Origin of the sequence: Streptomyces sp. NPDC005576, from assembly GCF_042871745.1 — a bacterium.
Classification (GTDB): Bacteria; Actinomycetota; Actinomycetes; order Streptomycetales; family Streptomycetaceae; genus Streptomyces.
The window spans coordinates 227,058-283,678 of the sequence record NZ_JBIAJC010000013.1 but is presented as its reverse complement, the minus strand read 5'-3'; the positions used below and the strand labels follow the sequence as shown (position 1 = coordinate 283,678).

Annotated in this window: 46 protein-coding genes and 1 pseudogene; 25 read left to right on the top strand and 22 right to left on the bottom strand. The window is 71.4% G+C overall.

Translation table 11 applies throughout. The annotated features are described in order from the left end of the window. Nucleotides 1–1,153 precede the first annotated feature (1,153 nt). Nucleotides 1,154–3,058 (bottom strand): squalene--hopene cyclase, encoded by a 1,905-nt coding sequence (shc, locus tag ACFYPN_RS24400; RefSeq protein WP_389300942.1) that lies wholly within the window; start codon nt 3,056–3,058, stop codon nt 1,154–1,156. A 76-nt stretch (nt 3,059–3,134) separates the two neighbouring features. Beyond that, the gene (locus ACFYPN_RS24395; protein WP_389300940.1) at nt 3,135–4,373 is read right to left on the bottom strand and encodes a cytochrome P450; all 1,239 of its coding nucleotides are present in this window, start codon (nt 4,371–4,373) and stop codon (nt 3,135–3,137) included. Nucleotides 4,374–4,789: 416 nt separating this feature from the next. Between ACFYPN_RS24395 and ACFYPN_RS24390 the strand changes: the two genes are divergently transcribed. Further along, complete coding sequence (locus ACFYPN_RS24390) at nt 4,790–4,978, top strand: hypothetical protein (protein WP_358763595.1); 189 nt, start codon at nt 4,790–4,792, stop codon at nt 4,976–4,978. A 106-nt stretch (nt 4,979–5,084) separates the two neighbouring features. Continuing rightward, nucleotides 5,085–6,269, top strand: a complete 1,185-nt coding sequence (locus tag ACFYPN_RS24385; RefSeq protein ID WP_358763597.1) for an alcohol dehydrogenase catalytic domain-containing protein — start codon at nt 5,085–5,087, stop codon at nt 6,267–6,269. Between the two features lie 280 nt (nt 6,270–6,549). Here the strand turns inward: ACFYPN_RS24385 and ACFYPN_RS24380 are convergent, their stop codons facing one another. The 7 genes from ACFYPN_RS24380 to ACFYPN_RS24350 all read right to left on the bottom strand — a co-directional run bounded on the left by ACFYPN_RS24380 (nt 6,550) and on the right by ACFYPN_RS24350 (nt 14,021). Next, nucleotides 6,550–7,413, bottom strand: coding sequence for a hypothetical protein (locus tag ACFYPN_RS24380; protein ID WP_389300938.1), 864 nt, complete (start codon nt 7,411–7,413; stop codon nt 6,550–6,552). Nucleotides 7,414–7,660: 247 nt separating this feature from the next. After that, complete coding sequence (locus tag ACFYPN_RS24375; protein WP_358763600.1) at nt 7,661–8,110, bottom strand: MarR family transcriptional regulator; 450 nt, start codon at nt 8,108–8,110, stop codon at nt 7,661–7,663. A 95-nt stretch (nt 8,111–8,205) separates the two neighbouring features. Continuing rightward, nucleotides 8,206–9,072, bottom strand: coding sequence for a fumarylacetoacetate hydrolase family protein (locus ACFYPN_RS24370; protein ID WP_389300935.1), 867 nt, complete (start codon nt 9,070–9,072; stop codon nt 8,206–8,208). An 86-nt stretch (nt 9,073–9,158) separates the two neighbouring features. Then, the gene (locus tag ACFYPN_RS24365) at nt 9,159–10,199 is read right to left on the bottom strand and encodes a cupin domain-containing protein (protein ID WP_389300932.1); all 1,041 of its coding nucleotides are present in this window, start codon (nt 10,197–10,199) and stop codon (nt 9,159–9,161) included. Nucleotides 10,200–10,219: 20 nt separating this feature from the next. Continuing rightward, nucleotides 10,220–11,434, bottom strand: a complete 1,215-nt coding sequence (locus tag ACFYPN_RS24360) for an FAD-dependent monooxygenase (RefSeq protein WP_358763606.1) — start codon at nt 11,432–11,434, stop codon at nt 10,220–10,222. 457 nt (nt 11,435–11,891) lie between these two features. Further along, nucleotides 11,892–12,902, bottom strand: a complete 1,011-nt coding sequence (locus ACFYPN_RS24355) for a LacI family DNA-binding transcriptional regulator (protein WP_358763608.1) — start codon at nt 12,900–12,902, stop codon at nt 11,892–11,894. A 105-nt stretch (nt 12,903–13,007) separates the two neighbouring features. After that, on the bottom strand, nt 13,008–14,021 hold the full coding sequence (locus ACFYPN_RS24350; protein ID WP_358763609.1) for a LacI family DNA-binding transcriptional regulator: 1,014 nt from the start codon (nt 14,019–14,021) through the stop codon (nt 13,008–13,010). Nucleotides 14,022–14,310: 289 nt separating this feature from the next. Between ACFYPN_RS24350 and ACFYPN_RS24345 the strand changes: the two genes are divergently transcribed. The 6 genes from ACFYPN_RS24345 to ACFYPN_RS24320 all read left to right on the top strand — a co-directional run bounded on the left by ACFYPN_RS24345 (nt 14,311) and on the right by ACFYPN_RS24320 (nt 24,740). Beyond that, complete coding sequence (locus ACFYPN_RS24345) at nt 14,311–15,627, top strand: extracellular solute-binding protein (protein WP_358763611.1); 1,317 nt, start codon at nt 14,311–14,313, stop codon at nt 15,625–15,627. 156 nt (nt 15,628–15,783) lie between these two features. Then, the gene (locus ACFYPN_RS24340; RefSeq protein WP_358763613.1) at nt 15,784–16,668 is read left to right on the top strand and encodes a sugar ABC transporter permease; all 885 of its coding nucleotides are present in this window, start codon (nt 15,784–15,786) and stop codon (nt 16,666–16,668) included. Nucleotides 16,669–16,671: 3 nt separating this feature from the next. Further along, nucleotides 16,672–17,580 (top strand): carbohydrate ABC transporter permease, encoded by a 909-nt coding sequence (locus ACFYPN_RS24335; protein ID WP_358763615.1) that lies wholly within the window; start codon nt 16,672–16,674, stop codon nt 17,578–17,580. A 75-nt stretch (nt 17,581–17,655) separates the two neighbouring features. Continuing rightward, nucleotides 17,656–20,232 (top strand): family 78 glycoside hydrolase catalytic domain, encoded by a 2,577-nt coding sequence (locus tag ACFYPN_RS24330; RefSeq protein WP_389300926.1) that lies wholly within the window; start codon nt 17,656–17,658, stop codon nt 20,230–20,232. 512 nt (nt 20,233–20,744) lie between these two features. Further along, the gene (locus ACFYPN_RS24325) at nt 20,745–23,222 is read left to right on the top strand and encodes a glycoside hydrolase family 3 C-terminal domain-containing protein (RefSeq protein WP_389300924.1); all 2,478 of its coding nucleotides are present in this window, start codon (nt 20,745–20,747) and stop codon (nt 23,220–23,222) included. Nucleotides 23,223–23,450: 228 nt separating this feature from the next. Beyond that, entirely contained in the window at nt 23,451–24,740 is a 1,290-nt protein-coding gene (locus ACFYPN_RS24320; protein ID WP_358763620.1) for an extracellular solute-binding protein, read from the top strand. 106 nt (nt 24,741–24,846) lie between these two features. Here ACFYPN_RS24320 and ACFYPN_RS24315 read toward each other — a convergent pair whose 3' ends face one another. After that, entirely contained in the window at nt 24,847–26,289 is a 1,443-nt protein-coding gene (locus ACFYPN_RS24315) for an aldehyde dehydrogenase (RefSeq protein ID WP_358763622.1), read from the bottom strand. Between the two features lie 174 nt (nt 26,290–26,463). Between ACFYPN_RS24315 and ACFYPN_RS24310 the strand changes: the two genes are divergently transcribed. From ACFYPN_RS24310 to ACFYPN_RS24285, 6 genes are all read left to right on the top strand, one after another. Next, nucleotides 26,464–26,955: a TetR/AcrR family transcriptional regulator gene (locus ACFYPN_RS24310; protein WP_358763657.1), complete on the top strand. Its 492-nt coding sequence runs from the start codon at nt 26,464–26,466 to the stop codon at nt 26,953–26,955. Between the two features lie 231 nt (nt 26,956–27,186). Next, complete coding sequence (locus ACFYPN_RS24305) at nt 27,187–28,179, top strand: DUF4129 domain-containing protein (protein WP_389300923.1); 993 nt, start codon at nt 27,187–27,189, stop codon at nt 28,177–28,179. After that, on the top strand, nt 28,176–28,712 hold the full coding sequence (locus ACFYPN_RS24300) for a hypothetical protein (protein WP_358763626.1): 537 nt from the start codon (nt 28,176–28,178) through the stop codon (nt 28,710–28,712). Before ACFYPN_RS24305 ends, ACFYPN_RS24300 begins: the two co-directional genes overlap by 4 nt. 63 nt (nt 28,713–28,775) lie before the next feature. Next, complete coding sequence (locus ACFYPN_RS24295) at nt 28,776–29,783, top strand: MoxR family ATPase (RefSeq protein WP_358763627.1); 1,008 nt, start codon at nt 28,776–28,778, stop codon at nt 29,781–29,783. Then, nucleotides 29,780–31,126: a DUF58 domain-containing protein gene (locus ACFYPN_RS24290; RefSeq protein ID WP_389300921.1), complete on the top strand. Its 1,347-nt coding sequence runs from the start codon at nt 29,780–29,782 to the stop codon at nt 31,124–31,126. Before ACFYPN_RS24295 ends, ACFYPN_RS24290 begins: the two co-directional genes overlap by 4 nt. Next, nucleotides 31,123–31,740 carry a hypothetical protein gene (locus ACFYPN_RS24285; protein ID WP_389300919.1) on the top strand — a complete coding sequence of 206 codons (618 nt, stop codon included), beginning with the start codon at nt 31,123–31,125 and terminating at the stop codon, nt 31,738–31,740. Before ACFYPN_RS24290 ends, ACFYPN_RS24285 begins: the two co-directional genes overlap by 4 nt. A gap of 191 nt (nt 31,741–31,931) precedes the next feature. Here the strand turns inward: ACFYPN_RS24285 and ACFYPN_RS24280 are convergent, their stop codons facing one another. The 5 genes from ACFYPN_RS24280 to ACFYPN_RS24260 all read right to left on the bottom strand — a co-directional run bounded on the left by ACFYPN_RS24280 (nt 31,932) and on the right by ACFYPN_RS24260 (nt 37,317). Beyond that, a complete protein-coding gene (locus ACFYPN_RS24280; RefSeq protein WP_389300916.1) occupies nt 31,932–33,194 on the bottom strand; it encodes a DUF6357 family protein in 1,263 nt (420 codons plus the stop codon). A gap of 91 nt (nt 33,195–33,285) precedes the next feature. After that, nucleotides 33,286–34,110, bottom strand: coding sequence for an MBL fold metallo-hydrolase (locus tag ACFYPN_RS24275; RefSeq protein WP_358763634.1), 825 nt, complete (start codon nt 34,108–34,110; stop codon nt 33,286–33,288). 174 nt (nt 34,111–34,284) lie between these two features. Further along, nucleotides 34,285–34,443: a hypothetical protein gene (locus ACFYPN_RS24270; RefSeq protein WP_358763636.1), complete on the bottom strand. Its 159-nt coding sequence runs from the start codon at nt 34,441–34,443 to the stop codon at nt 34,285–34,287. A 480-nt stretch (nt 34,444–34,923) separates the two neighbouring features. Beyond that, on the bottom strand, nt 34,924–35,802 hold the full coding sequence (locus tag ACFYPN_RS24265) for a Rieske 2Fe-2S domain-containing protein (protein WP_358763638.1): 879 nt from the start codon (nt 35,800–35,802) through the stop codon (nt 34,924–34,926). 225 nt (nt 35,803–36,027) lie between these two features. Next, on the bottom strand, nt 36,028–37,317 hold the full coding sequence (locus ACFYPN_RS24260; protein ID WP_389300913.1) for an MFS transporter: 1,290 nt from the start codon (nt 37,315–37,317) through the stop codon (nt 36,028–36,030). Nucleotides 37,318–38,109: 792 nt separating this feature from the next. Between ACFYPN_RS24260 and ACFYPN_RS24255 the strand changes: the two genes are divergently transcribed. From ACFYPN_RS24255 to ACFYPN_RS24210, 10 genes are read left to right on the top strand one after another with little or no spacing between them, the layout of a single operon-like run. Continuing rightward, on the top strand, nt 38,110–39,114 hold the full coding sequence (locus ACFYPN_RS24255) for an NAD-dependent epimerase/dehydratase family protein (protein ID WP_389300910.1): 1,005 nt from the start codon (nt 38,110–38,112) through the stop codon (nt 39,112–39,114). 11 nt (nt 39,115–39,125) lie between these two features. Next, a complete protein-coding gene (locus ACFYPN_RS24250) occupies nt 39,126–40,760 on the top strand; it encodes a carbamoyltransferase (protein ID WP_389300907.1) in 1,635 nt (544 codons plus the stop codon). Further along, entirely contained in the window at nt 40,757–41,815 is a 1,059-nt protein-coding gene (locus ACFYPN_RS24245) for a glycosyltransferase family 2 protein (RefSeq protein ID WP_389300904.1), read from the top strand. Before ACFYPN_RS24250 ends, ACFYPN_RS24245 begins: the two co-directional genes overlap by 4 nt. Continuing rightward, on the top strand, nt 41,812–42,456 hold the full coding sequence (locus ACFYPN_RS24240; RefSeq protein WP_358763646.1) for an HAD family hydrolase: 645 nt from the start codon (nt 41,812–41,814) through the stop codon (nt 42,454–42,456). The genes ACFYPN_RS24245 and ACFYPN_RS24240 overlap by 4 nt, the downstream gene beginning before the upstream one ends. After that, on the top strand, nt 42,453–43,460 hold the full coding sequence (locus ACFYPN_RS24235) for a glycosyltransferase family 9 protein (RefSeq protein ID WP_389300901.1): 1,008 nt from the start codon (nt 42,453–42,455) through the stop codon (nt 43,458–43,460). The genes ACFYPN_RS24240 and ACFYPN_RS24235 overlap by 4 nt, the downstream gene beginning before the upstream one ends. Next, nucleotides 43,457–44,419: a glycosyltransferase gene (locus ACFYPN_RS24230; protein WP_358763650.1), complete on the top strand. Its 963-nt coding sequence runs from the start codon at nt 43,457–43,459 to the stop codon at nt 44,417–44,419. Before ACFYPN_RS24235 ends, ACFYPN_RS24230 begins: the two co-directional genes overlap by 4 nt. Further along, the gene (locus ACFYPN_RS24225; protein ID WP_389300898.1) at nt 44,416–45,657 is read left to right on the top strand and encodes a glycosyltransferase; all 1,242 of its coding nucleotides are present in this window, start codon (nt 44,416–44,418) and stop codon (nt 45,655–45,657) included. Before ACFYPN_RS24230 ends, ACFYPN_RS24225 begins: the two co-directional genes overlap by 4 nt. After that, entirely contained in the window at nt 45,654–46,286 is a 633-nt protein-coding gene (locus ACFYPN_RS24220; RefSeq protein WP_389300896.1) for an SIS domain-containing protein, read from the top strand. Before ACFYPN_RS24225 ends, ACFYPN_RS24220 begins: the two co-directional genes overlap by 4 nt. Then, nucleotides 46,283–47,716 (top strand): D-glycero-beta-D-manno-heptose 1-phosphate adenylyltransferase, encoded by a 1,434-nt coding sequence (gene rfaE2 / locus ACFYPN_RS24215; RefSeq protein ID WP_358763655.1) that lies wholly within the window; start codon nt 46,283–46,285, stop codon nt 47,714–47,716. The genes ACFYPN_RS24220 and rfaE2 overlap by 4 nt, the downstream gene beginning before the upstream one ends. A gap of 6 nt (nt 47,717–47,722) precedes the next feature. After that, the gene (locus tag ACFYPN_RS24210) at nt 47,723–48,742 is read left to right on the top strand and encodes a glycosyltransferase family 9 protein (RefSeq protein ID WP_389300892.1); all 1,020 of its coding nucleotides are present in this window, start codon (nt 47,723–47,725) and stop codon (nt 48,740–48,742) included. A gap of 112 nt (nt 48,743–48,854) precedes the next feature. On the opposite strand, the pseudogene ACFYPN_RS24205 reads toward ACFYPN_RS24210, so the two are convergent. The 5 genes and pseudogenes from ACFYPN_RS24205 to ACFYPN_RS24185 all read right to left on the bottom strand — a co-directional run. Further along, nucleotides 48,855–49,649: pseudogene (locus tag ACFYPN_RS24205) on the bottom strand (cytochrome c oxidase assembly protein); the annotation flags it as partial. 57 nt (nt 49,650–49,706) lie between these two features. After that, entirely contained in the window at nt 49,707–50,297 is a 591-nt protein-coding gene (locus tag ACFYPN_RS24200) for a DUF2243 domain-containing protein (protein WP_389300890.1), read from the bottom strand. Nucleotides 50,298–50,547: 250 nt separating this feature from the next. Beyond that, nucleotides 50,548–51,519, bottom strand: a complete 972-nt coding sequence (locus ACFYPN_RS24195) for an iron-containing redox enzyme family protein (RefSeq protein ID WP_389300985.1) — start codon at nt 51,517–51,519, stop codon at nt 50,548–50,550. Between the two features lie 113 nt (nt 51,520–51,632). Next, complete coding sequence (locus tag ACFYPN_RS24190; RefSeq protein WP_358764957.1) at nt 51,633–51,884, bottom strand: CDGSH iron-sulfur domain-containing protein; 252 nt, start codon at nt 51,882–51,884, stop codon at nt 51,633–51,635. Nucleotides 51,885–51,954: 70 nt separating this feature from the next. Next, nucleotides 51,955–52,650: a HemK2/MTQ2 family protein methyltransferase gene (locus ACFYPN_RS24185; protein WP_389300887.1), complete on the bottom strand. Its 696-nt coding sequence runs from the start codon at nt 52,648–52,650 to the stop codon at nt 51,955–51,957. Between the two features lie 341 nt (nt 52,651–52,991). Between ACFYPN_RS24185 and ACFYPN_RS24180 the strand changes: the two genes are divergently transcribed. After that, nucleotides 52,992–54,227: a PP2C family protein-serine/threonine phosphatase gene (locus tag ACFYPN_RS24180; RefSeq protein ID WP_389300885.1), complete on the top strand. Its 1,236-nt coding sequence runs from the start codon at nt 52,992–52,994 to the stop codon at nt 54,225–54,227. A 75-nt stretch (nt 54,228–54,302) separates the two neighbouring features. On the opposite strand, the gene ACFYPN_RS24175 is transcribed toward ACFYPN_RS24180, so the two are convergent. Further along, nucleotides 54,303–56,054, bottom strand: coding sequence for a SpoIIE family protein phosphatase (locus ACFYPN_RS24175; RefSeq protein WP_358764944.1), 1,752 nt, complete (start codon nt 56,052–56,054; stop codon nt 54,303–54,305). A 360-nt stretch (nt 56,055–56,414) separates the two neighbouring features. Beyond that, complete coding sequence (locus ACFYPN_RS24170; protein ID WP_389300881.1) at nt 56,415–56,576, bottom strand: hypothetical protein; 162 nt, start codon at nt 56,574–56,576, stop codon at nt 56,415–56,417. Nucleotides 56,577–56,621: the final 45 nt, after the last annotated feature.

The following is a 56,621-nucleotide window of genomic DNA, read 5'->3' as shown; positions in this document are numbered from 1 at the left end:
CAAGGGCTCCCACTTCCTCGCCTTCCTCGGGCTCGCAGCCGCCCTGACCTGCTACAGGAAACTCACCAGGATCGCCACGTGAGACATCCTCTTAGAAAGGTCGAGGTTATGGTGACGTTCCTGACCGTGTCCGAGCTTCATGACTCGCCCCACGAACAGCCCGGAAGCAATGGACAAGATGGTCCATATTCCACACAACATAAGCATTTGATCACTCAATTCCGCACGGTGATTGCGCAATCGATTTTCAGAGCTGGTCCGGTCAGCGGCTTGCGACGCAACAATTCACAGTCACACTGCACTGTCGCGCGGTGTAGCGGCCCATTCCGACGACAGCAGGACGGGGGAGTGGACAGAAGGATGTCGATGACCATTTACCTCTCCCTTCGGTTCTTTCTCCACATGAGCCATGCAAACATGCCGACCACCAGTGCGAAGATGAGCACGACGACGATGTTTCCGGCAGTTCCGCCAGGAATCCATGAACCGCGCCCGTATGCCAGTTCCACGGTCTCTTTCTCCTGTTCGTGGGCGGTGGAGAACGGGCCTGAGCCGCCCGTCCCGTAAGAAAGTGGTGAGCTGCGGGAGTGCTGGTTCGGCAACTCCGCCGACGTGGGCACCCACAACATCGGCCCAAGGCGACATGCCTTTCCTCTGCAGCAGCATGAAGTACGCCTGCTGCGGAAGCCGGCGGCCTTGTCGCTGGAGGGGGCTGTGGGCCGGCGAACAGCGCCGGGTCTTGGTCAGGCTGCCCTTGCCGTCAAAGGTGTAGCCGCCGGAGTCGCTCCGGTTCGCCGCGTCGCGGGGCAGCCACCGGAAGGTGCTGCCGTCACCGGCGGTCTTGCGGCTGCCGCGCGCGTCGTAGGTGTAGGCGTACACGTCTTGCCACCCCCTGACGTCGCGACACCCATGAGCCGGCCGGCGGTGCCGTCGTTGTACGTCGTCGTCTGCCCGGTCAGGTTGTCCGTAGACCAGCGCAGTGGGGGACGGTCATCGGTCTCCGTGGCAGGGCAGGTCCTCGGAGAGTTGACCGAGCGACAGCAGGTGGAGTCGAACGTCCGCACCGGAGCCGTTGCCGCGCGGGCCTCGGCGACGGGAGAGTAGACCCGTGCGACGGCCCGTGCGACGGGCCGACTGGGCTCGAGCGCGCACTTCAGCCCGGAGGCTGAGGCGCTTGTGGGGTAGGTGCCGGAGATGGACGGTTGACGAAGCGGGCCAGTGCGGTCAGCGGGTAGGTGAGCCGGTACATGTCGTAGTGCAGGTACATGTCGCCGGGGAAGCCGGTGCCCGTGAAGGCGTCCTCGTCCCAGTTGCCGTCTCTGCGCTGCTGCTGCGTGAGCCAGGTGATGCCGCGCTCGACGCTTTCGGAGGCGGGGTCCGCGGCAAGGAGGGCGATCAGTGCCCAAGCGGTCTGGGAGGGGGTGGAGGGTCCGCGACCGATCCAGGCCGGGTCCGTGTAGGACCGACAGTCCTCACCCCAGCCACCATCACTGTTCTGGCAGGTTTGCAGCATGGCCACAGCCCGTTCCACGGCTGGATGACGGGGAGCGACGCCCGCGGCGAGGAGGGCCGGTAGGACGCTGGACGTCCCGTACAGGTGATTGACTCCCCACCTGCCGTACCAGGAACCTCGTTCGTCCTGCTGGTCGAGGAGCCAGTCCAGAGCTCGCTGTGCGGCCGGCGTGTTGCGCCGACCGTGGGCACACAGCGCCTCCAGCACGTGTCCGGTGACGTCTGCTGAGGGCGGGTCGGTGAGTGCCCCGAAGTCGCAGAAGGGCAGTTGTGCGCAGAGCGTGCTGGTGTTGTCGGCGTCGAAGGCGCCGAACGCCCCGTTGCGGCTCGCCATCCCGGTCATCCAGGCCAGGCCCGTCCGGATCGCGTCGGCCGCACCGGGATGGCGGACCCGTGACAGGGCCAGGACCGCTTCGGCGGTGTCGTCCGTGTCCGGGTAGATGTCGTTGTCGAACTCGAACGCCCAGCCGCCCGGAAGCAGCGCGGGCCGTTTGACGCGCCAGTCTCCGTACGTGTGGATCTGCTCGTCGATGATCCATCGGGCGGCTCTGACCAGCGCTGCATCGTCGGGTTGCGTCCCGCTGTCGGCGAGGGCGATCACCGCCAGGACGGTGTCCCACACTGGCGACGTGCATGACTGGAAGCGGCGCCCTCGGCTGTCCGTGACCGTATACCGGTCCAAGCCTGCGAAGGCCCGTGCGAGGACTGGATGCTCGTGGGGATAGCCCAGCAGGGTCAGGGCGATCATCGAATACACCCAGGGGGGCTGGATGCCTCCCCAGCAGCCGTCCTTCTCTTGCCGCGCGAGGATCCACTCCTCCGCCCGGCGCAGGGCCGCCCGCCGGAGCCTGCCGATCGGCCGGTCGTGGTAGCGGTGCAGGACCCGATCGAGGCAGGTGAAGATCCGCCCGATACCCCGGAGCGGCGCTTTCGGCACGGGCTGCGGGCTCCGCAACTCGTCCAAGCGGAAGGGAAGTTCGCGAACCGGCCGCAGGGTCATGACAATGCTGAGCGGCACGATCGTCTGGCGGGCCCAGTACGCCCACCGGTAGAGGCTGAGCGGCACCCACGACGGCAGAAAGACGACCTCGGGCGGCATGATGGGAATCCGCCGCCAGTCCCACACGCCGAAGAGCGCCAGCCATACCTTGGTGAAGACTCGGACGTGCTCCAGTCCGCCCGACTGCCGGATGTACTCTGCGGCGCGTTCCATGGGGGGATCGCTCTGCGGGTAACCCGCCAGGCGCAGCGCCACATACGCTTCGACCGTGGTCGACAGGTTGGGGGGACCGCCGTGGAAGTTGGTCCACGTGCCGTCCTCGCGCTGGCGGCTGCGGATCCAGCGGGCCGTGTCCTGGGTCGCGCGCAGAGTGCGAATGCCGAGGAACTCGCGCATCAGCAGATCCTGCGCCTCCATGGTCACGTTGGTCTCGACCTCGCCCGCCCACCAGCCTTCCGGTGACTGCAGGGAAAGCAGAGCCTCCCGAGCGCGATGCATGGCGGCTGCGGCACGTTCACGGGTGGACGGCGTTTCGGTGACGGTCATGTGTGCCCCTCACGATGTGTGCGGACGTGCCCCTCGGCGAGCGAGCCCCGTGCCACGGCCTGCCGAGGAACTCCGCCTATGCCCGGACGGTGACCGGCAAACTGCTGTGGCCGCGCAGAGCCAGACCGGGGCGTCGCCGTGGCGCCCCGGCCGGTTCGACGGCCGAGAACCGCCGGACCATCTCCGAGAAGACCGTTACCGCCTCCAAACGGGCCAGATGAGTACCCAGGCAGTAGTGGATGCCGGAGGCGAACGACAGATGACCCGGCCCCTCACGGCCGACGTCGAACCGGTCCGGGTCCTTGAAGCGCCCCGGATCCCGGTTGGCGGCCGCCAGCAGCGTGACGACCGTCTGACCGGGCACCAGATCGACACCCGCGAACGTCACCGGCTCGAGGACGGAACGGCCGTCCACCGGCACCGGTGCGTCGCAGCGCAGCATCTCCTCCACCGCCCGGACCGTGTCCACCCCGCCGGATCGCCACCGTTCCCACAGCCCCTCCTGCTCGAACACCAGGCGCAGGCCGTTGCCCAGCAGGTTGGCCGTGGTCTCGAAGCCCGCTCCGAACAGGAGAATCGCGGAGGAGACCATCTCTTCCAGCGTCAGACGCTGCTCGTCGTGCGAGTGGACCAGGCGCATCAGCACCCCGTCGCGCAGATGCTCACGCCGGTCCGTGAGCCACGCGGTCAGATACTCGACGAACGCCGTCTCGGCGAGCGCCGCGCGCTCCAGCGCGTCGGCAGACGCCTCCGCGGACAGCACGGCGGAGAAATCGGCCGCCCAGGGCTGAAAGAGCTCGACGTCATCCTCGGGGAGCCCCAGTAGGTCGGCGATCACCTGGAGCGGCAGCCTGCGCGCCACCTCCGGCACGAAATCCGATGCCACCCCTGGTCGCAGACCCGCCAGCAGACCGGCTACGCGCTGTCTCACCGCCGGCCCGAGGGCCTCGACCTGAGCGGTGGTGAACGCCGCCGCCACCGCGCGGCGCAGCCGCGTGTGGTCGGGGGGATTGGAGAACACCATGCTGGCGCGGACGCGGCCGAGCAGTCGCTCGAGATTGTCCGAGGACGCCGAGGTGAACTCGAACGCCATGAGGTCGGCGCCCTTACCCAGTGCTGGATGGCGCAGAGCCGCCTCGCACGGACTGAAGGCGCTCAGCACCAGCACGCCTTCCGCGGTGAGGAGCACGGGGGCCGCTTCCCGGAGTTGCCGGTAGAGCGGAGCCGGGTCCTGGTCTCCCGCCGGGGCCAGCGCGGCGTAGAACAAGGCGTCCAGGTCGTTGTCACGCACCGTACGAATCCGTTGGTCAGCCACAGAGCCACCTTTCCAGGCCGGTGACATCGCACCAGGTCTGTGTCATTCGTCCCTACCGCAGGAGCGGTACAAACAGAGAACATAATTTCTGGTCGTTCGTGTTCGAATGCGCTGCACCGCTGCCCTGCTGTCGGTCAGCAGGTCGCCGACGACGCGGCGGCCCCTCCACCGTTCGGAGTTTCCGGGTTCGCCCACTGGTGAGGGACAGCCTTGAGGGGCCGCCCGGTACATGGAAAAAGAGTGGTTCGGGTGAGTAGTACCCGATCACCGGGTAGGCGGAGATCACCGAAGGAAACGATGCCTTTGCGCGGCTTACCCGCTCCGAGAGGACAAACAAGCGGGCAGCGGGGTTCGGGGCCGGGACGCGAGCGCCGGTACGCCCTTTGCGGGGTCCCGTCCGAGGAAAGAGGAGAGACATGAACGACATCGACCGTGAGCGCGGGAAGAAGCCCTCCGACAGCGCCGCCGACGAGCTTCTCCATGAGATCGAGGACGCCGAGACGGACGACGTGACCGGCGGCGAGCGGTCCACGGAGGACGGTGAAGCCGCGGACGCGCTGACACCGAACGAAGAAGCGCAGGAAGACGCGCGAAAGAACTCCTGAATCATCCGGTGCGACAGGCCGCAGGCCGTGCGCACGACCTGGGATGGCGGCAGGGGCATTCGGAGCGCATGGAATCACCTGGCCGCGATGCGAAAGGCAGAACGACATGCGGGCACTGACCTATCAGGGAAAGCGGGACGTCAGGGTCGAGACGGTCCCCGATCCGACCATCGAGCAGCCCGACGACATCATCGTGCGGGTCACGTCGACCGGGATCTGTGGCTCCGACCTCCACCTCTATGAAGTGCTCGGCCCCTACCTGGACCCCGGCGACATCCTCGGCCACGAGCCCATGGGTGTCGTGGAGGAGGTGGGACCGGAGGTGACCGCACTCTCCCCCGGCGATCGCGTGGTGATCCCCTTCAACGTCTCGTGCGGCCACTGCTACATGTGCGACCGGGGCCTGCACTCCCAGTGCGAGACGACCCAGGTGCGTGAACGCGGCACCGGAGCCTCGCTCTTCGGATACACCAAGCTCTACGGCCAGGTTCCGGGCGGGCAGGCGGAACTTCTGCGCGTCCCGTTCGGCAACAGCCTGCCGATCCAGGTACCGCAGGGCCCGCCGGACGACCGGTTCGTCTACCTGTCCGACGTGCTCCCCACCGCCTGGCAGGCCGTCGAGTACGCCGCGATCCCGCCCGGCGGCACGGTGACCGTCCTGGGCCTCGGCCCGATCGGGGCGATGGCCGCACGGATCGCCCAGTACCGCGGAGCCGGCCTGGTCATCGGCGTGGACCTCGTCCCCGACCGGCTGGAGCGCGCGAGCGCGTACGGTGCCAAGTGCCTGGATCTGCGCCGTTACGGCAAGGACCTCGGCGACGCGATCCGCGAGCTCACCGACGGACGCGGTACGGATGCCGTCATCGACGCCGTCGGGATGGAGGCGCACGGCGCCCCGGTCGCCAAGGCGGCCCAGTGGGCGGTCGGACTGATGCCGGACGCGGTCGGCGAGCGCTTGATGGACAAGGCGGGGGTGGACCGCCTGTCCGCGCTGTACGCGGCGATCGACGCGGTGCGCCGCGGCGGCACGATCTCGCTCTCCGGCGTCTACGGCGGCTCCGCCGATCCGCTGCCCCTGATGACGATGTTCGACAAGCAGATCCAGCTCCGCATGGGGCAGGCGAACGTGAAGCGCTGGGTCGACGACCTCCTGCCGCTCCTCACCGACGACGACCCGCTGGGCGTCGACGCCTTCGCCACCCACCACCTGCCGCTGGAACAGGGACCGGAGGCGTACCGGACGTTCCAGGAGAAGGCCGACGGCATGATCAAGACCTTGCTGAGGCCGTGAGGGTCTGAGGCTCTCCGGCCCGGAGGGCCCCAGGGCGCTCCCCGGACGACTCCTCGCTCCGCGGAGCGGGCGGCGCCCCGAGGGGCGCCCTCGCTCCGCGGGTGATCGTCCGATGGTGCCTGATCACCCGACAGGTGCCTGTCGGCTGTGTTCCTCGACCGACTTCTCGACGGTCTGCGCACACACGGTGAACATCTCGGGGCCTGCTCCGGTGGAGCTTCCGGTGACTGCGATCCGCGCGTGCCCTGTGCTGCCGGTCGGTCGGGGCGCTCGCCGGGTGTCAGTCCCGAGGAGCCTCCTCGCTCACGGTCTCCCCGAAACGCCAGGAGCCCCGGCCGTCGCCCGCCTCCGCGCGCAGTCCCGTCTCCCAGGCGATGCGGGCAGCCCGCGCCCGGGGCACGAGGGGGAAGTCCTCGGGGCTGACCTCGAGGTAGTCATGACGGCCGACGGGGTACGCGCGCAGGATCGCACGCAGTCGGCCCTCCTGCTCCTCCCGCGCAAGGCGGTCGTCGGCGACAGCCCGGGCGGTCTCGCGCCCGGCGAGACGCGATCCCCGCCGGGCCACCACGACGACGGCGAGGACCGCGGCCAGCGAGAACGCACCCGCACCGACCGCCTCACCCGTCGTGTCGGCCTGACCCGGCGTCTGAGGCCGGAGTTCACCCCGGGGGTCCTCGATCACCCTCAGCAGTTGACCGACGTCGTACCGGTCGTTCGGACGCCTCATGGCCGGCCCACGGACCCGGGTGCCGTCCCGCCGCTCCAGTTCGTAGAAATAACTGGCCGTGCGGCCCCCGGACTCGCGCCACTGGCTCACGACCGTGGCCGTGACCGCCACGCCTCTTCGCTCCAGCACGAGATCGTCGCGGGCCAGGCCGGCGGTGTACACGGACATGGCGGAGGTACCCACGATGAACAGCGTCGCGTAGGCGCTGGACTCCTTGGCGCCCAGTTTCGCGATCAGCAGGACGAGCAGAACCGCGTGGATCCCCCACAGGGGAATCAGCAGAACGAGCCCGAAGTCGTCGGCGAGGGCGTAGAACGCCACCGTCGCACCGAGGGCGTAGCAAGCGATGCCGACCGCCAGGAGGACGGGGTGGCGCGCACGCCGTCTCCGTGCCGCGCTCTCCGTGACGTCACTCATGACGGCTCCTCCCGGGCGTTCCCCGCTGACCCGACGAGCAGCCACCGGACCCGCGACCACCCCTCGGCGGAGCCGCGGTGTGCAGGCACCGCACCGGCGGCGTTGCCGAGGACGACGACCCCGTGGACACCGCTCGTCGGCGAGCATGGCGGTCAGCGACGGCGAATCCCTCCACAGGATGCATGTCATCAGCCGTCGGCGGTAGACCGGCGACACACGCGCCGACACGGCCCTCCCACTCGGTCCGCTATACCGCGCCGTCGAGCGGCTCTTCGTCCATGGAGGCGATCTTGCGGAGGACGTTCGCGGCCAGGGACCGTTCGTTCTCCGTCAGTGAGCGAAGGAGCTGCTCGTTGATGCGTTTCGCCGGAGGGATGAGTGAGTCGAGCAGCGCGGACCCTTCGGCGGTGAGCCTCAGCAGGGTGCGTCTGCGGTCCTTCTCGTCCCGCACTTGGCTCAGATGTCCCTGGTCGACCAGGCGGCGGACCATCTGGTTGACCGTGGAGCGGTCCAGGGACGTGTGGTGCGCGAGGGTGCGCTGGTCGATGCCGGGCTCCTGGCGCAGGGCATTGAGGACGGCGAACTGCTGTGAGGTGATGTCGCGGGACACGTGCCGGAACCAGAGCGAGGTGTGCACCTGCTCCGCGCGCCGGATCAGATGCCCGACGTAGTTGTGCAGCTCCAGTGCGCGCGCCACGATGCTCCGTTCGTTCTGCTCTCGAGGTGGTGCCGGACACCACCAGCCCCCGGGAGTCTACGAGTGGCCGGCCCCACCTCGTGGCCGTGGCGCCGTCAGGGGGCCTGCCGCCCCGGGCGCTGCTCGTAGGGGACGGCCCGGGACCCGTCGACGCCCACGTCCAGCCGGCCGACCCGCTCGATGTCCAGGACGATCCTGTCGCCGTGGCCGAGCGGTCCCACGCCGGCCGGTGTGCCGGTCGCGATCACGTCACCGGGGTGCAGGGTCATGACGGACGACGTGTAAGCGATCAGTTCACGGACGCCGAAGATGAGATCCGCGGTGTTCGTCCGTTGCCGGGTCTCCCCGCCGACGTCGCAGCGCAGGTCGAGGGAGTCGGGGTCCGGTATCTCGTCGGCGGTGACGATCCAGGGCCCCATCGGTGTGAAGGTGTCGAAGGACTTGCGGGTGGAGCGGTCCTCGCCGGAGCGGACGGTGATGTCCAGGACGCAGGTGTAGCCGAAGATGTGGTCCAGCGCGTCCGCCGCGTCGACATGGCTGGCGGTGCGGCCGATGACGACGCCCAGTTCGCCCTCCTGGTCGGTGCGCTTGTCCGTATACGGCAGAAGGACGTCCTGGCCCGGCCCGATGACCGACGAGTTGGCCTTGAGGAAGACGCCGAGGTCGGCGATGGAGGTGGTGTACTCCATCTCGGCCTTGTGGTCCAGGTAGTTGACCGGCGCGCCGATGATCTTGCCGGGTCGGGGCAGCGGCGCCTCCAGGACCACCTGGGCCAAGGGGATGCGCGGGAGTCCGGAGAGGGCCGGCCGGACGGCACCCTCACGGGCCGTGGTCTCGATGTGATGGTGCAGCGCTCCGGCAGGGCCGGGTGTGCCGGGGCCGGCGAGTTGCTCGGTCACGTCGACGAGGTCGTCGCCGTCGACGACTCCGAGCCGTCCCTCGTTGAACAGGGCCAGACGCATCTGGGCCTCCTTGCGGGATAGCGGGATAGCGGGATTCGGGAAGGGAGCTGCGGGGTACGGGAACGCGAGGCCGGCTCGGCCGAGGTTCAGGCGCCGGGGTCGGCGTCTTCCGCGCGGTACAGGCCGAGGGAGCGCATGACGGGTTCGTTGCTGTAGGAGAACAGGACCACGTCGTTCGAGGCGGAGCGGTTGAGGTGCCGGTAGGACGCCCAGCCGGGCACGGTGAAGGTGTCGTTCTCCGACCACTCCAACCGCACGCCGTCCACGATCGTGGTGCCCTCACCGCGGACCACGGTGAAGATGGTGGAGGCGGTGTGCCGGTGGCCGGCTCCCTGGAAGCCCGGGCGCAGCCGCTGGACCCGGCAGCCGATGGTCGGCATGACGGGTCCGCCCGTCCACGGGTTGGTGTATTCCAGGACGATGCCGTCGACGTCACTGCCCTCGGCGGTGTCGGAGATGCCCTCCAGGGCACGTCGGGTCTCCTCCCAGGTGTAGCGCGACACGGGGGAGTGGGGCCCGTCCTGGGTGAGCCAGACCGGGTTCAGCCGACCGTGCAGGAACTGCCTGCTGCCCGCGTCGTCAGGGCGGGTGACGGGTTGGAGGCGCTGGGGGTACTTCTCGTAGAAGCCGGCCTCCAGGGCGTTGACGAGGGGGTAGTCGAGGGCGTCGAGCCAGATCATCGGCGCCTCGCCCTCATGGGTGTGGTCGTGCCAGTGCCAGCCGGGGGTGAGCAGCAGGTCGCCCGGCTCCATGAAGACGCGCTCGCCGTTGACCGTCGTCCACGCACCGCTGCCCTCCAGGATGAAGCGGAAGGCGTTGGACGTGTGCCGGTGGGCCTGGGCGGTCTCGCCGGGCAGGATGATCTGCAGCCCCGCGTACAGGGTGTTGACGGTGGCGGGTGGATCGGTCAGGCCGGGATTCACCAGCATGAGCACCCTGCGTTCTGCCTCGTCCAGCGAGAGCGTTTCGGAGAAGTGCAGCAGATGCGGCCGCAGTTCCTGCCAGCTCCAGCGGTACGGCACGGCACGGCTCTTCGGCTGCGCGGGGAACAGATCGCCGTAGAAGCGCCACAGCGGTGCGGCGCCTGCCGTCTCCAGGGCCTTGTAGGCGGGGTCGTCGGTGGTCATGCGTCCTCCTTCGGTCGTGCTCACACGGCGGGAACTGCTGGTGCGGCCGGTGTCCACACCCATGAGATGTCGTCGAAGTCGTCGGGCTCGCGGCCCTTGAGGAGCAGGTTGCGGAAGGTGGCACCCATACCCTCCACGTGGCAGATCTCGCCGAAGCGGCGGGCGTTGGTCTGGATGCGGGCCGCTCGTTCCGTGCGCTGCGCGGCGTATGCGGTGAAAGCGTCGGTGGGGTCGCCGAACCGTCCGAACGCCTCGCCCAGTGCCACCGCGTCCTCCAGTGCCTGGCAGGCGCCTTGGGCCAGGTACTGGAGCATCGGGTGGGCGGCGTCGCCGAGGAGGACGATCCGGCCGTGCACCCACGTGTCGAGGGGGAGCCGGTCGTAGAGGGGCCACCGCCGGTCGCGCGAGACGAGCGGCAGGGCATCGCGGACGGTCTGGCAGGTGCCGGCGAAGCGTTCTTCGAGTTCGGCCTCGGTGCCCCAGTCGTCGGAGTCCGGCAGGTAGTGGTCGCTCTCGAAGACGGCGACCTGGTTGTACAGCTCGCCGCGGCGTACGGGGTACTGCACCAGGTGCATCCGGGGCCCGGCCCACACCATCACGGCCTCCGACGCGGCGTGCTGGGACATGCGACCGGTCATCTTCTGCGTCGGCAGAGCTCCGCGGAAGGCCACGTAGCGGGAACAGACCGGCTCTCCGTCGCCCACCAGGGCCTGGCGCAGGCGGGAGCGGAGGCCGTCCGCAGCCACGACCGCGTCCGCCGCCAGGACCGGGTGGGACTTTGCGAAGTGGAGCCGGGCCCCCGACTCGTCCTGTTCGACATGGGTGACGGTGTGCCCGGTGCGCAGGGTGACGGACGGGTGCTCCTGGCAGGCGGCCAGCAGTGCGGCGTGCAAGTCGGTGCGGTGGGTGACGAGGTAGGGATGGGTGAAGCGCTCGGTGTAGGCGGCACTGCGCAGGTCCAGTGACGTGACCTCGTCACCGGTCAGGGCATCCATCATGACGAGCCGGGGCGGGGCGACCGCCGTGTGCCGAACGGCCGACAGGACACCGAGTCGATCCAGGGCGAGGGAGGCGTTGGGCGCGAGCTGCAGACCGGCGCCGATCTCGCCGAACCGGGCGGCTCGTTCGACGAGGGTGACGTGGTGCCCGGCGCGGGCGACCGACAACGCCGCGGCCAGCCCACCGATGCCGCCCCCGACCACGGCGATGCGGAGAGGATCTCGGGTCACGGGCATACGGCCTCCTGGTGTGGAAGGGAACGGAGGGCACCGGCAGAAGGGCCGGCGCAAATGATCCGCACACCAATCGTTGGTGTGCGGATCATGTTGCGACGGTGTTTCCCCGATGTCAATGGGTTGTCGACGGAAGGACCGCTCGGGTTCCTGGCCGCCCGACGGGCGGTTCAGGCGTGCGGGCTCCGAGGCATCCACGGGGTGGATCCGGAGCATCCGGAATACGGATCACGGCAGGGCTGGGCAGGCCGCCCCTCAGGACCGCATAGTCGTGGCACATCCCCTGGGCCGGGTCCGCCCGTGCGACGACGTCCTCGCCCGCGGTTCTGTCGCCACGGATCTTCACCCTCTCCCGTCCCACGTTCCGGAGTGCCGCCATGCCCCCTTCCGCCGCACACCCGGCCGCCGGACGCCGACCCCTCCGCCGCACCGTGCTCCCGAGAGGAGCCGAGCCCCGCGGTTACCGCGTCGGCGCCGACAGGGTGGACCGGCGCACGACCAGTTCGGGCCGGAGCACGACGTGGCCGTGCTCGTGACCGGCGCCGTACGTCGTGTCCTCGATGAGCAGATGGCCGGCCTTCCGCCCCATGGCGACGGCCGGCCGTCGTACCGAGGTGAGCGGCACGGCGGCGGACGCCGCGTACTCGATGTCGTCGTAGCCGACCAGCGCGATGTCCTCGGGGATTCTCAGTCCCGCCGGGTACAGAGCCTGCACCACCCCCAGAGCCAGCAGGTCGTCGGCGCAGAAGACGGCGGTCGGCCGGACCGGCAGGCCGAGAATGCGGTGCCCGGCGTCCCTGCCGGCCTGCACGGTCAGGGCGGGGCACGACAGTTCGTGCAGGGAGGCTCCGACGAGTCCGGCCCGGCTGACGGCAGTGCGAGCGCCTGCGCGCCTGTTCCGTACCGAGGGGAGCGGGTCGGGGCCTGTGACGTGGGCGATGGAGCGGTGCCCTCGCTCGAGCAGGTGGTGCACCGCCGCGTAGCCTCCGGCGACATCGTCGATCCCCACGGAACAGGCCGCCGCTTCGGGCGCGTCCTGGTCGGCCACGACGAAGGGCACGGCGTGCCGGCGGAACGCGGCCATGGTCCGGTCGACCCCTTCACCGGCTATCAGCACCACACCCCGCACCCGGTGCGAGACGATCAGGGAGAGGTGCCGTGCCTCCTCCCCGGGGTCGCGGGCGTCGGTGCAGACCATGACGCCGAGGTCGGCTTCGCGCGCGGCCTGCTGGACCCCGGTGGCCAGTGCCGTGAAGAACGGGTCGGCCGGCCCGGACGTCACGACGGCGATCACGCGCGAGGCGAGGCCGTGCAACTGCCGGGCGCCGTCAGTCCTGATGTAACCGATCGCGCCGATCACGTCCAGCACCCGTCTCCGCGTGGACTCGGCCACCAACTCCGGCCGGTTGAGCACGTTCGAGACGGTTCCGAGCGACACACCGGCTTCGCGTGCGACGTCCTTGATGCCCACCCGGCGCCGCCTCGTGCCGTCCTCCCGTACACCGGTACCGGTCTCCTCCGTGCGTCCCGCGGTCCGGCGTGGCGGACGCGGCACCGGGGGCAGGGGGGCCACCGGCTAACGGCCTTGCGCGGGCGCCGTACTGCCCCGTGTGACCAGACGAGGGGTCATCGTCGTCTGCATGGCCCTGTCCCGCCGGCCTTCCACCCGCTCGATGAGCAGGCGGGCGGCGGCAGAGCCCATGGTGTGTCCGGCCTGGTCGACGCTGGTCAGCTGGACGGTCGCCAGCGCGGCCAGGGCGGTGTTGTTGTAGCCGACGAGCGAGAGGTCGTCGGGGATGCGCAGGCCGAGTTCGTGGGCGGCGCGGTAGATGCCGAGGGCCGCCACGTCGGCTCCGGTCATGACGGCGGTCGGGGGGCGGTCCTGCGTCAGCAGGGTCATGCCCGCCTTGAAGCCGCCGTCGTCGGAGTACGCGGCATGCAGTACCCGCGCGTGCTCGGAGAGTCCGTGCCGTTCCATGGCTTCGAGGTACCCGGCGGTCAGCACGATCTCCGGGGTGCGCTTCCACCGGTTGGCCTTCGTGCCGGGGGCCGGGACCAGGGCGATGTCGCGATGGCCGAGCGAGACCAGATGGTCGACGACCAGCCCCGCGCCCACGTCGTCGGCGTCGACCACCGAGTCGTGTGCGTCGGAGCCGTCGTGATGGCCGAGGACGACGGTCGGCGTGGACGCAGCCGTTGCCAGTACCTCGTCCCGCGACGTACCGGGCGCGATGAGGATCAGGCCGTCCATCTGACGGTCCACCATGGAGCGAATCGTCTTGGCCTGCTCCTCCGGGCCGAACCCGGCGGCACCGATCAGGACGGTGTACTCGCTGGTACGGAGCTCGTCCTGGACGCCGTCGAGGATGTCGGCGAAGAACGCGTTACGGACGTTGTCGAGCAGGACGCCGATCGTGTAGGTCCGGCCGCGCATGCCCCGTGCGGCCGCGTGCGGCCGGTATCCGAGTTCGGCGATGGCGGCCTTGACCCTCTCCTGCATGGCAGGGCTCACGCCGTAGGCGTTGCGCATCACCTTGGAGACCGCGGCCGTGGAGACGCCGGCGTGGCGGGCGACGTCGGTGATGGTCACGCGCTTGTTCTGTCTGGGTGTCGCAGCCCGGTCCATCGTAAGTACTCCGGATCTTGTAGTCGTGAGTATAACGGTCTACACCTTCACCCCCCTGTGTCGTCAAGGCTACGTGCACAACACCACGGTGTTACCTCTCCGTGTCTTGACGGAGCAAGGAGAGGGGTGCAGGGTGATGCCAATCCGAGTAGAGAACGTTTTACACGTTCGTCCGACGCGGCAGGGCCCATCACGTTGCCCGCCGTGCCGCCCCCTTTCCTCGCCTTCTCTCCGTACTTCTTGGGAGTCTTCCGTGTCCCCTCGTATGCCCCGTACCCGTCGAGTGCGCCCCAGCCTGGCCGTCGCCGGCACGGCTTCGCTCGCCCTGCTCGCCACCGCCTGCGGCGGCAGCGGATCCGGGTCCTCGTCCGCGCCGAAGGAGTTCAGCTACCTCAGCGTCACCGAGAACACCGCGGTCAAGACGGCACTCACCACCCTCTCCCAGGGCGCCTGCAAGGCGGAGAACACGGCACTGCCGCTGAAGGTGGAGACGGTTCCGCAGGCGAGCCTCGACCAGAAACTCCAGCTCCTCGCCGGCCAGGACGCCCTGCCGGTCCAGTTCGCCGCCGGCAACGCCCCCGCGCTGACGAACCAGCTCAACAAGTCCGGGAAGGTCGCCGACCTGGAGACGGAGCTCAAGGGCCTCGGGGTCCTGGACCAGATCGAGCCCGCGGCCGTCTCCACGGTCAAGGCGCTGTACGGGGGCAAGCTCGCGGTCCTGCCGTACGAGTACAACATCGAGGGCATCTTCTACAACAAGAAGCTCTTCTCCGACAACGGACTGCAGGAGCCCACCACCTGGGACGCCCTGGTGGACGCGTCCGCGAAGCTTCGGAGCACGGGCGTGCAGCCCTTCTCGGCCTCCGGTCAGCAGGGCTGGCCCCTGACCCGTCTGATCAGCGACTACCTCTACCGCAGCCTGGGGCCGGACGCGCTGCAGAAGGTCGCGGACGGCAAGGCGAAGCTGACCGACCCCGAGTACCTGAAGGGCGCCGAGGAGATCGCGGCCCTGGGGAAGAAGGGTTACTTCGGCAAGGGGGTGGGTTCCATCGACTACGACACCGCGATGAACCAGTTCCTGACCGGCAAGGCCGCCATGTTCTACATGGGGAGCTGGGCGCTGAGCAACATCTCCGACGCGAAGCAGAACAAGGTGGGTGCCCAGAACGTAGGGTTCATGCCCTTCCCGGCGGTCACCGGTGGCAAGGGCGCGATCGGCCAGTACCCCTCCAACGTCGGTCTGGGGATCACCCTCGCCAAGAAGTCCTTCGACTCCAAGACGGGTGACTGGGCGGCCTGCATCGCGAAGAACTACGGCGCCACCGCTCTGAAGGACCAAGGCGCCATTTCCGGCTTCAAGGTGAACGGCGACGTCAAGGACGCCAACCCGGTCACCACGCAGGTCCGGGAGACGATCGGCGCGTCTGAGCAGAACGTGCTCTGGTTCGAAGCGCTGTTCAACACGAAGGCCACCACGGTCAGCCAGACCAACGCCGCCTCCCTGGTCAGCGGCAGCATGAGCCCGCAGAAGTTCATGCAGACCGTGCAGGACGCCCTGACCGCCAAGTGACCGCCGAGTGACCGGCCGGGGGCGGCGCACCGGCCTCCTGGGCCGTTCCGAAACGTGGCCCGGCGCACCCCGTGTGCGCCGCCCCGGTCCTGCCCGACAGGTCCCCCTCCACGGCAACTTCACGGCAACTTCCATGCAACGAAGTGGACTCCACCCATGCACCGCGTCCTCGGTGACCGCAGGGCCATTCTGATCCTGCTCGGTCCCGCTCTCCTCGTCTACTCCCTGATCATGCTGGTCCCGATGGTGTGGTCGCTCGGGTACTCGTTCACCCGGGGCAACACCATCGACGGCTTCACCGGCAACGGACTGGACAACTTCCAGCGCCTGCTCACCGACGACGCCGTACGGGAAGCCCTCTGGTTCACCCTCGAGTACGCCGTCGTGGTGACGGTCGGACAGGTCGTCGCGGGCTACCTGCTCGCACTGCTCTACGTCTTCTTCCTCAAGCGCGCCTCGGCTCTCGTGCGCACACTCGTCTTCTTCCCCGTAGTGCTCCCGACGGTCGCCGTCGGCCTGCTCTTCCAGAAGTTCTTCCAGGTCGCACCGCAGACCGGTCCCGTCAACTCCCTGCTGAACATGGTGGGTCTGGACTCGATCGACTTCTTCGGCAGCGCCGGGAGCGCCTTCTGGGTGCTGATCACCATGGACATCTGGCGCTCCATGGGCTTCTACGCCGTGCTGCTCTTCGCCGGCCTGGTCGACATCCCCGACGAGGTCCTCGAATCCGCCCGGCTGGACGGAGCGACGGGACTCAGGCTGGTCCGCCACATCGTGCTGCCCCTCTCCCTGCCGGTGCTGATGTCGTCGCTGATCTTCAGCATCAACGGCACCTTGAAAGCCTTCGACTCCATCGTCGCGCTGACCAACGGCGGTCCCGGCAACAGCACGAGCCCGCTGACCCTGTACATGTTCCAGACGTCGTTCACCTACGGCGACTACGGCTACGGCAGCACCATCGCGCTGCTCCTGACCGTGGTGTGCCTGATGGTGAGCCTGGTCGTCTACCGCGTCTCGCGGCGCGACCTCACGGAGGGCTGACCCATGGCCATCGAGACCCCCACGAAGACCTCCGTCGGACACCCGGGCCGGGACGCGTCCCCGCGAGCAGCTCGCGGCCGGAAGGGCCGCGCCGGCAGCCGGATCTGGGTGAAGATCGTCGTCGCACTGCTCCTGGTCGTCGAGTTGTACCCCCTGATCTGGATGTTCTTCACGTCGCTCAAGACCAACGACGACTACCTGAACCACTCGACCTGGAGCCTGCCCACGACGTGGGAATGGGGCAATTACTCCGAGGCGTGGACCACGGGCAACATCGGTCTGTACATCCAGAACAGCCTGCTCGCCGTCGTCCCGGCACTGGCCCTGATGCTGCTCCTGGGCACGGCCGCGGGCTTCGCCCTGCAGGTCATGGTCTGGAAGGGCCGCGGCCTCACGCTGCTGATCTTCCTCGCGGGCATGATGGTGCCCCCGCAGATGATCCTGCTGCCCCTGTTCACCGCCTACTTCCAGACCGGCCTGTCGGGCACGCTGTGGCCGCTGATCCTCACCTACACCGGCACCGGCCTGCCCCTGACCGTCTTCATGATGGCCACGTACTACCGTGCGGTTCCCCGCGAACTCTTCGAAGCCGCCACCATCGACGGCGCCGGCATCCTGCGCGCGTTCTGGACCATCAGTGTCCCCATGGTCCGCAACGCCCTGCTCACGGTCGGTCTGGTCCAGTTCTTCTTCATCTGGAACGACCTGCTCATCGCGCTGACCTTCACCAACGACCAGGACCTGCGCACCATCCAGGTCGGCCTGCTCAACTTCACCGGCGACTTCGGTGCCACCCAGTACGGCCCCCTGTTCGCGGCCATCTGCATCAACGTCTTCGGCACCCTCCTGATCTACCTCTTCCTCAACCAGAAGGTCATGAAGGGCCTCACCTCGGGAGCGGTCAAGGGCTGACCCCCGCCCGCCACCGCGCTCGCTCCCGCACGTGCTAGAAAGGTCCTCCCGTTGCTCCCCCCTCCCCCCTCCCCGGTGTCCTTCGAGCACCTTCCCGACGGACTCGGCGTCGGAGTCGCCGCCCCCCGGCTCACCTGGACCCTGCCGCCGGGATCCGGCCGGCAGCAGGCGTACGAACTGGAGGTCGACCGCTCCGGCACCGTCCGGCGCACCGGACGCGTCGACGACGACACCCACGTACTCGCCCCCTGGCCCGGCGAGCCGCTGGCGTCCCGCGAACGCGCGAGAGTCAGGGTCCGCGTCTGGACCCCCGACGCCGAGGAGCCGACAGCCTGGAGCGATCCGCAGACCGTCGAAGCCGGCCTGCTGGCGCCCACCGACTGGCAGGCGGTCCCCGTCGGCGCCGGATGGGACGAGGACCCGGAGGCCGAGCGCCGCCCGGCCCGGGTCCGCAAGGACTTCCGGCTCGACCGCCCCGTGGCGTACGCCCGTCTGTACGTCTCGGCGCACGGCCTGTACGAGGCGGAGATCAACGGCCGCCGGGTCGGCGACGAGACACTCGCCCCGGGATGGACCGTCTACCCGCACCGGCTGCGCTACCGCACCCACGACGTCACCGACCTCCTCACCGAGGGCGCCAACACCGTCGGCGCCTGGCTCGGCGACGGCTGGTACCGCGGCAAGTACGGCTTCGACGGCGGCACCCGCAACATCTACGGGAAAGATCAGGCGCTCATCGCCCAACTGGAGGTGCGGTACCGCGACGGCACCATCTGCGTCGTCGCCACCGACGGCAGCTGGAGCGCGGCACCCGGTCCGATCCTGACCAGCGGCCTCTACGAGGGCGAGACCTTCGACGCCCGACTGCACGATCCGCAGTGGTGCACCCCGTCGCCCTCGCAGACCGCCGCCGACACGTGGACGCCCGTACGGACCGGCCACCGTGACCCCGCGACCCTGGTCGCGCCCATGGGGCCACCGGTCCGCCGCACCGAGGAGATCGTCCCCGTCTCCCTCACCCGCACCGAGGACGGACGCCACCTCCTCGACTTCGGGCAGAACCTCGTGGGCCGCCTCCACGTCACGGTCGACGGGCCGGCCGGCACCACCGTCGTCCTCCGGCACGCTGAAGTACTGGAGAACGGCCGGCCGGCGACACGACCGCTGCGCGAGGCGTACGCCACCGACACGCTGATCCTCTCCGGCGAAGGCCCGCTCAGCTGGGAGCCACGCTTCACCATCCATGGCTTCCGCTACGCCGAAGTGTCCGGTTGGCCGGGCGAGTTGACCGCCGACATGGTGACGGCGCGCGTCCACCACACGGACATGCGCCGTACCGGCTGGTTCGAGTGCAGCGACCCCCAGGTCAGCCGCCTCCACGAGAACGTCGTCTGGAGCATGCGCGGCAACTTCGTCGACATACCCACCGACTGCCCCCAGCGCGACGAACGCCTCGGCTGGACCGGCGACATACAGGTCTTCGCCCCCACCGCGAGCTTCCTCCACGACTGCGCGGGGATGCTCGACTCCTGGCTCACCGACGTCGGCCTGGAACAACTCCCCGACGGCACCGTCCCCTGGTACGTGCCCGTCATACCCGGCGCCCCGATGTGGACGCCGATCCACCCCGGGGCGGCCTGGGGAGACGCGGCCGTGCTCACCCCCTGGACCCTCCACCAGCGCTTCGGCGACCTCGGTCTGCTCCGCCGCCACTACCCCATGGCCAAGAAGTGGGTCGACCTGGTGGAGCGCCTCGCCGGCCCGACCCGCCTGTGGGACACCGGCTTCCAGCTGGGCGACTGGCTGGACCCCGCCGCCCCGCCGGAGGACCCGGCGGCCGGCGTCACCGACCGCTACCTCGTCGCCACGGCCTACTTCGCCCACTCCGCCCGTCACCTCGGCCGTGCCGCCGCCGAGCTGGGGAAGGCCGCGGATTCCGACCGGTACGCAGCCCTGGCCGCCGAGGTGACGGAAGCCTTCCGCCACCGGTACGTCCTGCCGTCCGGCCGCATGACGAGCGACAGCCCCACCGCCTACGCCCTGGGAATCGCCTTCGATCTGCTCACCCCCGAGCAGCGCCGCGACGCGGGGGACCGGCTCGCCGAACTGGTCCTCGCGGACGATGCCCGTATCGCCACCGGCTTCGTCGGGACACCCCTGATCTGTGACGCACTCACCGACACCGGTCACCTGGACGTCGCCTACCGGCTGCTGCTCCAGACCGAGTGCCCCTCATGGCTGTACACCGTGACCCAGGGCGCGACCACGATCTGGGAACGCTGGGACAGCCTGCGGCCCGACGGGAGCCTCAACCCGGGCGGGATGACCTCCTTCAACCACTACGCGCTCGGCGCCGTCGCGGACTGGCTCCACCGGGTCGTCGGCGGCATCACCGCCACGGGCCCCGGCTACCGGGAGATCGCCTTCCGGCCGCGTCCCGGAGGAGGAATCACCTGGGCCCGCACCCGCCATGAGACCCCGTACGGAACCGCGGCCCTTTCTTGGGAAACGACCGCCACCGGCCTGACCGCCCGCTGCACCGTCCCCGAGGGCACCCGCGCCGTCGCCGAATTGCCCGGCTGTCCGCCGATTTCCCTCGGCGCGGGGGAACACGTCCTCGATACCGCCGCAATCGCCGGTATGGCTGCCTGAACGAATCGCACATCCGAACTCTGGACTGCCTGGCGCGATCACTGCCCGCGCCGGGCAGTCCAGGCGTTTGTGGGACCTGTTCAGGAATTCGGTATTACTGCCGTGGATGCGTGTGATCCAGCGGGCTGATGGAGGGGGCTTTCCGAGGGGAGTGAAATTGAAATTTTCAATTTTATTTCATCCCGGGAGATTCTGTTTCCGCTGGTAGGTGGCTTACTCGAAGTGGTGCTGTCGAAGGGTTGACCCTGGGATGAACAGGCAATAGCTTTCCCTCTGTTGGGCGAGACGCTTCGCGAGTCGGCGCCGAGATGCGCACGAATCGCTGTCGCGGGACGCGGCAGAGGCTGTCTCGAAAGAAGCGGAAGGCGAGACGCATGTGCATGCCTGCGATGCATGCATCACATGCTTTCTTTTCAGGCCGGGGTCACCCGAGAGCCTGACCTCTTGGGTGACCCCATTTCCCCTCGTGACGGAATATCGAGCAGCCGTCCATACGTATTCGGAGAGCCGCTGTGAACAGAAGAAAATTCCTCTCTGCCGCCACCTTCACCGCATTGGCCGTGGCCATGGTCCCGGTCATGGGCGGTCAGGCAGTGGGCGCTACCGACTCCGCCTCGCAGGACCGGGCCGACGCCCTGCTGGCCAGGATGACGGCGACCGAGAAGGAGGCCCTCGTACGCTGCGACTTCGCGGCCGTGGCGCACCTCGGTATCCCCGCCCTGACCATGGTCGACGCGTCCGCCGGTCTCCGGGGCGAGAAAGGGGTGACGGCCTTTCCCGTTCCGGTCGCTCAGGCGGCGACCTTCGACGAGGACCTTGCCGGCCGCATCGGCCGGGCGATCGGCACCGAGGGCAGGGGCAAGGGGTACAACAACCTGCTGGGCCCGACCGTGGATCTGACGCGGACCTGGCACTCCGGCCGCCAGTCCGAGGGCATGGGGGAGGACCCGCTGCTCGCCGGCCGCCTGGGAGCAGCCGTCACGGTCGGTATGCAGAGCCGTCAGGTGGCCGCCACGGTGAAGCACTTCGCGGCGTACACGCAGGAGACCAACCGGTTCTTCACCGACACCAAGGTGCCTGATCGCGCCCTGCGCGAGATCTACGAGGCGCCCTTCCGCCGCGTGGTCGCCGCCGCGCCGACCACGTCCGTGATGATGGCCTACCCGAAGATCAACGGAGCCTTCGCCGCGCAGAACCCCGCCCTCTTCGACGACCTCAAGAGGGGGCTCGGCCTCCAGGGCTACACGGTGCCGGACTTCTGGGCGGGCGACGACCAGGTCGCCGCCGCCCGGGCGGGCATGGACCTCGCCGGGCTCGGCCCCGGCGCGGTGACGATTCCCGGGGGCGGGCTCACGGGCGGCGCGATACCGGCCGCGCGACTCGACGACGCGGCCCGCCGCATCCTCGTCACGATGTTCGCGAACGGCCTCTTCGACAGCCCCGTCCCGGCCCCCGCAGACGACGTCAGCACACAGGAACACCGGGACCTCGCCCACGAGGCCGCGATCGCCTCCACGGTCCTGCTCGCCAACGGCTCCTCGGCCCTGCCGCTGACGGCCTCGGTGAGGTCGCTCGCCGTCATCGGTCCCGCCGGCGCCGACGCCCTGACCGGCGTCGGAGGATCCAGCTACGTCGATCCCGGAACCTGGACCACGCCGCTCCAGGCCATCCGTGCGCGGGCCGGAAGCTCCGTCACCGTCACCCATGCACAGGGCACCAAGGGCGACCTGCCCCTGGCCGTGGTCCCCTCGACGGTGTTGCGCGACAGCGCGGGCAGGGCCGGCCTGAGCGCCGCCTGCTTCGCGGGCGCCGAGCCCACCGGGTCTCCGGTGCTGACCAGGACGGACGCGGTGGTCGACTTCACCACCGCACCGGCGGCGAATCTGCCCGCCGTCTGGTCCGCGAAGTGGACCGGCACCCTCGTACCGACCATCACCGGCCTGCACCGCTTCTCCCTGCTGCCCGCCGGTACGGCCACCCTGAAGATCAATGGCACCGAGATCGTTTCCGGCACCCGGCAGATGCGCCGCTTCTTCCTCGGACCGTTCGACTACCCCCTCCAGGGGACCGCGCAGCTGACCGCGGGCCGCCCGGTGAGCATCGAACTGACCTACACCAACGCCACCGCCGAGTCCGGCACCTGCGGCCTGACCCTGGGCTGGCAGCCCGACTCCCTCGTCCCCGCCGCCGTCACCGCGGCGCGAGCGGCCGACGCCGCCGTCGTCTTCGTCAACCGGGTCGCCGGCGAGGCCATGGACCACGCACGACTCGACCTGCCGGCAGACCAGAACCAGCTCATCAGCGCCGTGGCGGCCGCGAACCCGCGCACGATCGTCGTCCTCAACACCGACGGGCCCGTCGCCACCCCCTGGCTGAACGAGGTGGAAGCCGTCCTCCAGCTCTGGTACGGGGGCCGTGGCATGGGAACCGCCCTCGCCGCCGTGCTCTTCGGGGACAGCGACCCCTCCGGCCGTCTCCCCGTCACCTTCCCCACCGACGCGACCCAGGGACCCGGCACCACCTCCGCGACCTACCCGGGCAAGAACGGTTCGGTCTCCTACGACGAGGGCATCTCCGTCGGGTACCGCTACTACGACGCTGCGGGCCAGCAACCCCGCTTCGCCTTCGGCCACGGCCTCTCCTACACCTCCTTCGCCCACGGGTCCCTGGAGGTGGTTTACGACCGGGCGAGCAGACAGGTCACCCTCTCCGTGACGGTCACCAACACGGGCCCACGCAAGGGCACGGAAGTGGTCCAGGTCTACGCCTCCCTGCCGGGTGCGGCAGCAGCGGAGCCCCGCCGCCTGGTCGCCTTCCAGAAGGTCGCCCTGGAAGCCGGGGGTTCACGGCGGCTGACCTTCACCGTCTCGCCGGGGGATCTGTCCGTCTGGCAGTCGGGCGGCTGGGTCCTCGCCCCCGGCCTGTACACCTTCGCCACGGCACGCTCGTCCCGCCACCTGACCGCACAGCGAAGCGTGACCGTCGGCTGACCGCACCCGGCTCGACACCCGGAGCGGCCACGCCCTGAACCGGCCACGGGCCGCACCCCGTCCAGCGCACCGGGCAGGTGTCCGCACGACTTCCTCCCGACCGTGCGAGCCGTGGGGTGCGGAATGCAGAGCACCGCGGCACCGCGCCCCACGGCCTTTTCCGCGCCGGACACCCCCCTGTCCTGCTTCTTCCATCCGACCATCCGACCATCCGCACGGAGCCTTCTCATGTCCTCAGCGCCACAACGCCCCACCGTGCGACGCGGGGCGTACCGCGGTACCGCGGCAACCGTCGCTGCCTCTCTCATCGGGCTGCTGTCCGCTTGCGGCGGTGACGTCGGTGCGGACGACAACACCTTGCGGATCACCGCCAACGTCACCGACCGTGCCTCCATGGACGCGGTGGTGGCAGCCTTCGGCAAGCTCGATCCGGAGGTGAAGGTGTCCGTGAACTACGCCGAAACGGATCAACTGCAGAAGAACCTGGGCACCCAACTCGCGTCGGGTGAGGGCCCCGACGTCTTCACGGTATGGCCCGGCAACGGGAACCCGGCCTCCGTGGTGCGCCTGCAGGAGGAGGGCCGGCTCTACGACCTCAGCGCACGCCGGTTCGCTGTGGACCTCCCCGGAGATGCCGCGTCGGTCGTTCAGGTCAAGTACCACACCTTCGCCGTGCCGGCCAACTACAGCGGCATCGGCGTCGTTTACTCCAAGGAGGCTCTCGCCGCGATCGGCGCCGAGCCACCGAAGACCTGGGACGAGCTGATCGGCCTGTGCCGGCAGGCGCGGGAAGGGGGCACGACCCTGCTGGCGCTGGGCAACGGGACTCCCTGGGTCACCCAACTGGTCAGCTACGCCCTCGCCGCCACCACCGTGTACGGCACGACCCCGGACTTCGACCAGAAGATGCAGGACGGGGACGCGACCTTCGCGACCTCCGGCTGGAAGGCAGCCCTCGAGAAGTACATGACGATGAACGACGAGGGCTGCTTCTCCGCAGACCCCTTGCACACCACCTACGAGGACACCGTCGCCGACGTGGCCGGGAACAGGGCCGTGGGCGTCGTACAGGTCGCCAGCAGCCTGGCCGAGATCCAAGCGCAGTCTCCCGGTCTCGAGCTGGGCATCTTCGTCCTGCCGGCCGGGAACTCGCCGTCACGCACCCGCATGCCGGCCGCGATCTCCGCGGCCTACGGGGTGAACGCGAAGGCCAAGCACATGGAGGCCGCTCTGGCGTTCGCGGACTTCATCGGATCGGCGGCGGGTCAGAACGCCTACAACCGCGCCGGGGCGACCCTGCCGGCCATCCCGAACGACGACTTCGACGTCAAACCCGCACTCGCCGCGATAGCGGAGGAACAACGGGCGGGAAAGGCTGTCCCCTTCATGGACCAACTCTGGCCCCACCCGGGGGTCCAGGAAGAACACTTCGCGCAGGTAGCGTCGCTGTTCGCCGGCCGCACCACGGTCGAGGCAGCCCTGGACGCCCTGGACCGCGCGTACACCTCGGAGTCCTGAGGGCCGTCCCGCGATGCCTGGGGGAAGGCGGTGCGCCTGCCGTCCGCACCGCCCGGGTCGCGTGGTTCGTCCGCGGCTGCCCGGTGGACGCGCCGGTCGGAGCGAATCAGAGGGTGATGGTCTTGTACTCGGTGTACGTACCGAGGCCGACGGCTCCGTACTCGCGGCCGATGCCACTGGCCTTGAAGCCTCCGAAGGGGCCGTCGAACGCGACGGAGGCGCCGTTGACGGTGACCGTGCCGGTGCGGATGCGGCGGGCGACGGCCAGGGCGTGGTTCTCGTCCGAGGACCACACACCGCCGGACAGCCCGTACTCGGAGTCGTTGGCGATGCGCACGGCGTCATCCTCGTCGTCGTACGCGATGACGACCAGGACCGGGCCGAAAATCTCCTCCCGCGCGATGCGCATCGAATTGTCGACGTCGGCGAAGACCGTCGGGGTGACGTAGTTGCCCTTCTCCAGCCCCTCGGGGATCTGCGGGCCGCCGGTCACCAGACGGGCTCCTTCCTCGATGCCCAGCTCGATGTAGTCGCGCACGCGCTGCTGCTGGTCTTGACGGATCATCGGGCCGATGAAGGTGTCCGGGTCGGTGGGGTCCCCGACCTTCAGCGACTCCACCAGCTCCTTCAACGCGGCCACCACCTCCTCGTACCGGGAGCGCGGGGCCAGGATCCGGGTCTGCGCGATGCACGACTCGCCATTGTTGAGCAGCGAACCGAACTTCAGCCCCCGTACCACCTCGGCGATGTCGGCGTCCGGCAGGATCACGGCGGCCGACTTCCCGCCCAGTTCGAGGCTGATCCGCTTCAGCTGCTCGCCGGCGATCGACGCGATCCGGCGCCCGGCCCGCGTCGAACCGGTGAAAGCGATCTTGTCCACGCCCGGGTGCGACACCAGGTACTCGCTGGTCTCCCGCTCTGCCGGCAGGACGCTGACCACGCCTTCCGGCAGACCGGTCCGTCCCAGCAGTTCGGCCAGCAATCCCATGCTCAACGAGTTCTCCGGTGACACCTTCAGGACGACCGGGTTCCCGGCGAGCAGCGCGGGGATGATCTTCGATGTCGCCGAGGAGAACGGGGAGTTCCACGGGATCACCGCGGCCACCACGCCAACCGCCTCGCGCCGCACCACACTGCGTCCCGGCGCATCGGGATCGCTCGACGCCAGAGTTTCTTCCCAGGCGAACTCCTGTGCCGCCTTCAGGTAGGCGTTCGCCTGTCGCGTCAGACCTGCCTGGCCCGCCAGGGTGAACCATGCGGCGGAGCCGTTCTCCGCGGAGGTCAGCGCCGCGATCCTCTCCGCGTTCGCCTCGCGCAAGTCGTTGAACCGGCGCAGGAGGGCGATGCGTTCGGCGGGGGCCGTCCCACGCCACACGCCGGTGTCGAAGGTGGCACGTGCCGCAGCCACCGCGCGGTCGATGTCGGCCGGCCGGGCCTGTGCCGCCCGGCCGATCAGGGACCGGTCGTGCGGGGAGCGGATGTTCAGCAGTTCCCCGTCGCTCGGAGCCACCCAGGACCCCGCGACGAAGAGCCTGTCATAGGTGATCATTTTCCGTCCTCCGGATAGTTGACTCTTATCTGTCACATCACTGTAGCGCTTCATAAAGAGAGTTCTACGTGGGCGTTGCACTAAGCCACCTATCCACCTCATCAGCGGTACGGTGACGGGGTGAGAGCCGATGCAGCGCGCAACCTGGAAACAGTCCTGACCACCGGAGCCCGCATGCTCGCCGACGATCCGGGTGTGAGCATCGCGAGCATCGCCCGCGAGGCAGGGGTGGACCGGCGCACCGTCTACCGGCGGTTCGCCTCCCGCGAGGAACTGCTCGCAGCCGTCTACGAGTGCCGGCTCGAAGCCGTCGAACGGGCCATCGCGAACGCCAGGCTCCGCGAGGCCCCCGTCGCCGTCGCCCTGCACCGCTACGTGGAGAACATCATCGGAGTCAATCGGACCTGGCCCGTGGAGCGGACCCGCATGCTCGCCGACGACGCAATCCGCGCACGGCGGGACGCGTCGAGCCGGAACGTGGACACCTTTCTCCGGCGCGCCGTCGACGAGGGACTGCTCCGCCCCGGCGCACCGGAGGGGTGGGCCGGCGCGCTGCTGCCCCAACTCATGCATCTCGTGGCCCGGCAGATGCCCGGCCTGACCGCCGCGCAGGCGGCCGACGTCGTGGTCGACACCTTCCTGCACGGGCTGGGAGCGACGGCCTGACCCGAGCGGCACTCGCCCGCGCCGCCGAGGAGGTGTCCCGCGGTCCCGCAGGCCGCGAATCGCCTCTCCGGGCTGCTCCGGCCGCGGTCACGGGAATCGCGGGACCGGCGGCCGCGCACCGGCGACATCACGTAGACGGCGGAGCATGGAGGATTCCCTCATCGCCGCCCCAACAGAACTCCGCTGACTCGCCGTCGACCGGTGTGCAAAGCTGTCGATCACACGAGAGGGGTGGGGGCGCTGGTGCGGGGGCGTACGACGGCCGGGCGACGGCGGCGCAGCGCGATCGGTGCCGCGCAGACCGCGTTGACGGTGCTGATGGTGGGCGGACTGGTCCTGGGAACACTGCTGCTCCACCCCGACACGGGCTTGTGGACCAAGGGTCGCGGGCCACTCGGCGGCAATTCGGTCCTGGTGGTCGGGCTCGCCCTGCTGTCACTCGCCGGCGGCTTCACGCTGCGCGAGAAGTACCGCGACCAGGTCGACGCCGCGGCCAGGGAACTCGACCCAGTGGGGCAACGCTTGGTCGACGGTGTGAGGCACGTCCTGCTGGCCGCGTCGCTGGCCGTTCCGCTGCTCGTCCTGGTCCTGCACCGGTTCGGTTCGCCCGGCAGCAGTCAGGGGGGCGGCCACGGGCCGGCGCAGCGCCCCGCTCCGCAACAGGACCCGGTACCCGCCCTGCCCACCGCGCAGCCTGCCGGGCACGGCGGCCACTCCACGCACTTCGGGCCGGTGCGCGTCCTGCTCGGTCTCGGCATGGTCCTCCTCCTCGTGGTCGTCGTGTTCGCCGGGCTGCGCCTGTGGCGCCGACTGACCCGCCTGCCGCCCGCGCCCGAGGCCCCGGCGACGTACGCGACGCTCGACGACGAGCAGGACCGCCTGGCCCGGGCCGTGAACTCCGGGCGCCGCGCCCTGCTGGACGGAACCGACGCCCGTGCAGCCGTCATCGCCTGTTACGCCGCCATGGTGGAGTCGCTCGCCGACTCGGGCGTGACCCGGCGCGCCTCGGACAGCCCGCAGGACCTGCTGGAGCGGGCCGTCGCCGACGGCTTGCCCACGGAGGCGGCCGCCTCAGCGCTCACCGGACTCTTCCGCGAAGCCCGTTACTCCACTCACCCGATGGACGGCAGCCACCGCGACCGGGCCGCGGCAGCGCTCGCCGAGATCGCGGAGGGTCTGCGGTCGCGACCCTCCGGACCCGAAGCCGTGACAGGTGCCTCATGAAGACGCCTGCCCGAATCCAGGCCCTCGTCAACTCCTTTTCGTCCAAGCCCGGTTCGGTACGCCACTCACTGGTCGTACTGGGAACCGCCGCGGTCGCGGCCGAAGTGCTGCTCGCCCTGACGGACGGTGTCGCCGCGGCTGCCACCGGCCTCGCCCTCATCACGGCGGCCGCGCTGGGCCTGGGGCGCTATGCCGCGGGCGGCGCCGCCCAGGACAGCAGCCATCGCGGGCCGGAGCGTCTGATGGCCGGCCGCGCCCCGGCGCTCGGCGAGTGGCAGCGCATCGTGGCCAAGACTCTGGCGGACGACGGCGAAACGCACCTCGCGATCGTCATGCGACCGCAGTTGCAGCGGCTGTTCGCCGCCCGGCTGTCCGAACGGCACGGCGTGGCGATGTACCGGAACCCGCAACGGGCCCGGGCGCTGGTCGGAACCGAGCTGTGGCCGTGGATCGATCCCGGGGAGACCACTCCGCAGCCCACTCTCCCGGAGCCCGTCCTGCGCTCCCTGCTCGACCGCCTGGAAGCCTTGTGACCCGTCGCGCTGCCGCCGACCCCCGCAGCCCGCATCCCGACCCCGCTCCGTGAGGAACCCACCGTGACCAGCCCGCAATCCACTCCGGAACACCGCGCTCTGACGCCCCGACAGGCGGGTGAAAGGGCCGCGGCCGTGCTCGACGAGATCCGCAAGGCCGTGGTGGGCAAGCCGGAACCACTGGCGCTGGTGATGCTCGGCATCCTCGCCGGCGGCCATGTCCTCATCGAGGACCTGCCGGGACTCGGGAAGACGCTGCTGGCACGCTCGTTCGCCGCAACCCTCGGCCTGGACTTCCGCCGCATCCAGTTCACCCCCGACCTGCTGCCCTCCGACGTCACCGGAGCCTCCTTCTACGACCAACGGACCGCAGACATGGTCTTCCGGCCCGGTCCGGTCTTCACCCACCTGCTGCTCGCCGACGAGATCAACCGCACCCCGCCCAAGACCCAGGCGGCGTTGCTGGAGGCGATGGCCGAGTCCCAGGTGTCCATCGACGGAAGCACCCGGTCGCTGCCGGAGCCCTTCGTGGTCGTCGCCACCGCCAACCCCATCGAGTACGAGGGCACCTACTCCCTGCCCGAGGCCCAGCTCGACCGGTTCCTGCTGCGGGTTCGTATGGGCTATCTGGCGGCGTCGGAGGAAGCGGGCATGCTGCGCGCGCGGGTCGACCGGGCGGTACCCGAGGCGGTGCTGCGCACACTCAGCAGTCCGGGGGAGGTGCTCGCCATGCGGGCCGCCGTCGAGGGCGTCGAGGTGGACGACGACCTGCTGGAGTACGTCGTCGCACTGGTCCGGGCCACCCGGGCCCACCCGCACATCCAAGTCGGCGCTTCTCCGCGCGGCGGCCTGGCCCTGGTGCAACTGGCACGCGCCCGTGCCGTCCTGGACCTTCGGGACTACGTCACCCCGGAGGACATCAAGTCCGTGGCGGTGCCGGCCCTCGCGCACCGCGTCACCCTCAAGCCGGAGCTGTGGGTCCGGCAGATCGACGCCGACGACGTGGTGCGCGAGATCGTGCAGTCCGTGCACGCCCCGCAGACCCTGCCGCGCACGCCGATCGCCTCATGACGGCGCCCGTGCGGGCCCGTGGCGCGGCCGCCGCTGTGCAACGGGCCCTGGGCGGCCGCCCCGACGTGGCCGCGCAACCCCCGCCGCCACCCCCGTTCGGCTGGCGCGCCGGTGAACGCGCCCTGCGCCTGGGCACGTTGGCCGTCGTCGCGCTGGTCGCCGCGCTCGTCACCGGGCACGCCTGGGTACTTGCCCTCGCCGCCGGCCCCCTGGTGCTGCTCGCCCTCGCCCTGCCGGGCGGCCCGCTTCCGGATGCGGTGAGGGCCGAGGTGGAGGCGGAGCCCCGGCGATGTTTCGAGGGCGAACAGGTGACGGTGCGCATCGCGGTGGCCTACGACGGTGAGCCCGGGCGCCTCGACCCCGGCGTCACCCTGGGGCACGGGGTCCGGCTCGACCACCTCGCGGTAGGACCGCACCGCGTCGAACTCGTCCTGACCGCACAGCGGTGGGGCCGCTGGACGCTCGGCACGGTCGACGTAGACGTGTACGACCGCGGCGGAGTGGCCCGGCGCACCGTGCGGGCCGATCTCGGTGAGATCGCCGTCTTTCCGCTGCCCGGACACGCCGGCCTCACGCCGATCCCGGTCCGGCTGCCGCAACGGCTCGGCGAGCACACCGCCAGTCAACGCGGCGAGGGCGGCGAGGTCACCGGTGTGCACCCGTACGTACGCGGCGAACGGCAGCGGCGCATCCACTGGCCGGCCACCACCCGCCGAGGCACCCTCCAGGTCCACCAGTTCGCCGCGGAGCGCGCCGCCGACACCGTGGTGCTGCTGGACGTGCTCGCCGACGTGGTCGACCCGGCCACCGGCGCGTCCTCGCTCGACGACACCTTCCGGGCCGCCGCCGGACTGGTCCGCGCCTACCTGCGCACCCACGACCGGGTCGGCGTCGTCTCGATCGGTGGCGCGACCCGCTGGCTGCAACCGGGCAGCGGCCAGGGGTACTTCTACCGCATCGTCGAGAGTGTGCTGGAGGTCCGCAAGGACCTCGCCCACCGCAACGAGGGGCTCAGCCTGCTCGCACCGCCCGCGTTGCCCGAAGGGGCGCTGGTGTACGTCATCACGCCACTGACCCACCAGCGGATTCTCGACATCCTGCACCAGGTGCGCGGACGGACCAACCCGATGGTCGTGGTCGAGATCCCTACGGGCGGGCCGGTGGTCGAACCGGGCGACACCGAGGGCGAACTCGCGCTGCGACTCTGGCGGGCCGACCGCGACGCCATGCGTTTCGCCCTGGTGGAACGCGGCATCGCGGTCGTCGCCCACCGGCCCGGCGAGACCCTCGACCTCGCCCTCGCGCCGCTGCTGCGCACCCGCATCCACGGGGGGACCCGATGACCACCGCCTCCACCCGGAGCGCCCGGCAGACTCCGTCTCCGGCCGAAAGTCGCGCCGCCCGGCTCCTCGCACGCCTCACCTCCCGCATCACCGACCGCTTGCTCGGAACGGCCCTCGCCCTCGCCGCCTGCAACCCGCCGGTCGCCCTGCACGCACCGCCGCTGGTCGGAGTGCTGGTCCTGGGGGCGGCGACGGCCGCGTGGTGGGCCGCCCCGATGGTCGACGCACGCCCCGTCCTGACCTCCATGCGCTGGCGGACCATCGCGGCCCGCCGCAGGACGACCGTGCTGCCGGCCGCGGCGATCGCGGTCGCCGCGGTCACCGACCCCGCGGTCTGGCTGGTCGTCTGCATCGCCGCCCTGCTCCTCGCCTACCTGCTCGTCACCGACGCGTGGACGGCCGGTGTCACCGCCCCGCCCGGCCGCCCGCAGGCGACACCCGCAGTGGCCGCCGCCGCCGCGACCGCGGTGGTACTGCTGGCCGCCCAAGCGCCGGTCTCGAGCACCTCATGGGCGCGGCTGCCCGCCTCGCTCGCCGTCGCCGCGACCATCGTCTGCCCGGTACTGGCGCTCCGCGCCCGTACCGGCGCCCCGGCTGACCGCCGACGCCACTGACAGGTCCGGCCGGACGAGGCCCACCAACGACATGGACGGCTACTTCACGAACCGCGGAGAGCCCGTTCCCGACTGCCCCGACTGGAGTCTGGTCGCCGGCATGTTGAGAGCTGCCCGCTCCTACGAGTAGGCCTCACCGCGCCGGTACACGAGCGGCCGTCCGACGGCGCGTGAGACGGCTCCCGCCGGGTCTACTCGGCATCGCGACGCCGGCGCGCGCGCTCCAGCTCAGCGGCGTCCGACATCCATGAGCCGTGCCGTTCGAGTGCGGCGCAGCCGCCGCGGACGAAGGCGCTCACCAGGGTTCGGTATCCGCCGATCCCGTCGACCAGGCTGTACTCGACCCGGTACTCCGTATCCGCCCCGCCTCCGCCCGCGCCGACCGTCGTGACCCGGGCGACGGAGTCCGCGTAGAAGTGGAGCTGGATCCCTTCGCCCATCTCCTCGTCCTCGATGGTGAACACTTCGTTGTCCGCGGCGGAACGGTCGCCGACGAACTCCCAGAACTCCGCGGTGGCTGTGCGGGATTGGTCCGAGCGCCACTTCCTCCCGACGTCCTTGTCGTCGGTGAACGACAGAGCCGTCTTCCTCGCACTCCCGCCGACGTCGGCGCGGTCGCCGGCAGCCTCCTCGTCCTCCTCCACGGGTGTGTTCCTGGAGCGGTCCGCGGCCTCCGAGCACAACAGGAAGCTCACGGTGCGTACCGCGTCGTCGACGAGTTCAGGGTGTGCACGGCGCACGGCCGCCTCGACCGCCGTCGCCATCCGGTCCCAGTCGCGCTTGTCCGTGGCGCGCTTTCCCCGTCGCGGATCGCGTCCGATCCGCATTCCCGCGCACGCCCGCTCCGCGGTGGTGATCACTCGCATGACCTCGGGCAGCAGCGTGGCCTCGACGGCTGCGGGTATCCGCCTCGGAACCGTCGCACCGTGCAGATACTGGCCCGTGTACCTCAGCAGGGCGCTGTCGAGCGGACCGAGTACTGCTCCGCGCTCCGCGCGACGCCGGTTCGCGTGGTGCTTCCGTGCCCGCTTCTCGTCGGGCGTCTCGGTCGCCGAGCGCAGCGCCGCGCAGACCTGACCGCGATCGAGCGCATCGATGTCGGCTCCGTGGGCGATGAGCCGATCCCTGTCCCACTCGATGCGCCGGAAGAGCGCGTCGACGTCCGCGGGCGCGGAGAGGAGGATCGGGTCCAGGAGCGCGACGGCGGCAGTCTCGTCGAGCGGGCCACGGCTTCCGGCGGCGTCGCACAGGGGGAGGACCGCACTCCACAGCAGCAGGTGTCTGGCCAGGTCCTCCTGGACCACCGCGGCGTGGGCTTCCCCGATCGGAAAGGTGAACGTGCGAGGTTCATGGTTGGCGTCCGCCCCGGCGCCGAGCATCAGCTTCAGCTCACCGTCCTCGCGGATCACGTTCGGTATCCAGCCGCTCCTGCGTGTGAAAACGATGTCTCCCATGGGGGCGATCCTCCCACCGGGCGAGACGGGAGCGACCTGCCTGCCACGCGCTCGTCCGGTGCCGATCCCGACCGGCGGGATCTGCTTCACCTCACCCGGGCTCCTCCCACGTGACGTGTTCGCCCCGGGCGCAGTGCACCACCCTGTCCGCGAATCCCTGCCTGACGGATTCGGCCAGGAAGTCCGAGAGCGGGGACCGCATCACTCCGTACTCCTCGTAGTGGACGGGCAGTACCTTGCGGGGCTGTAGCGTTTGTACGAGTTCGGCCCCCTGCCGCGCGTCCATGGTCACCAGGAGACCGCCCGGCAGGGTCGTCCCGCCGAGGTGGAGAACCGCCAGAGGCACGCGGGGGTAGCGGCGCGCGATCTCCTGGATGCCCGGAAACATCAGGGTGTCCCCGGTGACGTAGAGGCGCTGAACCGGTTCCCGCTCCACCGCGCCGAACTCCCACATGCTTCCCATGACCGGTGGCAGCAGCCGGTGGGCGCCCTTCGGTCCGTGTCGGCCGGGGAGGGCGGTCACGCGCACCTGCCGTCCCGCGCGGACCACCGTCTGGGACTGCCAGGTTCTCAGCCCCACGGCGCGGGAGAAGCCGTGCAGACCCTGCAGACGGCGCGAGGCGTGGGGCGTGGTGAGGATCGGAAGGTCTCTGGGCAGTCCTCTTCGGGCCCGCCGGTCCCAGTGGTCGCCGTGCAGGTGGGACAGTACGACCGCGTCCAGGTCCGGAAGGTCGGACAGCTCCATCGCGGGATCGCGCAACCGACGGGACGACAGTCCGTTGCCGAGGTACGCCCTCTCCCCGCGGTGCAGGAAGTTCGGATCGGTGAGCAGGGCGAGGGGGCCGTACCTCACGAGGAGAGTGGCGTTGCCGATGAACGTGATGTCCACTTGGTCCGCCGACGGGATGCCGGGCATGGGGCCACCTCCTGCGGTCGCGGTGGGATCGGGGTCGGACACGGGACACGGAGCCGCCCCTCTCCGGGCGCTCCGGAGCGGTCCCCGCTGCCACACCCCGGCCGGGGAGAAGGCCGACGCCGACTGCTTGCCGGGGCGGCCACCCTCGGCGGGGCCGGGGATCCGATCCCGTGATCAGTCGTTTCCGTTGCTCCCCGGGTCCTCGCTCTCGTCATCGTCCCTCTCACCTTCTGCCTGGGAGGGCGTGGCGCGGGTGGGGTCCGGCTGCACCGAACCGTCAGCGGTTTCGTCGTCGCGTTCGCCTTCGGCCTGACTGGGAGTGTTCCCGCTCATCTTGTTCTCCTTCGTGTCGCCGTCGATCGGCGTGGGAGGGGAGGTGGGGACGGGCTGTCCGCCGCTGTTCGCCTCTTTTGGCGGTGCGACAGCCGGAGGAGAGGAGGAGCGCGGGGCGCCGGGCCGCGATCACGTCATCGGCACACGGCCGGAAGCGGCGATGCCCGCAGCGCCGAGGAACGCGAGAGAGCACGCCTCACCGGCCCCCGCCTACGTACGGCCGGTGCACCACGACTGGTGTCCTCCCCGTCCTTTCCAGCCTGCACCCCATGACCGTGACCAGCGAGCCGGCACGCCTGACGGGCCCGATGCGGTGGGGCCCCGTTCCGCACGATGTCGGGAGGCGACAGGAAGAGGACGTACGGAAGGGGCCGGAGAATGCCGGCCCGTCCGACACGTCGTCCGTCCCGGTGCCCGGCGGCCCGCCCCGGCCGGGAGGAACGGCCGAGCACCGGTATGCGGACCGTGTCCGGACACGGGCTACCCGACGCCCGGAACCGGACCGGCGCCGGGTGCGTCGTCGACTTCCTGGCCGCGCAGCCGCGCCTCCACCCGCCCCTCGACGATCCGCGTGTCGAAGGCCGGCTGCGGCGCGGTCGCCGGTCCTTTGACGTTCCAGCCGTCGGAAAGGCGGAAGACACTGCCGTGCCACGGGCAACGTACGCACCCGTCCTCGACCTCACCGTCGGACAGCGGGCCCCCCATATGGCTGCACATGTCGGCGAGCGCGTGCACCTGTCCACCCGTCTCCCGCACCATCACGACGGGCACATTGTCGACGAACCGGCGCACGGCCTCGCCGACCGGGAAGTCGGCGACCGCACCGACCTCGTGCCACCCCGGCTGCACCAGGTCCTGCACCGCGTCGGCATGGTTTGCCCCCGAAGCCTGCCGGTAGGCCAAGTGGCCTCCGATCGCCCCGCCGACGCTCACCACGGACAGACCCGCGAACCCCAGCGCCTTGCCGAGCGCGGTGCGCCCCCGTACCCGGGCGGTGAACGATCCGGCGTACAGCGCGACGGCCGTGATGTTCGCCGCCGCGTGCACGAACCCGACGCGACGCTGGCGGCTCTGCAGCTCCGCCCAGTCCACCCAGCCCGCCAGAGCTGCCGGGCCCGCGGTACCGAGGCCGACCCCGATCAGGGCGCAGGCCGCCCTGCGCTGGCCGGGAAGGAGGTCGAGTACCGCCGCGGAGAGCCAGCTGCCGAGCGGCACCTGTACCAGCAGGGGATGTACGGGATGGCCCAGCCAGCGGCCGTGCAGCACGTCGCGCAGGGAGCCCAGCGGCAGCGCCCGGACCTTCTCCTGGACCAGGTCGACGGGACCATCGAGGGCGGTGGTGCGCTCCAGACGGCCCATGGCCCGGAGGATCGCACCCTCCCCCGGGGACGAGGGCCGCAGGAGCTTCGTCGCTCGCTCCGCCGTCCTGTGCGTGGCGGTGCGGCTGGCGGTATCCGACTTTTCTTTCATGGGTGCCAGGTATCCATTCGACCGCACCGGAAACGGCCCCGCCCGGTTGTCAGGCGATTGCCTGACCGACACACCCCGGCGGCTGCACCGGACCCGTGTCTCCAGCCTCTCGGGTCAGAACGCCTGGGAGGGCTGGGGAAGGGCTGCCCGGGGGATCGTCGCCGCCGCGGGCACGGGGGCGGGTGCGTGGACAACCCTGTCCCGGGTGAGAGCGCCGTGGCGGAGCCCACCGCAGGCGATGGCGGCGGCGATCAGCAGTCCGCCGGACACGAGGGCCGTGCGGGCGCCCGCGAACTCCATCAGCAGGCCCAGCAGCGGCGGCCCGGCCAGCCCCCACGCCGTTCCAGCGCTCCGCCAGACGCCCAGGACCCTGCCGCGCATCTCCGGCGACGGCTCCGTCTGCAGCACCGTCGCACCCGCCGTGTCGGAGACGGACTCCACGACGGCCATGGGGATGACCACCAGTACGAGGACCACGAGCCCGGGGGACATGCCGGCCGCCGCTTGCAGCAGCCCTCCGCAGGCGGCCATGGCGCCCACGAGCCGGACGGTCGGATTGAGCAGCCGGCCGGCCAGGAGCGCGCCGAGGACACCTCCGACGGCGAGCACCGTGGACACCAGGCCGAAGTCGCTCTCCCGGGCGTGCATCGGCCCGATCACGAGGACGGCCAGGGTCAACTGGTAATTGCGCCCGAAGACGGAGCTGAGTCCGGTGATCCCCGCCAGCGCCATCAGCCGGGGGCGGCTCACGAAGTAGCTCAGTCCGGCACGGGCGCCCGCGGGCACCACGTCGTTCCGGGCGGGGCGGGTGCCCTCCGGGGTGGTGGGGACCTGCTTCTGCCGCTCCGGTCCGGAGGGTGCGGCCGGCTTGAGCGTGGGAATGATCGCCGCGACGAACAGGAAGGAGATCCCGTTCGCCAGGTAGGCCGACGACGGACCCAGCATGCCGACCGCCACGGCGGCCAGCGCCGTCCCCGTGAGCCTGCCCGCACTGTGCACCATCGAGCCCAGCGCGATGGCCGACGGGACGTCCTTCTCCGGCACCAGGTCGTTGCCCAGCAGCGCCGTGGCGGGCCCGTCGATGGTGTTCACGACGCCGGTGACGGCGGCGAGGAGGAGCAGGACGGGCATGCTGAGCAGGTCGAAGCCGATCAGGGCCGCCGTGGAGAAGGCGACCAGCCCGAGTACCCCCTGGCTCACCGCCGCGGTGACCTTGCGGGGCCACCGGTCGACGGCCGCGCCCCCGACGACGCCGAGCAGCAGCCCCGGTGCCGCCTGCACCGCCAGCGAGAGGCCGGTGGCGGCGGCGGAGCCCGTGACCTGGAGAACCAGCAGGTTCTGCACGGTCAACTGCATCCACGTACCCGTGTTGGACACCAGGTTGGCCACGGACCAGCGGCGCATGCTCGGGGTACGCAGACATCGCCAGGGACTGCCTCCGGCGCGCTTCCGGTGCGGTGCGGGGGCGGCGGAACGGCGTGCGAAGGGGCGTGCGAGGGGGCGACCGGTGGCGGCCGACGGGACGTGATCATGGGGCGCGGGCACAGCGCAGCACCTCTCGGAGGGGGCCGGGAGCAAGACGCACGGCGCCCCCTGCGGAGCGGCTGATGAGGTCCTGGATGCCGGGAGGGCGGGGACCCTCGGGGGGTCGAGCCAGCCGTCCGGCGCACTTCATCTTCACAAACGCTTCCCCGTGCGGGGAAACCCACCGGTCGGACGGCTGCCCGCACCGACCGCCTTGCCGCCCCAACTCCGGTGTCCGGCACGGCACTCGGGAACCCGGTGTCGTTCCTCACACGGCGTCTTCGGGCCCCGGTGCCGACCCCTGACCGAAAGTGACGCCGACGCTCCCGCGGGGCGGAGGCAGGGACGTGCGCGGGTCCAGGGCGGAGTGCGCCCGGGCGGGGGCGGGACACCCGAACGGCGCAGGGGGCCGCCTGCGGAGGGAGCGAACGGAGGGTCACCGAAGGTCACCGCACCGTCTCCGCAGCCAACCGAGGGGTAACCGCTGCGGCCCCGCCACGGAGCAGCCCCGGGAAGGCCCGTGGCGTGCGGCGACGGGGACCGTACGCGTCGCGGACCGCCCTTCCCGGCGCCTGCCGCGGGGTGTGACCCGAGATGCGGAGGAACCGTACTCCGACAGGATCCAGGTGTGGGGACGCGTTCCCTCGTCCCACCGGAAGGGAGAGTCAGCACATGGCGCCTTCGGTAACTGAGCCGATGCCCTGGCGGCGTGCCGCGGTGACCGGCGGAGCCGGATTCCTCGGTTCGCATCTGTGCGAGCGCCTGCTGGACGGTGGGGTCGAGGTGGACTGCGCGGACAACCTCTCGTCCGGGTCCGCAGCGAACGTGGCCCACCTCGCAGGGCGGCAGGGATTCCGGTTCCTGGACGTCGACGTCTCGGATCCCTCCTGCGCACGGAAGCTGGCCGGCCCCTACGACCTCGTGCTGCACTTCGCGTGCCCGGCGTCCCCCGCGGACTACCTGCGGATGCCGCTGGAGACCCTGGACGTCGGCAGCCTCGGCACCCGCAACGTGCTCGGCATCGCCGCCCGGGACCGGGCGAGACTCCTGCTGGCGTCCACGTCCGAGGTGTACGGCGACCCGCTGGAACACCCCCAGCGGGAGGACTACTGGGGCAACGTCAACCCGGTCGGGCCGCGCAGCGTCTACGACGAGTCGAAGCGGTTCTCCGAGGCCCTCGTCACCGCCCACGCGGGCACCCTGGGGACCGACGCCGGCATCGTCCGGCTCTTCAACACCTACGGTCCGCGCATGCGCGCCCATGACGGACGGGCCGTTCCCACCTTCATCTGCCAGGCGCTCGCCGGTGAACCGCTGACGATCGCCGGGGACGGCAGCCAGACCAGGTCGCTGTGTTACGTCGACGACACGCTCGACGGTGTCCTGCGCGTCGCCGCCAGCAAGTCCGTGCGGCCCGTCAACATCGGCGGCAGCGACGAGACGACCGTCCGGGAGATCGCCCGGCGGATCGTCAAGCTGACCAGCTCCGCCTCCCGGATCGACTACATCGACCGTCCGGTCGACGACCCCGAACGGCGTCGGCCCGACACCACCCTCGTGCGCGAGATGTTCGGCTGGGAGCCGCGGGTGTCCTGGGAAGAGGGGCTGGAGCGCACCATCGCGTACTTCTCCGCGCTGCCCGTCACCCGGGACAACCACCCGGCCGGGAACCTCTGAGGAGCGTGCCCATGCGTGTGCTCGGAATCAACGCCCTGTTCCACGATCCGTCCGCGGCCCTGGTGATCGACGGCCGTATCGTTGCCGCCACCGAGGAGGAACGCTTCAGCAGGCGCAAGCACGGCAAGCGCCCCCTGCCCTTCTCGGCCTGGGAACTCCCGGAGCTCTCCGCCCGCTGGTGCCTGGAGAGCGCCGGACTCACCCCGGCCGATCTGGACGCGGTCGCGTACGCGTACGATCCCGGCCTCGCTCTGCCGGCCGAGCGGATGGGACTCGACGACCCCTGGGACCACCTGCGCCAGGAGTACGCCCGGCGCGCCCCCGCGTTCCTGGCCGAGGCGCTGCCCGGTCTCGACCCGGACAAGGTGCGCTTCGTCGCCCACCACGTCGCGCACGCCGCGTCGGCCGGGCTCGCCGGCCCGCTGGGCGACTGCGCGGTACTGGTCCTCGACGGACGGGGCGAGTGCGCCTCGCAGCTCGCGGGCCAGTACACCGGCGGCCGACTGGTCGAGCTCGGCACGCAGCGGCTGCCCCACTCGCTGGGCCTGTTCTACGAGGACCTGACCGATCACCTCGGTTTCCTGCGCAGCAGTGACGAGTTCAAGGTGATGGCCCTGGCCTCGTACGGGAAGCCCCGGTTCGCGGAGCGGATCGCGGAGCGGGTCCACGGAGCGGGCGACGGAGGATTCCGTGCCGCAGGGGTGGAGTGGAGCCGCTTCGCTCCGCGCAGAGAGCCCGGCGGCCCCTACACCGAGGAGCACGCGAATCTCGCCGCCAGTGCCCAGCGCTGTCTGGAGGAGACGATCCTCGACATCGCCGGCCGGCTCCACGAACGCACCGGTGCGGACCGGTTGGCACTCGCGGGCGGGGTCGCCCTCAACTGTGTGGCCAATACGCGCCTGTACCGGGAGAGCCCTTTCGACCGGATCTGGGTCCAGCCCGCCGCAGGGGACGCCGGAACGGCCCTCGGTGCGGCCCTGCACCTCGCCGCCGAGCAGGGGCCGGTCCTCTCGATGAGTACGGCGGCCCTCGGCCGGGGATGGAGCGACGAGGAGATCCGCCACCTGTTGGAGGCGGCCGCCCTTCCCTTCGAGGAACCCGAGGACGTGGCAGCCGCCGTGGCGGAGGAACTGGCGCAGGACGGCATCGTCGCCTGGTTCCAGGGCCGCAGTGAGTTCGGTCCCCGGGCGCTGGGCCACCGTTCCCTGCTCGCACATCCCGGCCGGGCCGAGAACCTGGAGCGGCTCAACGCGGTGAAGGGGCGCGAGGAATTCCGGCCGGTCGCTCCCATGGTCCTGGCGGAACGGGCGGCCGAACTCTTCGACGGCCCGCTGCCCAGCCCGTACATGCTCTTCGTCCACGACGTCGCCGAGGCGTGGAAGGAGCGCATCCCCGCGGTGGTGCACGTGGACGGCACGGCCAGGATCCAGACCGTCGACAGCGGGGCGGAGCCGCTCGTCGCCAGGATGCTCGCCGCCTTCGAGCGGCGCACCGGACTGCCCGTCGTCGTCAACACCAGCCTGAACACGGCGGGGCGGCCCATGGTCGACCACCCGCGCGAGGCGCTGGAGTGCTTCGGCTCCGCCCCCGTCGACCTGCTGGCCATCGGACCGTTCCTGGTCCGCCGGGCGAAGGCGTTCACATGAGGGCCGGCGACGCGGACTCCAGGACCGGTGACGTGGCTCCGGACACGGAGCCGCCCCACCCGCCCGAGGCGTACTCCGTGGTCATTCCCACCGTCGGACGCCCGTGTCTCGACGACTGCCTCCGGGCCCTGGCCCGGGCTGCCCATCCACCGCCGCAGGAGGTGATCCTGGTGGACGACCGTCCCCGCCCCGACGGCCCGCTGAGCGTCGAGGGCGCCGGTCCGCTCGCCGGCCGCGTCCGGATCCTCGCCACCCACGGCCGGGGGCCGGCGGCGGCCCGCAACGCGGGGCTGCGCGAAGTGGCCGCGCCCTGGGTGGTCTTCCTCGACGACGACGTACGCGTACGGCCCGACTGGGGCGCCCGGCTCGCCGACGACCTGGCAGGTGCCGGGCGGGAGACGGTCGGCGTGCAGGGACGGCTGACCGTACCCCTGCCCGACGACCGCCCGCCCACCGACTGGGAACGCTGCACGGCCGGTCTGGAGGAAGCCGCCTGGGCGACCGCGGACATGGCCTACCGCACCGCGCCGGTGCGCGGGGCGGGTGGCTTCGACGAACGGTTCCCGCGCGCCTTCCGGGAGGACGCCGATCTCGCGCTCCGGATGACGGGGGAGGGCTGGACCCTGACCCGAGGGACCCGCTCCACCTTCCACCCCGTGCGCCCGGCGGACCGCTGGATCTCCGTCCGGGTGCAGCGCGGAAACGCCGACGACGTCCTGATGGGCCGACTGCACGGACCCGGCTGGTGGACCCGGGCCCAGGCTCCGCGGGGCCGTCTGCCCCGCCACGCCGCGGTCACCGCGGCCGGTCTCGCCGCCCCGGCCCTGGCCCTGGCCGGCCGGCGCCGGGCCGCGGGGCTCGCGGCCGCTCTCTGGGCGCTCGGTACCGCCGAGTTCGCGTGGGCCCGGATCGCCCCGGGACCACGCACCGCCTCCGAGATCGCCACCATGACCGTCACGAGCCTGGTGATCCCGCCGCTGGCGGTCGGCCACTGGGCCGCGGGCCAGGTGCGGCACCGGGGCGTGGGCCCCCGGCCCCGGGAAGGTGCCTCATGACCGTCCCCCGCGCGCAGCCCCCGCGCCTCGCGAACGCCGCGCGCAGCCACCGCCCGGCCGCCGTGCTCTTCGACCGGGACGGGACGCTCGTCCACGACGTCCCGTACAACGCCGATCCCGGACGCGTCCGGCCCGTCCCCGGGGCGGCCGAGGCCGTACGCCTCGTGCGTGAGGCGGGACTGCCCACCGGTGTCGTCAGCAACCAGTCCGGCATCGGCCGGGGGCTGCTCTCGCACGAGGACGTCCGGCGCGTCAACGAGCGGGTCGACGAACTGATCGGCCCGCTGGACGTCTGGGTCTACTGCCCGCACCTCGCCGACGCGGGCTGCCCCTGCCGCAAGCCCCGCCCCGGCCTGGTGATCGACGCGGCCGGGCGGCTGGGAGTGCGTGCCGAGGAGTGCGTGGTCGTCGGGGACATCCGGGCGGACGTGCTCGCGGCCAGGGCAGCGGGTGCCGAGGGCATCCTCGTACCCAACGCGGCGACGCTGCCCGAGGAGACCGAGGCCGAGCCGGGGCGGGCTCCCGACCTGCTCACGGCCGTACGACGGGTGCTCGCCCGCCGTCCCGCGACGGAGCTGACCCCGGCTGAGGAGCTTTCCCGCGCCGAGTCGCTCGCCCGGGCCGAGGGGTGGCCGGGATGAACGTACTGGTCGTGCGACTCGACAGCTTCGGCGACGTGCTGCTCGCGGGGCCGGCGGTGCGGGCCGCTGCCACCCGGGCCTCGCGCCTCACCCTGCTCTGCGGCCCCCTCGGCGAACCCGCCGCGCGGATGCTGCCGGGCGTCGACGACGTCATCGTCTGGCAGGCGCCGTGGGAGGGCGTCCGGCCGCCGATGGTCGAGGACGCCGACGTACCCGGACTGGTCGCCGAGGTGCGCGCGGGGGCGTACGACACCGCGCTCGTCCTCACCTCCTTCCACCAGAGCCCGCTCCCCACCGCGCTGCTGCTCCGCCTGGCGGGCGTCGGCAGGATCGGAGCCGACAGCGTCGACCACCCCGGCCAACTGCTCGACGTACGCCATCAGCGGCTGCCGGACCGGCACGAGGCCGAGGCCGGACTGGACCTCGCTCTGGCCATGGGATTCCAGCCCCGGGCGGGGGACGACGGGCGGCTGCGTGTGCTGCCCGTCCCCGACACCGCCACCCTCACCGGCAACGGCCCCTATGTGGTCGTCCACCCCGGGGCGAGCGCGCCGGCCCGGTCGTGGGACGCCGAACGACACGCGGAGGCCGCCCAGTCGCTCGCCGACGCCGGCCACCGGGTCGTGGTCACCGGAGGACCGGCCGAAACGGCCCTGACCCACCTGGTGAGCGGTGACGTCGCGATCGATCTCGGGGGCCGTACCACCCCCCGGACGCTGGCCGGTGTGCTCAGCGGCGCCGACGCGCTCGTCAGCGGCAACACCGGCCCCGCCCACCTGGCGGCCGCGGTCGGAACCCCCGTCGTCTCGCTGTTCGCCCCGGTCGTCCCCGCCTCCCGCTGGGCGCCCTACGGAGTGCCCACCGTGCTCCTCGGCGACCAGCGGGCGGCGTGCGCGGGGACCCGGGCCCGCCACTGCCCGGTCCCCGGCCACCCGTGCCTCGGTGACGTCACCGCCCACGACGTGGTGAGCGCGGTGCGGAAGCTTCTGAAGGAGAGCGCATGAACATCCTCATCTGGCACGTGCACGGCTCGTGGCTGACCTCCTTCGTGCAGGGCCCGCACACCTACCTGGTGCCGGTGACGCCCGACCGCGGACCCGACGGGCTGGGCCGCGCCCGGACCTGGGACTGGCCGTCCTCGGTCCAGGAGCGCACCCCCGAACAGCTGCGCGACAGCCCGATCGACCTCGTCGTCCTGCAGAGACCGCACGAGATCGGACTCGCCCACGCGTGGACGGGCCGCCGTCCGGGACACGACGTCGCCGCCGTGTACGTGGAGCACAACACCCCCCACGGGACCGCCGTCGACACCGCGCACCCGGTCGCCGGCCGGGCGGACATCCCCCTCGTCCACGTCACCCACTTCAACCGGCTGATGTGGGACAACGGCCGCGCCCCCACCTCCGTGATCGAACACGGGATCATCGACCCCGGCCCCCTCTGGACCGGCACCGAGCCGAGAGCCGCCGTCGTCGTCAACGAGCCCGTGCGGCGCCGGCGCACCACCGGTACGGACCTTCTGCCGCGCTTCGCCGAGGCCGCGCCCCTCCACGTGTTCGGCATGGGCACCGAAGGCCTCGCCCACCACCTGGACCTGCCGCCCGCGCTCTGCCGGACCTCCGAACTCCCGCAGAGCCGGCTCCACCCGGCCATGGCCCGCTGCCGGGTGTACCTGCATCCCGTGCGGTGGACCTCACTCGGGCTCTCCCTCCTCGAAGCGATGTTCCTGGGCATGCCCGTCGTCGCCCTGGCGACCACCGAGGTCCGCGAGGCGGTGCCGCCCGACGCGGGGGTGGTCTCCAACCGGCCCGAGGTGCTCAACGACGCCCTGCGGCGCTTCCTCGCGGACTCCGCGTACGCCGAGCGGACAGGCGGCAGGGCGCGCGCCGCGGCGCGCGCCCGGTACGGCGTCCAGCGCTTCCTCGACGACTGGGAACGACTCATGAAAGAGGTCACCCGATGACGCAGCCGAAGCGGAACGCCCGCCGGGTCGCTCTCGTCTCCGAACACGCGAGCCCTCTGGCGGAATTGGGCGGCCCGGACGCGGGTGGCCAGAACGTCTACGTCGCGCAACTGGCCCGAACCCTCGCCCTGCGCGGCCACGACGTCACCGTCTACACCCGCCGGGACGACCCCCGCGCTCCGGAGACGGTCCGGACCCCGCAGGGGGTGAAGGTCGTCCACGTCCCGGCGGGGCCGCCCACGGCCGTGCCCAAGGACGAACTCTTCGCCCACATGCCCGAGTTCGGTGCGCACTTGGCCAGGATGTGGCGGCACCGACGGCCCGACGTCGTCCACGCGCACTTCTGGATGTCCGGACTGGCCGCTCTCACCGGCTCCCGGGACACCGGCATCCCGGTGGTCCAGACGTACCACGCGCTCGGCACCGTGAAGCGCCGGCACCAGGGCACCGAGGACACCAGTCCCCGTGAACGCGTCGGACTGGAGGCACGCATCGGGATCGAAGCCGACGCCGTGATCGCGACCTGCGCCGACGAGGTGAGAGAGCTCGTCGCCATGGGCGTACCGCGCGACCGGATCGACGTCGTGCCCTGCGGGGTCGACACCTCGCACTTCTCACCGAGGCCCGGGGCACGCCGGCCGAAGGGTGCCCCGCGCCGCCTCCTGGCCGTGGGACGGCTCGTTCCGCGGAAGGGTTTCGACCGCGCCATCAGGGCGCTGGCCGAGGTGTCCGACGCCGAACTGCTCATCGCGGGCGGCCCGGAGGCAGAGCTGCTCTTCGCCGACCCGGAGGCCGAGCGGTTGCGCAAGATCGCCTCGGAACACGGCGTTGCCGAACGGGTGCGGATGCTCGGATGCGTACCGCAACATCAGATGCCCGACCTGGTCGCCGGCGCCGACCTGCTCCTCTCCCTGCCCCGCTACGAGCCCTTCGGTATCGCTCCCGTCGAGGCCATGGCCTGCGGGACCCCGGTCGTCGCCACGGCTGTGGGGGGCCAGCTCGACACCGTGGTGGACGGCGTGACGGGCGTACACGTCCCGCCCCTCGACGAGGCGGACCACGACCTGGCCGGGGTCATCCGTTCGCTGCTCGACGATCCCGCCCGCCTCGCCCGTTACGGCGCCGCGGGCCGGACCCACGCACTCGCCCGCTTCACCTGGGACGAGGTGGCCGACGGCGTCGCACGGGTCTACTCCCGGCTCTGTTCCCGCTCCCTGCCCTCGGAGGTGGCACGATGAAGATCATCGCCCCCGGCCAGCACTGTGACGACCTGGCCCGCGCACTCCCCGCTTTCCGCACCACCGCCGCGATCACCGAACGGTGGGGCGCGGCCCTGGCGGGCGTCCTGTCCGACGGCGGCCGGCTCCTCGTCGCGGGCAACGGCGGCAGCGCCGCCCAGGCCCAGCACCTGACCGCCGAACTCGTCGGCCGCTACCGCGACGACCGGCCGGCCTACTCGGCACTCGCCCTGCACGCCGACACCTCCTCGACCACCGCCATCGCCAACGACTACGGCGTCCAGGAGGTGTTCGCCCGCCAGACCTGCGCGCACGGCCGGCCCGGAGACGTGCTCATGCTCCTGTCGACCAGCGGGGCGAGCGCCAACCTCCTGGCCGCGGCGACGGAGGCACGCCGGATCGGCATGGCCGTATGGGCCCTCACCGGCCCCGAGCCCAACCCGCTGGCCGCGTCGAGCGACGAGGCACTGTGCGTCGAGGCCGCGGTCTCCGCGACGGTCCAGGAACTGCATCTCGTCGCCGTCCACATGGTCTGCGAGTCCTTCGACCGGGAGATCGAGGCCCGCGCGGTCCGGGGCGACAGGCCGATGACGGCGAACGGGACGCACGCCGAGGAGGACTTCGCATGACACGCCGCGCCCCCCTGCTGGTCGTGGGCGACGCCCTGCTCGACCGGGACCTCTCGGGCCGCGCCGAGCGCCTCGCCCCCGACGCACCCGTCCCCGTCCTCTCCCGCAACGAGCGGTCCGCGCGCCCGGGCGGGGCGGCACTCGCCGCGTGCCTCGCGGCGGCGGACGGCAGGGAGGTCACCTTCGTCACCGCGCTCGGGGACGACAGCGCCTCCCGCACGGTGAGGGAGATGCTCCGCGACCGGGTCCGTGTCGTGGAGATCCCCCTCACCGGGGCGCTGTCCTGCAAGACCCGGCTGATGGCGGACGGGCGTCCGCTGCTGAGGCTCGACGACGGTGACGGCCGTGCGGCCGCCGCCACCGCGCAGGCGGAAGAGGCCGTCTCCGGGGCGGGGGCCGTCCTGGTGGCGGACTACGGGCGTGGCACCGCGGACCGGCTGCGCGACGCGCTGACCGCGCGGGCCGCGCTGGTACCCCTGGTGTGGGATCCGCACCCGGCGGGCGGCCCGCCCGTCACCGGCACCCGGCTGGCGACCCCGTCGGCCGCCGAGGCCCGGAGCTTCGCCGACCGCGAGACGCCCGGACCGGGGGGCGAAGGGACGGAGAGGACCACCGGGCTGCGGGGCGCGGCCGGTGACGCCCGGCAGCTGCTGGAATCGTGGGACGTCGCCTCGGTCGCCGTGACCCTGGGGGAGGACGGCGCGCTGCTGTCCCAAGGGGGCACGCCGCTGTTGGTGCCGGCCCCCCACCGGGCGTCCGGCGACTGCTGCGGCGCTGGGGACAGGTTCGCGGCCACGGCCGCCGGCCGGCTGGCCGACGGTGAGCTGACCGAGCTCGCCGTTCGCGAGGCGGTCGACGCCGCGACCCGGTTCGTGGCCGACGGCGGAGCGCACGGCGTCATGCGGAGAACCGCCTCCGAGGAACCCGCGAGCGCTCCGGCGGGAGGCGCTTTCGAGGTGGCCCGCCTGGTCCGCGCGCGGGGCGGCACCGTGGTCGCGGCCGGAGGCTGCTTCGATCTGCTCCACGCCGGCCACGTCGAACTCCTCCAGGCGGCCCGCACGGTGGGCGACTGCCTCGTGGTGTGCGTGAACTCGGACGCGTCCGTACGGCGCCGCAAGGGCGGCGGCCGCCCCGTGGTGACGGTCGCCGACCGGGTACGTGTGCTGGAGGCGCTGGACTGCGTCGACGCGGTGGTCGTCTTCGACGAGGACACCCCCGAACGCGTGCTGGGCGAACTGCGGCCCGACGTCTGGGCGAAGGGCGGCGACTACGCGCTCTCCGACCTCCCGGAGGCCGCACTGCTGGAGAGCTGGGGCGGACAGGTCGTCCTCCTGCCCTACCTCGACGGCCGGTCCAGCACCCGGCTGGTGGAACGAGCCTCCCGGACCCCCGCGCCCGGCACCGGCTCGACGACGTCCCCCCGGCGGTGAGCGGAAATGGCCCCCGACGTACCGGACGCTCTTCCACCGCCTTCCGGGAGTCGGCCCACCGTGCTGGTCCTGCGCGCCCTCGGGCTCGGTGACCTGCTCGCGGGGGTGCCGGCGCTCCGGGCCGTACGGCGTGCCTTCCCCGGCCACGAGACGGTGCTCGCCGCGCCGGGTTCACTCGGCTCCGTCGTACGGGCCGTCGCGGCCGTCGACGCGCATTTCGTGACCGAGGAGAACGGCCGCCGGGTCCCGCCCCTCCGGCACTGGCGCGGCGCGCCGCCGGACCTCGCGGTGGACCTGCACGGCAACGGGCCGGAGAGCCACGACGTCCTCGCCGCCCTGACACCCGGCCGCGTCCTCTCGTACGCCCGTCCGGACCCCGGTCACCCCGCGCCACCGCTCTGGCGGGCCGCGGAACACGAACGGCTGCGCTGGTGCCGCTTCCTGGAGGCCCACGGCATCGCGGCAGACCCCGCCGACGTCCGCATCCCACCGCCCGCGGCGCCGTCACCCGCGCCCGGAGCCGTCGTCCTGCACCCCGGCGCCGACGCGGGAGCACGCCGCTGGCCGACCGCGCGCTACGCCACCGTCGCCGCCGGCCTGCGGTCCACCGGCCGCAGGGTCGTGGTCACCGGAGGACCGGGGGAGGAGGACCTGTGCGCCGCGGTCGCCGCGGAGGCGGGACTGGACGCCCGGGACGTGTTCGCGGGCTCGCTGACGTTCGGTCGGTTCTCCGCCCTCGTCGCGGGAGCGGCGCTCTTCGTCAGCGGGGACACCGGGCCCGCCCACCTGGCCTTCGCCCACGGCACCCCGTCGATGACCCTGTTCGGGCCGGTCGCCCCCGGACTGTGGGGTCCTCCGCCCGATCCCCACCACGCCGTGCTCTGGCACCCGGGCCCCCCGGGCGACCCGCACGCGGACGAGCCCGACCCGCTGCTGCTCAGGCTCGACGCGCCCCGCGTACTGGAGCAGGCGCTCCGCAGCCTCGGGCGCGGCGACCACGACGGGAGAACGGCCACCCACGGGTGAACGCCCCGGCTCCGAGGGGAGGGGCGGCCGGACCACGGTCGTGGTCATCACCCGCGACCGCAGGAGGAGCCCGGTCCGGACTCTGGACGAGGACGGGATGGGCGGCCCCCACTCCGGACCGCCGGGACGGGCGCCACGTCGCCACGAGAGCCCCCGCGAGCAGCAGTTCGGCGATGTCACCGCCGTAGTACATGATCTCCGCCCCGCCACGCACCTGGTCGACGGGGGCGTGCACCTCGATGAAGAAGCCCCCGTACATCAGCTGGGAGATCGTCGCGTGCGCGGCCACGGCGACACCGACGGCCAGAAGCCGGACGGGCACTGCCGGCCGGGACGGCGCCGGGTCGGGACCGGCGACGGCGTGCGCGAAGAGGCACCCGGAAAAGAGGAAGTGAGCGTGGAGCACCCAGTGCAGGGACGGGTGGCCGCTCGTCACTCCGTACAAGGGCGTGAAGTACAGCACCGCGAGGGAGCCGACGCTCAGCAGCAGTGCGGGAAGGGGGTGGGCGAGGGCTCGCACGGGCCATGCGTGCAGCAACCGGGTCAGCGACCTGGCGCGCGGGGCGGGCAGGGTCCGCAGCGCCAGGGTGACCGGCGCACCGAGGACCAGACCCAGGGGTGCGTACATGCCGAGCAGCAGGTGCTGGGTCATGTGCCCACGGAAGTCGTCGTGTGCGAACGTGGCGACGGGCGGGAGCAGTGCGGCGCCGAGCAGCACGCATCCGCTCAGGAAGCTCGCCGTCCGCCACCGGGCCCACCCACGAGCGGCGTTACGGCGTCGCGCCCGCCGGGCGAGGAGAAGGTACCCGCCGGCGAGGAGCACGACGACCGCGAGCGCGGCCCACGCCTCCCACGGAGTGGCGCCCGTGCCGTGTCCGTACGGGTGGCCGTGCGCGTGATCCTGCATGTGATCGTGCGTGTGGCCCGGTGTCAGGAGTCGCGTCGGGTGCATGGGGGCCGCCCGTCAGTCCCGCCGGCCCGGCGACTCCGGGTGGCCCGGGGTGGCAGAGGCGTCGGGAGCGTCCGGGGCGTCCGGGTCGAAGGGGAGGCCGCTGCGCTGGAGCAGGTGCCCGCCGGCCAGCAGCACGGCGCCCAGCAGCAGGAAGCCCATGTCCCACCAGACCCGATGAGGGCCGCCGTGGACGTGGTGGATACCGAGGATCTGGTGGTCCAGCAGGCCCTCGACGATGTTGAAGAGGCCCCAGCCGGCGAGGACCCAGCCCCAGAGCACCCGGGAGGCCCACACCCGGCGGCGGCCGTGCGTGACCCGGCCGTAGAGGACGGCCAGACCTCCCAGGACCGCCAGCCAGCAGACCGCATGGAAGATGCCGTCCCACACGGTGTTCATCCGCAGGCCGGACACGGTGTTCGGCGAGTAGTACTTCACGCCGATCCGGTCGTCGTAGGTGCTGGTGAGCATGTGGTGCCATTGCAAGATCTGGTGCAGCAGGATGCCGTCGACGAACCCGCCCAGCCCTACTCCGAGCAGAATGCCCGGCAGCCGGATGCTCGTCGGCAGGACGTGCTCACGGGCCTGAGCCGTAGGTGCGGCCACAGTCGGTTCTCCTCACGGTGTCGACGGAGCCTCGGGGCCCGAGGCCGATGGAGAAACGGACGCGGAGGGGTGACACGGCGGGCGGCGCGACGACGGTCGATCTGCCCGGCGCGTCCGTCCTCTCCGGTCCGTGGGTTCCTTAGCCGGAAAATTCTGAGCAAAACGCCCGGTGGGCTCTCGGAGAGGAAAATGCGCCGGTTGCGCCGTTCCCTGGCGCGCTTCCCTGCTGACGCCCGGGCGGACCGGCCACTCAGCTGTCCGTGGTCGGCGGGCTGGACGCCGGGGCGCCCGGAAGCTCACGGAGCGCGCTGCGTCCGTCGCGCCATGCTGCCAGCAGGTGTGCCGCGAGCCGGTCCTCCAGGAGACCCGTGGCTTCGATGCCGAGGACGACGTCGGCGGCCAGCCATGGTTCGTCCTCCAGAAGACCGCCGATTACCTCGTGCCGGACGACCTGTTCGTGCACGGCGTCCGCCTCCACGTGCTCGTCGTAGAAACGCTGGGCCGCAGGGCCCGCGCCCGCCCGCCGCAGTGCTTGCGCGAGCCTGCGCGAGCCGGGGGAGGAGGTGATCTCCACCGCGGCGAAGTGCCCGACCAGCGCCCCCCGCAAGGAGCGGTGCAGCCCGAAGAGCGACATGAGGTTGACGGTGGCGAGCACTTCGGCCGGGGCCACGTCGACATACGCCCCGTACGAGGTGTCCAGGCCGAGGTCGGCCAGCAGGTCCGCGAACAGCTGTGCGTGCACGTCTTCGGCCCGCCCCGCCCCGAACTCGTCGTACTCGATGGCGACCATCGCGGCCTTCGCCCTCCCGCGCAGCCTCGGGACGACCCACACATGGGGATCGGCCTCCTTGAGGTGGTAGAGCGAACGGAGGGCGGCGTACTCGCGCAGCTGCCCCAGCCGCGCTTCGCGCATCAGGTGATGGCTGACGCTGGTGCCGTCGTCGCCCACCGGTTCCGTCAGAAGCGCTCCGACCGCCTTCGCCACGTCCGCGTCGCCCGACGTCTCCGCCCGCACGGCGGTGAGGAAGTGCTGTTCGGCGGCCGACCGCACGGCCAGGAGCGCCGGATCCCATTCCAGATCCTCGTCGACCGACGCGAACCCCCGGTAGTGCGTCTCGTAGAGGACGTAGAGCAGCAGCTGCACGTCGTCGCCGAGGGGATCGGCCCGGCGCACCTCGTCGTCGGACGGCAGGCGCGTACGGTCGCCGGTGAGGTACGCCACGACGCCGGCGGAGAGGTCGCCCCTCGGAAGGGGGAGACGGGGCGCGGCCCCGTCGCGGTCCGACGGGCGCGCCGGACCGGCGCCGTGCGCAGGGGTGGCGGTCGCGGTGGAATTCACGGTGCGGACTCCTCACTCTCGTTGTGGTCGCCGGGCGGCCCCGGACGGCACGGTGGCTCCGGCCGGGCGTCGTCGGAAGGTGCAGCGGCTTTCTCGCGCCGCCGGTGGCTCGTGTCGCACCACGGGTAGGTGCGGCTGCGGCGGCAGGTGCAGACGGCCACGACGAACCGTTCGGACGTCACGCTCCGTCCGTCGGGCGTCCGCATCGTGACGGGGCCCTCGATCAGGACCGGGCCCTCGGGGTCCACGCTCACCAGGCGTGCCCGACCATGGGCGCCGCGCGCGGGCACAGGTCCCGTCGCCTCAGGATCGGTCCGGTCAGTCTTTCCGTGCACGGATGATCACCAGTTCCTCGGTGCTCTTGCCCACGGGCAGCAGGCCGCGGTCGCGGAGCCAGCCCAGCCTCCCGCGCAGCACCGGGCCGAACGGAATGGACAGGCGATCGCTGACGGTCGCGCTCAGGCCGGCCCGCTCCAGGCGACGAACGCTCTCCTCGGGGTCGCTGAGGGCGGAGTGCACCATCAGCAGCAGGCCGCCCGGCCGTAGCGCGGCGGGTGCCGCGTCGCAGATGCGGTCGAGCAGGGCCCGGCCGTCGGGGCCGGCGTCCCAGGCCCGCTGCGCCCCGCGGCGCGGGAGCGAGGGGCGGGGCGACGGTACGTAGGGCGGGTTGCTGACCACCGCGTCGAAGCGGCGTCCGTCCACCGCTGCGAGCAGATCACCCCGGTGCACGGAGACCGGCAACCCGGCGAGCGAGGCGTTCAGACGTGCGGTGGCGACCGCCCGCCGACTGATGTCGACCGCCGACACCCGCGCACCGAGCCGGGCCGCCCTCAACGCCAGCGCACCGGTACCGGTGCAGAGGTCCAGAACGTCCATACCGGGCCCGATGCCCTCGCGCCGCATGGCGGCGGCCAGAAAGTAGCTGTCGGTCTGTGGGGCGTAGACCCCCGGAAGCCGCACCACTGTGCCGGTACGCGGCAGGATCTCGCTCGTACGCAACGCGGTGCTTCCCATGTGACGTCCTCTCTCCCGGCGGTACGCCCGACAGGCAGGCCGCCGACGATCTTCTGGTTCCGACCCGGCGGCCCCCCGTGGCCCTTCGGCACCGAGGGACCAGCCGGCAACAGACTCGGCCACCCGCTCCTGCCCCTCGATCGCGCCCGTACGCCCTGATCGGGCGAGGCGGGATCACCGCTCGGGGCGGGCGCGTGCTCATCCTGTTGCCGGGCGGGGGCGCGGCGGGAGAATGGGAGCAAAAGGTGTGGTCCGGCACCGGCTGGAGACGGCGGACGTCCACGCGCACGAGTGACCTCTGGGGTGAGTCTGGCGTGAGCAGGGACGGCGATGTGCGACGGATGTTGAGCGGATTGTTGTCGGACAGCCATGCGATGTCGTTCGAGCACCTGCCGGGACTGGTGGAGCGGCACGCCGCGACCGCGGGGTTCACCGACGTCCGGGTGTACCTCGGAGATCTGCAGCGCGATGTTCTGCGGCCTGCTGCCGGCGCGGGGCCGGACGACGCAGCCGGACCGGCCAGACGTCAGGCGGACTTGACGGTGGAGGGCACGGTGGCGGGGCGGGCGTACCAGCACGGCACGATCGTCGTGGCGGCCGGCAGTACCGAGGGGGCGCACCGTTGGTGGGTGCCGCTGCTGGACGGAACCGAGCGACTGGGCGTGCTGCACCTGGCGGGCGCGACGGACAGCGAGGACGTGCGGGACGCCATGGTGTCGCTGGCGTCGCTGGTGGCGATGCTCGTCGTGGGAGCCAGGGACACCAGCGACTCCTACGCCAGGCTGGCCCGCGTCAAGCCGATGAACGTGGCTGCGGAGATGCAGTGGCAGCTGATGGCACCGCGCACCTACGTGGACGGCAACGTCGCCGTCGCCGCGGCGATGGAGCCGGCGTACGAGGTCAGTGGTGACGCCTACGACTACGCCACGGCCGGCGACGTCGTGCACCTGTCGCTCTTCGACGCGATGGGACACGACACCGCGGCCGGGCTGACGGCCAACCTTGCCATGGGCGCCTGCCGCAACCGCAGGCGCCAGGGCGTCGCTCTGGGCGATCTCGGCGCCGCCATCGAACTGGTTCTGCTGGACCAGTTCTCGTCCGAACGCTTCGTCACCGGCATTCTGGCCGACCTGAACACCACCACCGGCATGCTGTCCTGGGTCAACCGCGCCCACCTGCCGCCGGTGGTGATCCGCGGCAGGCGGTGGACCACTCTGCTGGACTGCCCGCCCGCACACCCGATGGGTACCGATCTCGGTCTGCCGTCCTTCGTCTGTCGCGATCAGCTCCAGCCGGGCGACCGCCTCGTCCTCTACAGCGACGGCATCACCGAAGCCCGCAACGCGAAGGGCGAGGAGTTCGGGGAGACAGCGTTCCTCGACTTCCTCGTCCGTCACCACTCCGACGGTCTGCCCGTCGGCGAGACGCTCCGCCGGCTCATGCGCTCCCTGCGGGCGCACCACGACGGTTGGCTCCGGGACGACGCCACCATCCTGCTGTGCGAATGGTTCGGCCCCGCCACCCTGTCCGCCTCGGCCGCCGCTTCCGCACCCGTGGCCGGCGTCCCGCGGCCGTGAAGGCGTGTACGAGCGTTACGGCCGCCCCCGGCCGAGGCCCGCGTCGGTGGGAGACCCACCGGGTGAAACCGCGTTTCACCTGTGTACCGAGTGCTGAGGTTCCCGGGCGGCGATGGGCTGCTCGGTCCAGATGGTCTTACCGTCGGCGCCGTAGCGGCAGCCCCAGCGTTCGGTCATCTGCGCGACCAGGAACAACCCGCGACCGCCCTCGTCGGTGGTGCGGGCTCTCCGCAGCCGTGGCTGGGTGCTGGCGGGATCGCTCACCTCGCACACCAATGCCCGGTCGGTACGGATCAGCCGTACCTCCAGGGAACCTCCGGCGTACCGCACCGAGTTGGTCACCAACTCGCTGATCACCAGCTCGCTGGCCATGACGGTGAGATCGTCCAGTTCCCAGTCGTGGAGTTGCCGTGACACCGCGGACCGCATCGGGGCGACCAGTTCGGGACGGGCCGGCATGGACCAGTGCGCCGTTCGCGCGTCGTCGAGGGTCTTGAGGCGTCCGGTCAACAGCACGACGTCGTCGGGCGGCCCCTCGGGACCCGCGTTCCGCAGTACGTCGGCGGAGACCTCGGACAGTTCCTTCCGGCGCCCGTCCGACGGCGTGGAGGCGCGGTGCAATATGCCGGGCAGGTCGGCCGGGCGGCCGTCGCCGGGCGAGGAGCCGATCACATGGAGAAGGCCGCGGGTGTACAGGGCCACGAGGGTACCGTCGGCCACCGCCCGCTCGCTGACCTCGAACGGCGCTCCGCCCTCGCCCAGATCCGGACCAGGACGCAGCGGCATCAGAACCGCTGGATCACCGGGAGGCAACAGCACCGGCGCGCTACCCCCGGCACTGGCGGCGACACACTGCCCGCGGACGGGGTCGTGCACGAGATAGGTGCAAGCCGCGCGAACACGCTGCACGTCGTCGCCGGACTCGGCGTCGAGGCGCTGGACCAGGCCGTCCAGATGTGTCAGCAACTCGTCCGGCTCCAGGTCGAGTTCGGCGAGGGTATCCATGGCGCTGCGCAGACGTCCCATGGTCGCACTCGCTCGGAGGCCGTGTCCGGCGACTGTGCCCGTCACCAGGGCGACCCGCGCGGAGGAGAGGGGGATGACGTCGAACCAGTCGCCTCCCCCCACGTTGCGGCGACCGGCCGGGAGGTGGGTGGCGAAAGTGGTCGCGGCCGTGGTGTCCGTCGTGGCGGACGGCAGCAGTTGACGCTGCAGGATCACTGCCGTGCGGTGCTCCCGCTCGTACTGGCGGGCGTTGTCCAGTGCGAGCGCGGCCCGCGAGGCGACGAGCGAGAGTTGCCGCAGATCGCCCTCGTCACCCACCCACTCCTCCCGGCACTGGATGACGACCGCCACACCGAGTACCAGGCCCCGCGCGCACAGCGGCATGACGATCTTCGACTCGGCGCCCGCCGGGAGCAATCGCCGGGCGACCTTGGGATCCACGCTCCGGCTGAGGGCATCCGCAGCGCCCAGACGTTCCATCACCACGGCACCCTCGACGAACACCTCCCGCAGTTGGGGCAGTTGCGGGGGCATGGGCACCGGATCGCCGATGTCGAGCTGACCCGGAGGGGGGTCTCCCGCAGCGGCCGTCCGGACCATGCGGGGGCGGGGGGCCAGAGCGTCGTGCCGACAGGGCTCATCCCCGTTCAAGACCTCCTCGGCGAGGTCCACGAACGCCAGGGCACCGACGCCGGGAACAAACAGGTCGGCTATGGCCCGCGCGGTCTCGCGCACGTCGAGGCTGCTTCCGATGCGCTCACCCGCGCTTTCCATCAGCGCTTGACGCCGGCGCAGCGCGTCGATCTCGGGGGCGTCGGGCACGTTTCACCTCCGTACCTGGGGCCACGCCATCAGGGGGAGTGAGGGAGCGAACATCGGACTCGGCGCGGGGAAGAGTGGCGGCTCACTCCCCGACTCCAGTATGCGGCGGGTCCGCCGGGGGGCATGTCGAGCCCACGGCCCACGTTGACCGCCGTCGGCGTTCAAGCGCTTTCCCGGAGGACCGGTGCCGGGGTCACGGCGTCCGGCGCCCGGGACAGGGGGTGGAGTCCGGGTCCGGCTTCCCCCGGGGTGCTCTCCCCACAGGCCCATGGCAGGCCCTCGTGGATTCAACCGTCCGACTGCGCGAGATCCTGCTCTCCGGACTGCGCGCCCCGTGCACTACGGTGCGCGGCTGTCCGGCTACCCATAGGAGGCGGACGGCACGGTCACAGCGCGCTTCGCGGACGGACGTACCGAGAGAGCGCCGGCCTTCTCGTAGGTGCGGACGGCGTCAACTCCGTCGTCCGCTCGCTCCTGCTGCCCGACGCACAGGCCGAGGGCACCGGGCTGCGGCTCATCCACGGCAAGATTCCGCTCGCGGACCGTGGCCGAACGGACGTCCCCGGC

Excerpts from the sequence above, each read along its gene's own strand:
- ACFYPN_RS24220 (WP_389300896.1), top strand. The coding sequence starts at position 45,654 with ATGAAGATCATCGCCCCCGGCCAGCACTGTGACGACCTGGCCCGCGCA.
- ACFYPN_RS24380 (WP_389300938.1), bottom strand. The coding sequence starts at position 7,413 with ATGAGTGACGTCACGGAGAGCGCGGCACGGAGACGGCGTGCGCGCCAC.
- ACFYPN_RS24315 (WP_358763622.1), bottom strand. The coding sequence starts at position 26,289 with ATGATCACCTATGACAGGCTCTTCGTCGCGGGGTCCTGGGTGGCTCCG.
- ACFYPN_RS24250 (WP_389300907.1), top strand. The coding sequence starts at position 39,126 with ATGCGTGTGCTCGGAATCAACGCCCTGTTCCACGATCCGTCCGCGGCC.
- ACFYPN_RS24260 (WP_389300913.1), bottom strand. The coding sequence starts at position 37,317 with ATGCGCCGCTGGTCCGTGGCCAACCTGGTGTCCAACACGGGTACGTGG.
- ACFYPN_RS24240 (WP_358763646.1), top strand. The coding sequence starts at position 41,812 with ATGACCGTCCCCCGCGCGCAGCCCCCGCGCCTCGCGAACGCCGCGCGC.
- ACFYPN_RS24225 (WP_389300898.1), top strand. The coding sequence starts at position 44,416 with ATGACGCAGCCGAAGCGGAACGCCCGCCGGGTCGCTCTCGTCTCCGAA.
- ACFYPN_RS24365 (WP_389300932.1), bottom strand. The coding sequence starts at position 10,199 with ATGACCACCGACGACCCCGCCTACAAGGCCCTGGAGACGGCAGGCGCC.
- ACFYPN_RS24230 (WP_358763650.1), top strand. The coding sequence starts at position 43,457 with ATGAACATCCTCATCTGGCACGTGCACGGCTCGTGGCTGACCTCCTTC.
- ACFYPN_RS24390 (WP_358763595.1), top strand. The coding sequence starts at position 4,790 with ATGAACGACATCGACCGTGAGCGCGGGAAGAAGCCCTCCGACAGCGCC.
- ACFYPN_RS24265 (WP_358763638.1), bottom strand. The coding sequence starts at position 35,802 with ATGGGCCGTCTGGAGCGCACCACCGCCCTCGATGGTCCCGTCGACCTG.
- ACFYPN_RS24385 (WP_358763597.1), top strand. The coding sequence starts at position 5,085 with ATGCGGGCACTGACCTATCAGGGAAAGCGGGACGTCAGGGTCGAGACG.
- ACFYPN_RS24320 (WP_358763620.1), top strand. The coding sequence starts at position 23,451 with ATGTCCTCAGCGCCACAACGCCCCACCGTGCGACGCGGGGCGTACCGC.
- ACFYPN_RS24275 (WP_358763634.1), bottom strand. The coding sequence starts at position 34,110 with ATGCCCGGCATCCCGTCGGCGGACCAAGTGGACATCACGTTCATCGGC.
- ACFYPN_RS24370 (WP_389300935.1), bottom strand. The coding sequence starts at position 9,072 with ATGCGTCTGGCCCTGTTCAACGAGGGACGGCTCGGAGTCGTCGACGGC.
- ACFYPN_RS24270 (WP_358763636.1), bottom strand. The coding sequence starts at position 34,443 with ATGAGCGGGAACACTCCCAGTCAGGCCGAAGGCGAACGCGACGACGAA.
- ACFYPN_RS24180 (WP_389300885.1), top strand. The coding sequence starts at position 52,992 with ATGTTGAGCGGATTGTTGTCGGACAGCCATGCGATGTCGTTCGAGCAC.
- ACFYPN_RS24235 (WP_389300901.1), top strand. The coding sequence starts at position 42,453 with ATGAACGTACTGGTCGTGCGACTCGACAGCTTCGGCGACGTGCTGCTC.
- ACFYPN_RS24360 (WP_358763606.1), bottom strand. The coding sequence starts at position 11,434 with ATGCCCGTGACCCGAGATCCTCTCCGCATCGCCGTGGTCGGGGGCGGC.
- ACFYPN_RS24340 (WP_358763613.1), top strand. The coding sequence starts at position 15,784 with ATGCACCGCGTCCTCGGTGACCGCAGGGCCATTCTGATCCTGCTCGGT.
- rfaE2 (WP_358763655.1), top strand. The coding sequence starts at position 46,283 with ATGACACGCCGCGCCCCCCTGCTGGTCGTGGGCGACGCCCTGCTCGAC.
- ACFYPN_RS24310 (WP_358763657.1), top strand. The coding sequence starts at position 26,464 with ATGCTCGCCGACGATCCGGGTGTGAGCATCGCGAGCATCGCCCGCGAG.
- ACFYPN_RS24335 (WP_358763615.1), top strand. The coding sequence starts at position 16,672 with ATGGCCATCGAGACCCCCACGAAGACCTCCGTCGGACACCCGGGCCGG.
- ACFYPN_RS24255 (WP_389300910.1), top strand. The coding sequence starts at position 38,110 with ATGGCGCCTTCGGTAACTGAGCCGATGCCCTGGCGGCGTGCCGCGGTG.
- ACFYPN_RS24300 (WP_358763626.1), top strand. The coding sequence starts at position 28,176 with ATGAAGACGCCTGCCCGAATCCAGGCCCTCGTCAACTCCTTTTCGTCC.
- ACFYPN_RS24210 (WP_389300892.1), top strand. The coding sequence starts at position 47,723 with ATGGCCCCCGACGTACCGGACGCTCTTCCACCGCCTTCCGGGAGTCGG.
- ACFYPN_RS24185 (WP_389300887.1), bottom strand. The coding sequence starts at position 52,650 with ATGGGAAGCACCGCGTTGCGTACGAGCGAGATCCTGCCGCGTACCGGC.
- ACFYPN_RS24285 (WP_389300919.1), top strand. The coding sequence starts at position 31,123 with ATGACCACCGCCTCCACCCGGAGCGCCCGGCAGACTCCGTCTCCGGCC.
- ACFYPN_RS24290 (WP_389300921.1), top strand. The coding sequence starts at position 29,780 with ATGACGGCGCCCGTGCGGGCCCGTGGCGCGGCCGCCGCTGTGCAACGG.
- ACFYPN_RS24280 (WP_389300916.1), bottom strand. The coding sequence starts at position 33,194 with ATGGGAGACATCGTTTTCACACGCAGGAGCGGCTGGATACCGAACGTG.
- ACFYPN_RS24245 (WP_389300904.1), top strand. The coding sequence starts at position 40,757 with ATGAGGGCCGGCGACGCGGACTCCAGGACCGGTGACGTGGCTCCGGAC.
- shc (WP_389300942.1), bottom strand. The coding sequence starts at position 3,058 with ATGACCGTCACCGAAACGCCGTCCACCCGTGAACGTGCCGCAGCCGCC.